The 57,671-nt window shown below is 42.7% G+C and carries 56 protein-coding genes and 1 other annotated feature (2 of these 57 cut by a window edge); of the genes, 2 read left to right on the top strand and 54 right to left on the bottom strand.

Annotation, left to right across the window (positions count from 1 at the left end):
- Nucleotides 1–380, bottom strand: partial view of a DAK2 domain-containing protein gene (locus BM195_RS12010; protein WP_090238432.1) — the 5' portion only. Its footprint begins 1,285 nt before the window's first position; only the first 380 of its 1,665 coding nucleotides appear in the window; it begins with the start codon at nt 378–380; its stop codon lies beyond the left edge, outside the window.
- Between the two features lie 58 nt (nt 381–438).
- Entirely contained in the window at nt 439–801 is a 363-nt protein-coding gene (locus tag BM195_RS12005; protein WP_090238429.1) for an Asp23/Gls24 family envelope stress response protein, read from the bottom strand.
- A 230-nt stretch (nt 802–1,031) separates the two neighbouring features.
- On the opposite strand from BM195_RS12005, the gene rpmB reads away from it, so the two are divergent.
- Nucleotides 1,032–1,220: a 50S ribosomal protein L28 gene (gene rpmB, locus BM195_RS12000; protein ID WP_090238426.1), complete on the top strand. Its 189-nt coding sequence runs from the start codon at nt 1,032–1,034 to the stop codon at nt 1,218–1,220.
- 113 nt (nt 1,221–1,333) lie between these two features.
- On the opposite strand, the gene spoVM is transcribed toward rpmB, so the two are convergent.
- The 15 genes from spoVM to BM195_RS11930 all read right to left on the bottom strand — a co-directional run bounded on the left by spoVM (nt 1,334) and on the right by BM195_RS11930 (nt 16,992).
- The gene (spoVM, locus tag BM195_RS11995) at nt 1,334–1,417 is read right to left on the bottom strand and encodes a stage V sporulation protein SpoVM (protein ID WP_090238423.1); all 84 of its coding nucleotides are present in this window, start codon (nt 1,415–1,417) and stop codon (nt 1,334–1,336) included.
- 53 nt (nt 1,418–1,470) lie between these two features.
- Complete coding sequence (locus BM195_RS11990) at nt 1,471–2,157, bottom strand: thiamine diphosphokinase (RefSeq protein ID WP_342028038.1); 687 nt, start codon at nt 2,155–2,157, stop codon at nt 1,471–1,473.
- Nucleotides 2,123–2,785 carry a ribulose-phosphate 3-epimerase gene (rpe, locus tag BM195_RS11985; RefSeq protein ID WP_090238416.1) on the bottom strand — a complete coding sequence of 221 codons (663 nt, stop codon included), beginning with the start codon at nt 2,783–2,785 and terminating at the stop codon, nt 2,123–2,125. Before rpe ends, BM195_RS11990 begins: the two co-directional genes overlap by 35 nt.
- 1 nt (nt 2,786) lies before the next feature.
- Entirely contained in the window at nt 2,787–3,668 is an 882-nt protein-coding gene (gene rsgA / locus BM195_RS11980; RefSeq protein WP_090238413.1) for a ribosome small subunit-dependent GTPase A, read from the bottom strand.
- Entirely contained in the window at nt 3,669–5,699 is a 2,031-nt protein-coding gene (gene pknB / locus BM195_RS11975; protein WP_090238410.1) for a Stk1 family PASTA domain-containing Ser/Thr kinase, read from the bottom strand.
- On the bottom strand, nt 5,699–6,454 hold the full coding sequence (locus BM195_RS11970) for a Stp1/IreP family PP2C-type Ser/Thr phosphatase (RefSeq protein WP_090238407.1): 756 nt from the start codon (nt 6,452–6,454) through the stop codon (nt 5,699–5,701). The genes pknB and BM195_RS11970 overlap by 1 nt, the downstream gene beginning before the upstream one ends.
- Before the next feature lie 51 nt (nt 6,455–6,505).
- Entirely contained in the window at nt 6,506–7,852 is a 1,347-nt protein-coding gene (gene rsmB, locus BM195_RS11965; RefSeq protein ID WP_090238405.1) for a 16S rRNA (cytosine(967)-C(5))-methyltransferase RsmB, read from the bottom strand.
- On the bottom strand, nt 7,853–8,794 hold the full coding sequence (fmt, locus tag BM195_RS11960; RefSeq protein WP_090238402.1) for a methionyl-tRNA formyltransferase: 942 nt from the start codon (nt 8,792–8,794) through the stop codon (nt 7,853–7,855).
- Between the two features lie 34 nt (nt 8,795–8,828).
- Nucleotides 8,829–11,237: a primosomal protein N' gene (gene priA / locus BM195_RS11955; protein ID WP_090238399.1), complete on the bottom strand. Its 2,409-nt coding sequence runs from the start codon at nt 11,235–11,237 to the stop codon at nt 8,829–8,831.
- Nucleotides 11,234–12,442 (bottom strand): bifunctional phosphopantothenoylcysteine decarboxylase/phosphopantothenate--cysteine ligase CoaBC, encoded by a 1,209-nt coding sequence (gene coaBC / locus BM195_RS11950; protein ID WP_090238396.1) that lies wholly within the window; start codon nt 12,440–12,442, stop codon nt 11,234–11,236. The genes priA and coaBC overlap by 4 nt, the downstream gene beginning before the upstream one ends.
- An 82-nt stretch (nt 12,443–12,524) precedes the next feature.
- A complete protein-coding gene (rpoZ, locus tag BM195_RS11945) occupies nt 12,525–12,725 on the bottom strand; it encodes a DNA-directed RNA polymerase subunit omega (protein WP_090238628.1) in 201 nt (66 codons plus the stop codon).
- Nucleotides 12,726–12,732: 7 nt separating this feature from the next.
- Nucleotides 12,733–13,347: a guanylate kinase gene (gene gmk / locus BM195_RS11940; protein ID WP_090238393.1), complete on the bottom strand. Its 615-nt coding sequence runs from the start codon at nt 13,345–13,347 to the stop codon at nt 12,733–12,735.
- Nucleotides 13,348–13,358: 11 nt separating this feature from the next.
- Entirely contained in the window at nt 13,359–13,625 is a 267-nt protein-coding gene (gene remA / locus BM195_RS11935; RefSeq protein ID WP_010530483.1) for an extracellular matrix/biofilm regulator RemA, read from the bottom strand.
- 561 nt (nt 13,626–14,186) lie between these two features.
- A complete protein-coding gene (locus BM195_RS18870; protein ID WP_280141265.1) occupies nt 14,187–14,315 on the bottom strand; it encodes a hypothetical protein in 129 nt (42 codons plus the stop codon).
- 22 nt (nt 14,316–14,337) lie between these two features.
- A complete protein-coding gene (locus BM195_RS11930) occupies nt 14,338–16,992 on the bottom strand; it encodes a cation-translocating P-type ATPase (RefSeq protein WP_090238391.1) in 2,655 nt (884 codons plus the stop codon).
- A gap of 326 nt (nt 16,993–17,318) precedes the next feature.
- On the opposite strand from BM195_RS11930, the gene BM195_RS11925 reads away from it, so the two are divergent.
- Nucleotides 17,319–19,025, top strand: coding sequence for an Rqc2 family fibronectin-binding protein (locus BM195_RS11925; RefSeq protein WP_090238388.1), 1,707 nt, complete (start codon nt 17,319–17,321; stop codon nt 19,023–19,025).
- Between the two features lie 35 nt (nt 19,026–19,060).
- Here BM195_RS11925 and BM195_RS11920 read toward each other — a convergent pair whose 3' ends face one another.
- The 37 genes from BM195_RS11920 to BM195_RS11740 all read right to left on the bottom strand — a co-directional run.
- The gene (locus tag BM195_RS11920) at nt 19,061–19,492 is read right to left on the bottom strand and encodes an organic hydroperoxide resistance protein (protein WP_090238385.1); all 432 of its coding nucleotides are present in this window, start codon (nt 19,490–19,492) and stop codon (nt 19,061–19,063) included.
- Nucleotides 19,493–19,556: 64 nt separating this feature from the next.
- Nucleotides 19,557–20,417 carry a LysR family transcriptional regulator gene (locus BM195_RS11915; protein WP_090238382.1) on the bottom strand — a complete coding sequence of 287 codons (861 nt, stop codon included), beginning with the start codon at nt 20,415–20,417 and terminating at the stop codon, nt 19,557–19,559.
- A gap of 136 nt (nt 20,418–20,553) precedes the next feature.
- A complete protein-coding gene (locus BM195_RS11910) occupies nt 20,554–21,189 on the bottom strand; it encodes a M73 family metallopeptidase (protein ID WP_090238380.1) in 636 nt (211 codons plus the stop codon).
- Nucleotides 21,190–21,222: 33 nt separating this feature from the next.
- Nucleotides 21,223–21,822 (bottom strand): signal peptidase I SipW, encoded by a 600-nt coding sequence (gene sipW, locus BM195_RS11905; RefSeq protein ID WP_090238377.1) that lies wholly within the window; start codon nt 21,820–21,822, stop codon nt 21,223–21,225.
- Nucleotides 21,806–22,675 (bottom strand): amyloid fiber anchoring/assembly protein TapA, encoded by an 870-nt coding sequence (tapA, locus tag BM195_RS11900; RefSeq protein ID WP_139223999.1) that lies wholly within the window; start codon nt 22,673–22,675, stop codon nt 21,806–21,808. The genes sipW and tapA overlap by 17 nt, the downstream gene beginning before the upstream one ends.
- 424 nt (nt 22,676–23,099) lie before the next feature.
- Entirely contained in the window at nt 23,100–23,663 is a 564-nt protein-coding gene (locus BM195_RS11895; RefSeq protein WP_090238371.1) for a TasA family protein, read from the bottom strand.
- 49 nt (nt 23,664–23,712) lie between these two features.
- Nucleotides 23,713–24,330 carry a CalY family protein gene (locus BM195_RS11890; RefSeq protein WP_090238368.1) on the bottom strand — a complete coding sequence of 206 codons (618 nt, stop codon included), beginning with the start codon at nt 24,328–24,330 and terminating at the stop codon, nt 23,713–23,715.
- A 432-nt stretch (nt 24,331–24,762) separates the two neighbouring features.
- Nucleotides 24,763–25,377, bottom strand: a complete 615-nt coding sequence (gene pyrE / locus BM195_RS11885; protein WP_090238364.1) for an orotate phosphoribosyltransferase — start codon at nt 25,375–25,377, stop codon at nt 24,763–24,765.
- Entirely contained in the window at nt 25,364–26,077 is a 714-nt protein-coding gene (gene pyrF / locus BM195_RS11880; protein WP_090238361.1) for an orotidine-5'-phosphate decarboxylase, read from the bottom strand. The genes pyrE and pyrF overlap by 14 nt, the downstream gene beginning before the upstream one ends.
- Nucleotides 26,074–26,985, bottom strand: a complete 912-nt coding sequence (locus tag BM195_RS11875) for a dihydroorotate dehydrogenase (protein WP_090238625.1) — start codon at nt 26,983–26,985, stop codon at nt 26,074–26,076. Before BM195_RS11875 ends, pyrF begins: the two co-directional genes overlap by 4 nt.
- On the bottom strand, nt 26,985–27,740 hold the full coding sequence (locus BM195_RS11870; protein ID WP_090238358.1) for a dihydroorotate dehydrogenase electron transfer subunit: 756 nt from the start codon (nt 27,738–27,740) through the stop codon (nt 26,985–26,987). Before BM195_RS11870 ends, BM195_RS11875 begins: the two co-directional genes overlap by 1 nt.
- Nucleotides 27,737–30,937 (bottom strand): carbamoyl-phosphate synthase large subunit, encoded by a 3,201-nt coding sequence (carB, locus tag BM195_RS11865; RefSeq protein WP_090238355.1) that lies wholly within the window; start codon nt 30,935–30,937, stop codon nt 27,737–27,739. Before carB ends, BM195_RS11870 begins: the two co-directional genes overlap by 4 nt.
- A complete protein-coding gene (locus BM195_RS11860) occupies nt 30,930–32,024 on the bottom strand; it encodes a carbamoyl phosphate synthase small subunit (protein WP_090238352.1) in 1,095 nt (364 codons plus the stop codon). The genes carB and BM195_RS11860 overlap by 8 nt, the downstream gene beginning before the upstream one ends.
- Nucleotides 32,017–33,300, bottom strand: a complete 1,284-nt coding sequence (locus BM195_RS11855) for a dihydroorotase (protein ID WP_090238350.1) — start codon at nt 33,298–33,300, stop codon at nt 32,017–32,019. Before BM195_RS11855 ends, BM195_RS11860 begins: the two co-directional genes overlap by 8 nt.
- Nucleotides 33,260–34,183, bottom strand: a complete 924-nt coding sequence (locus BM195_RS11850) for an aspartate carbamoyltransferase catalytic subunit (protein ID WP_090238347.1) — start codon at nt 34,181–34,183, stop codon at nt 33,260–33,262. The genes BM195_RS11855 and BM195_RS11850 overlap by 41 nt, the downstream gene beginning before the upstream one ends.
- Nucleotides 34,184–34,209: 26 nt before the next feature.
- The gene (locus tag BM195_RS11845) at nt 34,210–35,589 is read right to left on the bottom strand and encodes a solute carrier family 23 protein (RefSeq protein WP_090238622.1); all 1,380 of its coding nucleotides are present in this window, start codon (nt 35,587–35,589) and stop codon (nt 34,210–34,212) included.
- Between the two features lie 156 nt (nt 35,590–35,745).
- Nucleotides 35,746–36,288 (bottom strand): bifunctional pyr operon transcriptional regulator/uracil phosphoribosyltransferase PyrR, encoded by a 543-nt coding sequence (gene pyrR, locus BM195_RS11840; protein ID WP_090238344.1) that lies wholly within the window; start codon nt 36,286–36,288, stop codon nt 35,746–35,748.
- A 167-nt stretch (nt 36,289–36,455) separates the two neighbouring features.
- On the bottom strand, nt 36,456–37,364 hold the full coding sequence (locus BM195_RS11835; protein WP_090238341.1) for an RluA family pseudouridine synthase: 909 nt from the start codon (nt 37,362–37,364) through the stop codon (nt 36,456–36,458).
- Entirely contained in the window at nt 37,333–37,827 is a 495-nt protein-coding gene (gene lspA, locus BM195_RS11830) for a signal peptidase II (protein WP_090238338.1), read from the bottom strand. Before lspA ends, BM195_RS11835 begins: the two co-directional genes overlap by 32 nt.
- A gap of 132 nt (nt 37,828–37,959) precedes the next feature.
- The gene (gene ileS / locus BM195_RS11825; protein WP_090238335.1) at nt 37,960–40,716 is read right to left on the bottom strand and encodes an isoleucine--tRNA ligase; all 2,757 of its coding nucleotides are present in this window, start codon (nt 40,714–40,716) and stop codon (nt 37,960–37,962) included.
- A 400-nt stretch (nt 40,717–41,116) separates the two neighbouring features.
- Nucleotides 41,117–41,349 (bottom strand) — a binding site (T-box leader).
- Nucleotides 41,350–41,397: 48 nt separating this feature from the next.
- On the bottom strand, nt 41,398–41,913 hold the full coding sequence (locus BM195_RS11820) for a DivIVA domain-containing protein (protein ID WP_090238332.1): 516 nt from the start codon (nt 41,911–41,913) through the stop codon (nt 41,398–41,400).
- A 105-nt stretch (nt 41,914–42,018) separates the two neighbouring features.
- Entirely contained in the window at nt 42,019–42,795 is a 777-nt protein-coding gene (locus BM195_RS11815) for a YlmH family RNA-binding protein (protein ID WP_090238329.1), read from the bottom strand.
- A gap of 12 nt (nt 42,796–42,807) precedes the next feature.
- The gene (locus BM195_RS11810; protein ID WP_090238326.1) at nt 42,808–43,071 is read right to left on the bottom strand and encodes a YggT family protein; all 264 of its coding nucleotides are present in this window, start codon (nt 43,069–43,071) and stop codon (nt 42,808–42,810) included.
- 6 nt (nt 43,072–43,077) lie between these two features.
- Nucleotides 43,078–43,512 carry a cell division protein SepF gene (locus tag BM195_RS11805; protein WP_090238323.1) on the bottom strand — a complete coding sequence of 145 codons (435 nt, stop codon included), beginning with the start codon at nt 43,510–43,512 and terminating at the stop codon, nt 43,078–43,080.
- Between the two features lie 15 nt (nt 43,513–43,527).
- Nucleotides 43,528–44,199: a YggS family pyridoxal phosphate-dependent enzyme gene (locus tag BM195_RS11800; RefSeq protein WP_170848243.1), complete on the bottom strand. Its 672-nt coding sequence runs from the start codon at nt 44,197–44,199 to the stop codon at nt 43,528–43,530.
- 25 nt (nt 44,200–44,224) lie between these two features.
- On the bottom strand, nt 44,225–45,034 hold the full coding sequence (gene pgeF / locus BM195_RS11795; RefSeq protein ID WP_090238320.1) for a peptidoglycan editing factor PgeF: 810 nt from the start codon (nt 45,032–45,034) through the stop codon (nt 44,225–44,227).
- A gap of 58 nt (nt 45,035–45,092) precedes the next feature.
- On the bottom strand, nt 45,093–45,365 hold the full coding sequence (locus BM195_RS11790; RefSeq protein ID WP_090238317.1) for a YlmC/YmxH family sporulation protein: 273 nt from the start codon (nt 45,363–45,365) through the stop codon (nt 45,093–45,095).
- Between the two features lie 643 nt (nt 45,366–46,008).
- Nucleotides 46,009–46,788, bottom strand: a complete 780-nt coding sequence (gene sigG, locus BM195_RS11785) for an RNA polymerase sporulation sigma factor SigG (RefSeq protein ID WP_090238314.1) — start codon at nt 46,786–46,788, stop codon at nt 46,009–46,011.
- A 120-nt stretch (nt 46,789–46,908) separates the two neighbouring features.
- The gene (gene sigE, locus BM195_RS11780) at nt 46,909–47,628 is read right to left on the bottom strand and encodes an RNA polymerase sporulation sigma factor SigE (protein ID WP_090238616.1); all 720 of its coding nucleotides are present in this window, start codon (nt 47,626–47,628) and stop codon (nt 46,909–46,911) included.
- A 72-nt stretch (nt 47,629–47,700) separates the two neighbouring features.
- Nucleotides 47,701–48,621, bottom strand: a complete 921-nt coding sequence (gene spoIIGA / locus BM195_RS11775) for a sigma-E processing peptidase SpoIIGA (RefSeq protein WP_090238311.1) — start codon at nt 48,619–48,621, stop codon at nt 47,701–47,703.
- 951 nt (nt 48,622–49,572) lie between these two features.
- Complete coding sequence (gene ftsZ, locus BM195_RS11770; RefSeq protein WP_090238308.1) at nt 49,573–50,706, bottom strand: cell division protein FtsZ; 1,134 nt, start codon at nt 50,704–50,706, stop codon at nt 49,573–49,575.
- Between the two features lie 114 nt (nt 50,707–50,820).
- Nucleotides 50,821–52,101, bottom strand: a complete 1,281-nt coding sequence (ftsA, locus tag BM195_RS11765) for a cell division protein FtsA (protein WP_090238305.1) — start codon at nt 52,099–52,101, stop codon at nt 50,821–50,823.
- A 196-nt stretch (nt 52,102–52,297) separates the two neighbouring features.
- A complete protein-coding gene (locus BM195_RS11760) occupies nt 52,298–53,098 on the bottom strand; it encodes a cell division protein FtsQ/DivIB (RefSeq protein ID WP_090238303.1) in 801 nt (266 codons plus the stop codon).
- Nucleotides 53,099–53,252: 154 nt separating this feature from the next.
- Entirely contained in the window at nt 53,253–54,353 is a 1,101-nt protein-coding gene (spoVE, locus tag BM195_RS11755; protein WP_090238613.1) for a stage V sporulation protein E, read from the bottom strand.
- Nucleotides 54,354–54,456: 103 nt separating this feature from the next.
- Nucleotides 54,457–55,806, bottom strand: coding sequence for a UDP-N-acetylmuramoyl-L-alanine--D-glutamate ligase (gene murD / locus BM195_RS11750; RefSeq protein WP_090238300.1), 1,350 nt, complete (start codon nt 55,804–55,806; stop codon nt 54,457–54,459).
- On the bottom strand, nt 55,803–56,771 hold the full coding sequence (gene mraY, locus BM195_RS11745; protein WP_139224001.1) for a phospho-N-acetylmuramoyl-pentapeptide-transferase: 969 nt from the start codon (nt 56,769–56,771) through the stop codon (nt 55,803–55,805). The genes murD and mraY overlap by 4 nt, the downstream gene beginning before the upstream one ends.
- A 54-nt stretch (nt 56,772–56,825) precedes the next feature.
- A protein-coding gene (locus BM195_RS11740; RefSeq protein WP_090238296.1) for a UDP-N-acetylmuramoyl-tripeptide--D-alanyl-D-alanine ligase crosses the window boundary here: on the bottom strand, nt 56,826–57,671 show its 3' portion. The gene runs 525 nt beyond the window's last position; only the last 846 of its 1,371 coding nucleotides appear in the window; the start codon falls outside the window, past its right edge; its stop codon occupies nt 56,826–56,828.

Genomic DNA, 57,671 nt, shown 5'->3' with positions numbered 1-57,671 from the left:
TTCATAACCGCTTTATAAGCTGTGTTCACGCCACTGTCAAATGCGTTGGCCAAATCTTCGGCTGATAATGTTTCTTTCTTTTCCATCCCTTTTGCAAACCCACGGAAAAGCTGGGATAATATGACACCGGAATTGCCTCGTGCGCCCATCAGTAATCCTTTTGAAAAAGCACCCGCCACTTCCGAAATATTGTCACTGCTCAGCTTTTTGACTTCATCTGCTCCAGACGTGATCGATAAATTCATGTTCGTACCGGTATCCCCGTCCGGAACAGGGAAAACGTTTAATGCATCTATTTTTTCGGCATTGTTTTTCAAATGATGTGCACCTGACAGCACCATTTGGCTAAACATCGTGCCATTTAATTTTTCTGACGCCACAATACTTTCCTCCTTCATAACAACAATAGACAAAAGCAATTAAACCGGGTATTTGTGATTAGTCCTTGGCTACCCGGACACCTTGAATATAAATATTCACCGAATCAATCTCAAGGCCTAATGACTTACTTAACGTGTATTTCACCTGTGATTGTACGTTATGTGCAACTTCCGATATTTTCGTGCCGTAACTGACAATGATATACATATCAATATGGAGGTGGTTTTCTTCTTGTCTGACAATAACACCTTTTGAAAAGTTCTCTCTCCTGAGAATTTCCGCAATTCCATCCCTTATTTGACTTTTTGATGCCATTCCGACAATCCCGTAGCATTCAACGGCTGCACCACCAGCAATTGTGGATATTACTTCATTTGTGATCGTCACCTGACCATCGTTTGTGTTCAGTTCTATGGACATGAGTATCCTCCTTTGACACCCGAATTATAAGAACATTTTACTATACTCATACACTTAATAAAAGCATTACTGAATCATTGGATGATAATCCCTTATTACAATGAATGATTTACATTGTTGTGTCAAGTTATTTTTCTTTGCATTTGCCCGGAAACAATTGCATTACCAGTCCATTTATGATAAATTGAATAAGTGATTATAGGATATAAGTGTTAACAGGAGGGATTACCATGGCCAGAAAATGTACCGTGACCGGACGACAAACCCGCAGCGGAAATAATCGTTCCCACGCTATGAATGCAAATAAACGTAACTGGAAAGCTAATGTGCAAAAAGTTCGTATTATGGTAGACGGCAAACCAAAAAAAGTTTATGTGTCTGCTCGTGCCCTGAAATCAGGCAAAGTGCAGCGCGTATAGATAACGAGCATTCGCGAATAACGAAAAAAGCATCCCGTATTCAGGATGCTTTTTTTCATATTTTGAAAAAATAAGCTTCTGTCAATTAAATGACAAAAGCCGATTGATCATGTTCATTTATCTTTTTTAAAAACGCCTGCAACAACCCGGATAAATCCGCCGATAAACCTTGGGAGTTTAATAGTATAAAATTTCATGAGTTCCCCGCCTCCTCTGTTTACAAACAAAGCTTTCAATAAAATCGTATGGACTAAGCTTCACGACTCTTTATTACTAATAGTATGCCTTCTTTGTACGAAAAAGTACCAAAATTTGAAATCAGCTTGTTTGAAATACAGCGTGTCGAACCCCAAGAAATGATTTCATCGATCAGTGGATAATAAAAACCCTCGAGCGTTAGCCTTTTCACAACCTTGGTATACGGAATAAACGAAATCATTGGATAATGTGAATCATGGCTGATTTCATGCTGTCCCGGTTCTGTTAATTGAAGCTGGTTTTGTTGATCGGCGATGATCCCTTGAATATTTTGTTCCATCATTGAATAAAGCAGCTGAATATTGATGAGGGCATGGTCAAGACGCCCGCCTGTCACGCCGAATAAATAAATTTTTTCAGGATTGAGAGCATATGCTGTTTTGATCGCAATTTCGAGATCAGTCTCATCCTTTTCAGAGGGATACTGATCAAATACTGTTGCGCGATTTCGTACAGTTTCTCTTTCTGCTTCATCCAGCGAATCAAAATCACCCACGGCATAGTGTGGCGTCATGTTATGTTTCACTAATGTCAAGGAACCCCGATCGGCACCGATCCAAACGTCTATCACAGCTTCGTAGCGGGAAAGGTCAGGAATGAGTTCTTGCGGTCCGTTTCCCATTATGGCCACATATGACAAGGCATTAATCCGCCTTTCCTGCTGCCTGGACAATTTCACGGATTGCCTGCTTCCGGTCGGCCTGTTTAAAAACAGCACTTCCGGCAACAAGGACATCGGCACCGGCATTTGTACATAGTTTTGCTGTGTCACCATTTATGCCGCCGTCAACTTCAATCTCAAATAATAATTGACGTTTCTCACGCCACTCAGCAACCTGCTCTATTTTTTTAACAACTTCACTGATAAATGTTTGACCGCCGAATCCCGGGTTAACGGTCATGAGCAATACAAGATCGACTTCGTTTAGAATATCCCTGATCATTTCTGCAGGTGTTGCCGGATTAATCACCACTCCGGCTTTGGCCCCGTTATCCTTGATCAGCTGGATAGTCCGGTGCAGATGAGGGCAGGTTTCCTGATGAACCGTGATGAATGATGCGCCCGCCTCAGCGAAGGCCGGAATATAATGGTCGGGATTTTCTATCATCAAATGCACATCCAATGGCAACTCGGTATGTGGTCTGATCGATTCGACAATGAGTGGGCCAATCGTGATGTTCGGAACAAAATGGCCGTCCATCACATCAACATGTATATAATCTGCGCCACCTCTTTCAACATCCTGAATTTCAATACCCAATCTGGAAAAATCTGCTGATAAAATGGAAGGTGCGATTTTAGTCATATCAATACCTCGGCTTTCTTGAATTGATTTCGTCTAAAAAACGAAGATAATGTTCATAGCGAATCTTAGCAACTTCTCCTTCTTCTACTGCTTGTTTCACAGCACATTTCGGTTCTTTGTTATGAAAACAGCCACGAAACTTGCAATCTCCCTGCCGCTCACTGATCTCCGGAAAACAATCGGCCAATTCATCAGCGGTAATATCTTGAAAATCAAGTGTGCTGAATCCTGGAGTGTCCGCAACCAGCCCTCCACCTGCTTCTACCAGTTCGACGTGTCTGGTTGTGTGCTTTCCTCTGCCCAAACTTGTGGAAATATCATCCGTTTTTAGTTGTAGTGACGGGTTCAGTCCATTCAATAACGATGATTTGCCGACACCGGACTGACCGGCAATGACAGATACCTGATCAGACAGATAATGGCTTAACCCCTCTAAATCTTTTGGTTGTCGGACGGAAATCAGTTTGATCTTATAACCGATTTGCTCATATAACGTTTGATAACGAATAATGGATTTCAGTTCTGTTTGGTTGATCAAATCGCTCTTCGTAATGAATATAATCGGTTCGATGTCCTTCGATTCAATCATCACAAGAAATCGGTCCATCAATAGCGGGTTAAAATCAGGCATGGCAGCAGAACTGACGATGATTGCCTGATCAACATTCGCTACCGGTGGGCGAATCAGTTGATTTTCTCTTGGCTTGATGGAACGAATATATCCTTCCTCGGGATTATCACCATCAAATTCCACAAAATCACCGACAAGCGGGGTAATGTTTTGTTTGCGGAATACCCCCCTTCCCCGGCACTGGAACACGTTGTCCCCTGATTGCACATAATAAAATCCGCTTACTGCTTTAGTAATTCTGCCTTCAGCCATTTATTCACCTGCCGCTTCTTCATATGGGATCGATTTATCGATAATCACTTCATCATCACGGATAACCCTGTAATTTGCAACATTACCTGGCGCTATGTTTAGCGTAATCGTAAACTCTCTATCCTCCGTAATAGTATATTCATCATATACTTCCGAAATCGAACGGTTATTATCCCCGATATAAATGGAAACAGTCTGTTCAATCGGTTCATCTGAGTCTTCTGCTTCCCCACTCGGATTATGGGAAACCGTGAATGTTTCCTCATAATTGACTGGCGGTTTTTCCTCAGGTCCTGTAGAAATATATACATCGACTGTATCGCCTGCCTCCAATTCGGTACCGGCTTCGGGATCCTGTCGAATAACGTTGCCTTCAGTTGTGTTTTCTGAACTTTCTTCTCTGATGGACGCATTCAATCCTTGAGCTTCCAACGTATCAATAGCCTGTTGTTCACTCATGCCTGCCAGATTGTTCAAACTAATGGGAGCAGGTCCCATACTGATGTCAAAGATCACTTCTGTCTCATCTGGAATGACCTCTGTACCAGGAGAAGGATAAACCTGTGCTATGATTTCACCTGCGCTATACTCGCTTGAATATTCCTCGTCTGCGGTAATATTCTCAAATCCTTTATTTTCCAATATGCGTCTAACTTGGTCAAAGTTTTCACCAACATAGTCCTCAAATGCGACTGTCTCTTTTCCCTGACTGACAATCAACGTTACCGTATCCCCTTCGCTCACAGTACTGCCAGCTTCCGGATCGGTACCGATTACGATATTTTCCGCTACATCGTCGGAATTCTCTACTTCCCGCTCGGTATTCAAATTTAATGCGCGTAATTCATCTACTGCTTCCTCATACTCCATGTCGCTCACGTCAGGGACATCAACATCTTTGGGCTGCATTATAAAGAATGCGGCGACACATGCAGCCAGCAATATCAATAAGAAACCAAGTATGATCAGCCATTTTTTTCGGCGTTTCTGTTTACCGGTCTTCGCTCCCTTTTTACTTTTACCCTTTTTTGTTCCCTTTTCATTCTTACTTTTCTCTTCATTCGCATATGTTTTCGTATCCTCGTCAGGCTGGCCGACAATCGTATCGTTATTCGTATTTTGCTGTACTTGGTTGTCGGTTATAATCGGAATGGCTTTCGTCTCTTCTCCCTCTTCGGCTGGCGGCATAAATTTTTCTTCGTCCATCCTGCCTGGGTCAAGTGCTGTTCCCAAATCATCTTCCATATCATATACCGTGTCGTACCGGTGAAACGCATCCTTAGCAGTTGCCTGTAATACTATATTTTCAACACTTTGCGGAATATCCGGGTTAAACCGTTTTACAGACGGTGTATCATGCTGCAGGTGTTTTAGGGCGATTGACACAGGTGACTGACCCGAAAAAGGAAGCCGACCTGTCAATAATTCAAACAGAACAATTCCGAGGGAATATATGTCTGAATTTTTGGTTGCTGTACCACCGCGGGCCTGTTCAGGGGATAAATAATGCACAGATCCAAGGATGGAATTGGTTTGTGTCAATGCCGTCGCACTTAAGGCCATTGCAATTCCAAAATCCGTCACTTTTACCTGACCATATGTATCAATCAAAATGTTTTGTGGTTTGATATCCCGGTGAATAATGTCGTTGGCATGGGCATGAGCTATAGCTGATGCGATTTGTTTCATGATGTCAAGTGCTTCCTGTACGTCAAGCGGAGCATAACGTTGTATGTATTCTTTCAAGGTCATCCCATCCACATACTCCATTGCCATAAATAAAATTCGGTCTTCTTCCCCTACATCATAAATGTTGACAATATTCGGATGGGCCAGACTTGCTGCTGATTGTGCCTCCCGGTCAAAGCGGGCAATGAACTCCTCATCATTGGCATAGTCCATGCGCAAAACCTTAATAGCCACGTCACGATCGAGAATGGTATCTTTTGCCAGATATACATCGGCCATACCACCCCCACCAATCGCTTCTTTTATCTTGTAACGCTCATTCAGCAGGTGACCATCCAACATTATGCATCACCCTCTTCCATAGCGCCATCATGATGTACAATAATAAGAGATATGTTATCCTCGCCGCCCCGTTCATTGGCAAAATCAACCATCTCATTACACGTTGTTTCAAGATCTTGATCTTTTTGAATGAGTGATAAGAGTTCATCATCTGATAGCTTATTGGTCAATCCATCAGAACATAACAGAAGCTGGTTTTCGAAGTTCCATTCGATTGACTGGACATCGGCGGTTATATCCGCTTCTGTTCCAAGTGCCTTCAGTAAAACATTTTTGCGGGGATGTTGTTCGGCATCATCTTTACTGATCTGTCCGGAACGAACCAACTCATTCACCAGCGAGTGGTCCTCTGTTATTTGCCTGAACTCGTCCTCGCTCAGAATATAACACCGGCTGTCACCGATATGTCCGACAGCAATAAACGCTTCTGTGCAAATAGCAGCAACAACAGTTGTCCCCATACCTGCACACTCCTCATGATCCTGAGCATGCTCCAGTATAGAACGGTTCATTTCCTGGATATTTTCTTTTAACCATACTTCTGTTTCTTCAGGTTGATCGAACTCATCAGTCTGCTCCCATTGATCCCGGATAAAGGAGGTTGCTATCTGACTGGCTACATCTCCCGCCTGATGGCCGCCCATACCATCGGCAATAACTGCGAGCAGCTGGCCAGACTCGTTATAAAATACTCCCCCGGCATCTTCATTGTGATGTCTGATTTGTCCCTGGTCTGTCTGAAAATGTGCTTTCATCTTTTTCACCCCTCAACGGTAAACCATCCGCTTTTTAACGTGTAAAGCTGGTTACACGCGTTTGATCCTTGTCAGAAAAAACCCGTCAGTCGAAAACGTTTGTGGAAATAACTGCAAACCGATTTCAGAACATCCTGGTGAATCTTGAATCATGGCCGGCAATTGTTCAAAAAAGTCTGGGTCTACATGAAAATCAGGGTTGCGTGCTAAAAAGTTTTCTGCCACTTCGTTATTCTCCGCTCTATCGACGGTGCAGGTACTGTATATCAATCGTCCGTCTTTTTTCAATAATGGTGCAACATGTTCCAGTATATCAAGCTGAATCCTGGCTAACCGGTCAATATCCTCTTTTTCCTTATGATATTTAATATCCGGTTTTCCGCGGATCACACCAAAGCCTGTACACGGGGCATCAACCAATATGCGGTCAAAGCTCTCCTTTTCATGCTGTTCTTGCAATTTCCGGGCATCCCCAGGTTTGGCATCGATTATCGTTAAATCCAGTTCCGCAGCTTTTTTGCGAATTTGTTTTGCCTTTTTGGCATGAAGATCGTAAGCAGCAATCAGGCCTTCATTTTGCATTTTTTCAGCGGTGTGTGTCACTTTGCCGCCGGGTGCACTGCAGGCATCCAGGACAGTCATGCCAGGCTTGGCATTCAACATTTCCGTTACCAGCATCGAGCTTTGATCCTGGATGGTGACATAACCTTGTTCAAAAAGTCTTGTCCGTAAAATATTGCCTTGATCAATCAAAATGCCTTGATTCGAAAAATGGGACTTCCTTAATTCAAATCCAAGTTCCTGAAGCTCGTCCATCGCTGTTTCACGGGTGATCTTTAATGGTTGAATACGAATGGATGCCGGTTTTCGTTCAAGATTGGCATGGCACATATCCCTCGTCATTTCATAGCCATACATATCTATCCAGCGTTTAACGAGCCACTGCGGATGGCTGGTTTCAATGGCAAGCCGCTCTGCCTCATCTTCAATCTCAGCTGTGTCCGGGACGCCTCTTCGCTGCATGCTTCGAAGCACACCATTTACAAATGAAGCGATCCCTTTATGACCGCGGTGTTTAGCGATTTCAACCGCTTCATGAATGATGGCATGATCCGGAACCTTGTCAAGAAATTTCATTTGATAAACAGACATCCGCAGCAGCATACGTACCCATTGCTGCAATTTTTTTGCTGAATGGATAAACGGCTTCAAATAGTAATCCACTGTTAATTTGCGCTGGATAGTGCCATAGACGATCTCTGTCATAAGTGCCTCATCTTTGGGCGGTATGTTTCGGGATTTTATCTCATGATCTATCAGTAAATGACTGAAACCGCTGTCCTGTTCAATACGCAAGAGCAGATCAACGATTGTTTCCCTCACTAGAAAATTTTGCATTTAATCACCCATTACAACCCCTGTTTTAATCCGATCGGGAGACCCTTGCAAATATTGTTTAACAGTCATGCGTTTTTTCCCTGCAGGCTGTATCTCCGTAACCCGGATTCCCTTTTGATTGCCGCAAACGACCACAAAGGATTCTTTATCTGTAACGTGAACAATTTCACCGGGGATTCCTTCATAGACAGCGTCATCCTTTTCACCCCACCAGATCTTTATGACATCACCGTCATACGTTGTAAATGCGACCGGCCAAGGGTGCAGTCCCCTGATATGATTATAGATAACTTCATGGGGCTTGTGCCAGTCTATTTTTTCCTGATCACGCTTGATATTATAAGCGAAGGTTGCAAGATTCTCATCCTGACTGACAGGCGTTATTTCCCGGGCGAACAATCTGGGCAACGTACCCGTTAATAGCCGTGCACCTGTTTCGGATAATTTATCGTGCAATGTCCCGACATGGTCACCGGGCGTAATCGGTACGGTCTGCTGTGCGATAATATCACCGGCATCAAGCTTCTCAACCATATACATGATCGTGATTCCTGTTTCCTGTTTCCCCTGTAAAATGGCATAATGGATCGGAGCGCCGCCTCTGAGTTCAGGAAGTAATGATGCATGTACATTAATGCAGCCGAATTCAGGCGTTTCGAGCAATTCTTTCGGCAATATTTGTCCATAGGCCGCTGTTACAATGATATCAGGTTCATAGGCGAGAATTTTCTTATATTCGTCTTTTAATTTTTCCGGCTGCAGTACAGGAATATCATGTTTAACAGCCATTTTTTTAACAGGAGGCGGTGTGATGATTTTTTTCCTGCCTTTGGGACGGTCCGGCTGCGTTACGACAAGATCAATGTTATATTCCATCTGGATAAGTGCTTCCAGGATTGGCACAGCAAAATCTGGTGTACCCATAAAAACAATTCGTTTCATCGCCGGTGCTCCTTTCTATATAAAGCGACATTGGCTACATTAACTGATAAGGTTGCATGTCCACTGTAATTTGTAAATCATTTTTACGTACCTCATCATCAAATTGATGGATCATTTTTTGGATTAATCTCTGCAGATCGGATTCGTGCTTGTATTTTATCATGCATTGATAGCGAAATCTATCTTTCATCCGAGGTATCGGTGACGGCGTTGGTCCTAAAATGACTGTATCCGACTGGACATGTTTCCATAGATTTTTGACAATCTGCTGTGTCGTTTGTACTGCCGTTACATGATTTTGATGGGATACCGTTATTAATGTCAAAAATACATATGGCGGATATTGAAATTTTTTCCGTGTTTGCATTTCCTGTTGATAAAATCGTAAATAATTGTAGCGGCTTGCCAGTTCTATACTGTAATGCTCCGGTGTATATGTCTGGACAATCACTTCACCTGGCAAATCATGTCTTCCCGCCCGTCCACTCACCTGTGTCAGAAGCTGAAATGTTTTTTCCGATGAGCGGAAATCCGGTAAGTGGAGCATAGAATCAGCTGTCAGTACACCGACAAGCGTTACATTTTCAAAATCAAGCCCTTTCGCGATCATTTGAGTGCCCAGCAATATATCTGCTTCCTTGTTGGCAAACTGGTTCAGCAGCTTTTCATGAGCTCCTTTCCTTCGTGTTGTATCCACATCCATTCTCAGCACTCTTGCCTCAGGAATCAGCTGGGTCAGTGCTTCCTCTATTCGCTGTGTTCCAGTTCCAAAAAAACGGATTAAATCACTGCTGCAGGAAGGGCAATACATTGGCATTGATTCTTCATACGAGCAATAATGGCATTTTAATTGATTTTGATGCTTGTGGAATGTAAGGGCAATATCACAGTGCGGACATTCCTTAACATAGCCGCATTCCCTGCACATGACAAAGGTTGAATAGCCCCGCCTGTTTAATAAGAGAACAATTTGTTCACCGCGGCGAATCCGTTGTTCCATGTTCTCCTTCAGATTCCGTGAAAACATCGAACGATTACCTGCATGCAGTTCATCCCGCATATCAACAATATTGACCTCAGGCATTGCCTTTTCATTGGTTCGTTTCGTCAAGGTGGCCAGTTTGTAGACGCCTTTTTGTGCCCTGGCATAGGACTCCAGCGTCGGTGTGGCACTGCCGAGGATGACCGGACATCGATGGTACTCTCCTCGGTGGATGGCAACATCACGCGCATGATAGCGTGGCTGGTCCTCTTGTTTATAGCTGTTTTCGTGTTCCTCATCAATAATGATGATCCCAAGATTTTCAAACGGAGCAAAGACAGCTGACCGGGCACCGACGACAACTTGTACCTCTTTACGATGAATCCGTCGCCACTCATCGTATTTTTCCCCGTATGATAATGCACTATGTAATACAGCTACATTGGATCCAAACCGTCCCTTGAACCGTTTGACCATTTGGGGGGTTAGAGAAATTTCCGGAACAAGTACAATTGCCTCTTTTCCTTTATCAATCACGTCTTGAATGGCCTGCAAGTAGATTTCCGTTTTCCCGCTGCCTGTCACACCGTGGATCAGGAACACATCATGCCGGTTCTCCTGAATATGCTGTTTGATCGGTTCAATTGCTTCCCGCTGTTGTTCGGTCAATTCCAAAGAAGTTGTCTGTTCAAACACACTATCATCATACGGATTACGGAAAACCTCTTTCCTGAATGAGGTAATCAATTCTTTTTTCAGTAACGCGTTGACAGTAGATCTTGTTGTTCCAAACTCTTTTATGAGCTTGTTCAATTCAATCTCCTGTGGGTGATCAATAAAAAAAGTAAGCATTTCCTGTTGTTTCCTGGCTCTGTTTGGCATGTCCCGGAGTGCTTCCTCCAGCAAATGAATGTCGCGTGCAGGTTTCAGAAATGTAACATGCTTTTTTGTTACCCTTGATTTGACAAGATAATGAACAGCTATATCGCCATCCTGTATCGCCTTTTGGATCTGATAAAAACTGACTCCACTATTCTCCACCTCTTCGTAAGGAACAACATCCCTGCGGTCAAAAAATGCCTCAAGCTGATCTGAAAGAGAGGCGGATGTTAACCGTTCCAGCTCTTTTTTATAATTGGCTTTCAGCACCTGGGGGAGCATTGCCTGGAAAGTGGTGATATATAAACTCAGCGTCTCTTCTGCCAGCCATTTGCCTAGATCTAGTAATTCCGTCGTCAGGATTGGCGTTAAATCAAATACGTCGATGATTTCCTTTAGTTGATCAAAAGAAGACTCATTCGTTCTCCCGACAACATACCCCATTATTTTTCTGGGACCAAATGGAACCATGACACGCATTCCCGGCTTCAACATTTCCTGAAAACGTTCCGGTATCTGGTAATCGAATGTTTGATTGATAGAACTGGCCGGGACATCAACAATCACTTTTGCAATATTCAATTTGGTTCATCCTTCATATCATGAGAAATTAATAATAGCAGTTTATCAGCAATATCCTGTTTAGAAGCCAGTGAAATCTCTTTTTTTTGCTGAAATTTATTCACATACGTGACGATATTCGTGTCACCGCCAAATCCGGCTCCATCAGCTGCTACATTATTGACGATGATCGCATCCAGATTTTTTTGATCTAATTTGGCCATGCCATATTCAATCGGGTTGGTTGTTTCAGCCGCAAACCCTGCCAAAAACTGGTGCTCTTTTTTTTCACCGAGTGATTGCAGGATATCTTTTGTCCGTTCCATCTCAACATACCAATCATCAGGCTGTTTTTTCAGCTTTTCCTCATAAACTTGTTTCGGTCGGTAATCAGCAACAGCAGCTGCTTTGACCACAATATCACTTGCTGGGAAATGATCATGCATCGTCTGATACATTTCCTCAGCTGTGACGACATCGATTCGTTTAATTTGTTTATTCGACGTCTCCAGACTGACCGGACCGGTAACTAATACGACCTCTGCACCCAATTTTGCCGCCGCTTCAGCCAGCGCGAAACCCATTTTTCCTGAGGATCGATTCGTAAAAAACCGGACTGGGTCCACCTTTTCCTGTGTAGGCCCTGCCGAAACCAGCATTTTTTTTCCGGAAAATAAAGCTTTTTTTGCTTGATGCTGTTCGATTGCGGTAATAATGCTTTCCGGTTCCTCCAAACGCCCCTTGCCGACATATCCGCATGCAAGATATCCCTCGCCTGGTTCGATAAAATGGTACCCCCAGGATTCCAGCTTTTTCATATTATCCATTACAGCTGGGTGTGCATACATATGTACATTCATAGCAGGTGCAATATAAACAGCAGACTGTGTGGCAAGCAATACAGTTGAAAGCATATCATCAGCAATGCCTCCCGCCAATTTTCCGATTATATTCGCCGTGGCCGGTGCCAGTACGGTTACATCAGCCCAGTCAGCCAGGTCAATATGTGCGATGCTGGCCGGGTCTTTTTCATCAAACGTATCGGTATAAACGGGGTTCCTTGATAAAGCCTGAAATGTCAGCGGGGATACGAATTTTGCAGCATTTTCGGTCATGATCACTTGCACATTTGCACCTTGCTGGGTTAACTTGCTTGTTAACGCACACGCCTTATATGCAGCGATGCCACCTGTAACACCCAACAGGATATTTTTATTCCGGTTCATAGGTCGTCCCTTCCTTTACATAACAGCATTTTCTTCAAAACGTAAACCCCCGCAAATGAAGAAACAGCGAGGGTCATCAGGATCAGTTACTATCTTCTTTTACAAACAGTTTATCCGCCATAATTTCTTCGAGTGCCTGCCCAACATACTTATTTGATTTCGGGTTTTCAACCAGCACTTTATTCGTTTCCCGGATTTGACGAGCACGTTTGGAAGCTATTGTGACAAGTGTATACTTGGATTTTATTTTTGTCTGTAGATCGTCGATAGACGGTTCCAGCATCGTCATATTATTCCTCCTTCAATAATTGTTTATATTGTTTTGCAATTCGCTCACGCTTGCAATGTTCACTTTGTATGATTGATTGAATTTTGGTAACGGCTGCATCCACATCATCATTGACAACGACATAATCATAGGCATCCATCATGTCAATTTCGTTCTGAGCTTCTTTCAGCCGCTTCAGCACTAATTCCTGTGATTCTGTACCCCTCTCGATAATCCGGTTTTTCAATTCTTCCAGGCTGGGCGGGAATAAAAAGATGAACACCCCTTCCGGAAAATTCTCTTTCACCTGCATAGCACCCTGTACCTCTATTTCTAGAAACACGTCCTTGCCGTCCTGTAATGTGTCTTCTACATATTTTCGCGGTGTACCATAATAATTATTGACAAAACGGGCGTATTCCAAAAGCTGACCGGCTTCTATCAGTTTTTCAAATTCCTCATTGGTTTTATAAAAATAATCAGCACCTTCAGCTTCACCAGGACGTTTTTCTCTGGTGGTCATGGAAATGGAATAGGCCAGGTCATTTGCCCGGTTGAAAAGTTCCTTTCTGACGGTACCCTTACCGACACCTGAAGGCCCGGATAAAATGAATAAAATGCCATTTTCATCAATCAAAACGTCTCCTCCTAGTTATTCTCATCTATAACTTCCTCGTGACTGATCACACGTTGTCCGACAGTTTCCGGCTGGACAGCTGACAGTACAACATGATCACTGTCCGTAATGATAACAGCACGTGTCCGCCGTCCATAAGTGGCATCCACTAATTTATTATTATCACGTGCTACTGTAATAATTCGCTTGATCGGAGCTGATTCCGGTGACACAATCGAAATAACCCTGTTTGCTGAAACAACATTCCCGAAACCAATATTAATTAATCGTAAACTCAACATTGCTCCCCCTTAGAAAGTCTGTCTGCTATTATTCTATGTATAGTACATCTATTATAGGGTAAATATATGCCAAAATACAACCATTTACTGTTTGTTTTGGGCTTATTCTTTGTTTTTCTCGGCTTTTTGTTCCCATTATCCAGATTTGTAGACAGTAATTGCAATGAAGTGTCCGATCCAATACGGCTATTTAAATCAGCCTCCCCTCATTATAGCAACTTAAGCTGAAAATGAAAGAGGCTGAGACAAAAGGATATTAGCCAAAGATACATACGAACGATGATTCCACTATGATGGGAACAGTTCGGATGTATCTTTTGAGGTATTGTTGAACATTTGTTGCGCATGATCCATCAACGGAGAAGTAACTTGCTCTTAGATTTGCTTGCTTCCATGCTTTTGTTGGTGAGTGCATGATGGTCGCTGCGGAAAAATACGCCCTTTCCGGGGGCACGGCCTCAGCTAACTTTGCCAAGAAAACCACTTGGCAAAGTGGATCTTCGGCTCGCGCTGTTCTCCCAGGCGTGTCGCATTTTTCCGCAGCTTAGAATCGTGTTCTCAAGGTGACAGCAAGTTCAATGAATATTGTTCCGTGTGTGCTTTTCTTTCAACAATTGTCACTCGTTCAAAGTAAAATGCTGCACTTCCTGCCCTGTAGTGTTCGTCTTTAGCGTGGAACGTTTTCATTGTGTCGGGCCTCAAGTCAGGTTTACTTTTTGGAAAAACCGAAGAAAACGCTTGGCAGAAAGCTAAAGATAAGAATCAGCATCCAATCCCTTAATCCTAAGGCTGTCGTATGAAATATAGGTTGTAAAGGTTCCCAATAAATAACAACTAAAAGCAATAAAACCGATGACAGGACTGCCAGAACAAGGTATTTATTTTCAAACGGGTTCCGTGCGAAAATGGACTGTTCACTCCGGCAGTCAAATACATGAATCAACTGTGCCATGACCAATGTCGTAAATGCAATGGTCTGGGCGTAAATCAAGTTATCCGGATTCCCCTCGTATGCCAGCATAAAAGCAATTAGTGCCACAACACCAATCAGAATACCGCGGCTGACGACTTTAAACCCCAGCCCCCTGGCAAAAATACCTTCTTTCGGATTCCTTGGCCCCCGTTTCATGACATCTTCTTCTGACTTATCCAACCCAAGCGCCATGGCAGGCAGTCCGTCTGTCACCAGATTCACCCACAATATTTGCACCGGCACAAGCGGCAGCGGCATAGCCATTAGCATCGCCAGCAGCATCACCAAGATTTCACCGACATTGGAGGCCAGTAAATAACGGATAAATTTCCTGATATTTTCATAGATGTTGCGACCTTCAATAATAGCCGATTTAATAGTCGCAAAATTATCATCCATTAAAACGAGTGAAGCGGCTTCTTTTGTCACATCTGTTCCACTTTCACCCATACTGATGCCGATATCACTTGCTTTAATCGCCGGAGCATCGTTCACACCATCACCGGTCATGGCTACAATATGACCTTCTTCCTGAAATGCCTTCACAATTTTCAATTTATGTTCAGGTGTTACCCTGGCAAAAACATAGACTTGATCGATGATATCCCGAAGCTCTGCAATCGGCATATTATTCAACTGGTATCCATTCAATACCCTTCCGTTTTCAGGGAGGAGGTTCAGCTCTGTTGCGATTGCACGGGCGGTTTTTTCATGATCACCGGTTATCATAACCGATTTGATGCCAGCATCACGAGATTCCTCAATAGCTGTTTTCACTTCTTTTCTCGGTGGATCCATCATCCCGTATAAACCTATGAGTGATAAGTCTTTTTCTAAAGTTGCAGCATTCAATGATTCATCTTTTGCCAGAGGTTTCATAGCTATCGCCAGTGTCCGCAATGCTTTGTCCGCCATATTGTCAATAGCCTGATCAAACGCCTGTTTATCCTCAGATCGCATCAGTTTCCTGCCATGTTCTTTCATAACGTAATTGGAGCGCGGCAACAGAACATCCGGTGCCCCTTTTGTAATCAAAAAACGCATTTTATTTTCATCTTCCACAACCATGCTCATCCGCTTTCGATCGGAATCAAATGGCAGTTCCTTAATAATACGGTAATTGTCATGCAGCTGATGCGATAGCCCCAGTTTTCGCGCTGCCACAAGCAGTGCTCCATCTGTAGGATCTCCATCAACATAATTCTTCCCTTTTTTGACCATTAAAGATGCATGATTACACAGCATTCCATACAAAAACATCGGTTCCAGATTGGGAAAATCCCTGTCCACCTTATTTTTATTTAAAAACACGTTCCCCTTCACATCATAGCCGTCACCGGTTACATATAAAAACTTTCCATTCAGAAACACTTCTTTTACTGTCATCTGATTTTCGGTCATTGTTCCCGTCTTGTCCGAACAAATAACCGAGGCACATCCCAAGGTTTCGACTGCCGACAGTTTCCTGACGATGGCCTTCTTTTTGATCATACGCTGAACACCAAGTGACAGAGCAACGGTTACAATAGCTGGCAGTCCCTCTGGTATGGCAGCAACTGCCAGCGAGACGCCTGCAAGAAACATATTGTATACCGGATGACCCTGGTATACACCGACCAGTACAACTAAAGCGGTCAAAAGCAGTGCAACGGCAATTAAAATTTTTCCCAATTCGGCAAGTTTATGTTCAAGCGGGGTGGTTGTTTTCTCCGTTTTCACCATTAACGAGGCGATCTGCCCCATTACAGTATTCATACCAGTACCGACAACAATTCCTGTCCCGGAACCGCGTGTGACTAATGTATTCATAAACCCCATGTTCACTTGATCCTGGGCATCAAGCCTGTCCTGCGAAATGCTTGTCGCGTGTTTCATTACCGGGAGTGATTCTCCGGTTAATGCCGATTCTTCGGTTTCCAGACTATTTGCTTGGGTTATTCGGATATCTGCAGGAATCCGGTCACCACTATTTATCCGTACGACATCTCCTACAACCACTTCTGTTGATGGAACTTTTTCCCACGTACCATCGCGCAGCACAACGGCAACCGGTGCAGACATTTCTTTTAATTTCGCAAGTGATTTTTCTGCTTTTTGTTCTTGGAAATAACCAAGGAAACCATTCACCAGGACAATAATCATAATAGCTATAGCATCTACGTATTCACCCAGCATACCGGCGATTAGCGTTGCAGCCAACAGAATTAGCACCATAAAATCCTGGAATTGTTTCAAAAAAATCAGCCACTTCGATGTGTTTTTTTCCGTTTCCAGTCGGTTTGGCCCATACTGTTTTCGGCGCTGTTCAACCTGTCTATCTGTCAGGCCATGTTTTGTCGTTACATGTAATTTTTGCTCGACTACATCTGCGTCCATCTGATACCATTTCATCCTGCATTCCCTCCAGATTCCTTAGAAAACTTGGCTTATCACCAGTCTTGTGGCGAAAGCTTCGTTACATTATGCAGATCGGAAAGTATAAAACTATCCTATCTGCAGGAAAAGCTTTTTGAACGTCATTCCATATACCAATACCTATGCAGACTTGTCCGAAAAAATGCTATAATGAGGACGAAAAAGGAAAGCAGGCTAAAAACAGTTCATCCCCGAAAAGGATTAACACTTCGTACGATTTATCGTTGCCGAAGCTTTCCTGGTTCTGTGACAACGCCTGCACTAGCATCGATACCTAGGAGAATACAAGGAGAAGTGATCGTATGCCATTTGATGGAATTGTTACCCGCGCTGTAACATCCGAACTGAATGAAAAAATTATACCAGGAAAAATTGCCAAGATATATCAGCCGACAGATACAGAATTGGTTTTCACGATACGCAGCCGGGGACAGAATCACTCACTTCTGCTATCTATACATCCAGTGTATGCACGCATGCACTTAACAGAAGATTCCTATCAAAATCCAAAGGAACCACCGATGTTTTGCATGCTGCTGCGGAAATATCTGTCAGGGGCAGTCATCGATTCAATTGAACAATACGGGATGGAACGGATCGTCACGATTAATGTCCAGTCATACAATGAAATCGGGGATGCAACGACTAAAAAACTGATCATCGAACTGATGGGCAAACATAGCAATGTGATGCTCGTCGACGGAGAAAAAGAGCATATTCTTGACAGTCTGAAACATGTTCCCATGTCACAAAACCGGCACAGGACCATTTTGCCTGCTCATGAATATAAACTACCGCCAAGTCAGAACAAACTGGATCCATTGCAGATAGACAGTGAAACATTGATCCGCAAACTCGACTTTAACAGTGGAAAAATGACCATGCAGATCGTCCGGACATTAGTTGGCTTCTCCCCCTTCATTGCCAGCGAAATCGTTCACCGGGCCAAGCTTGGATCAATTAAAACGTATCAGGAAATGTTTGAAAACATCCAGGAACTAATGAAAGATGACAGTTACACACCGGGCATTTACCGGAATGACAAAGAAGATTTTCATGTACTGCCGATCACACATACAAATGGGGAATCGAAAACGTTCGCTGATACAAACACTATGCTTGATGCGTTCTATTCCGGAAAAGCCGAACGTGATCGGGTTCAACAACAGGCAAAGGATTTGTATCAATTTATTAAGAATGAAAAAGACAAGAATACGCGCAAACTGAAGAAACACGAAAAAACGCTGCAAAAAGCGGACAACGCCGTAACCTATCAGCGTCTCGGTGAACTTTTGACAGCCAGCATGCACCAGGTCCAACAAGGAGATAGGACGGCAAAAGTCATCGATTATTATGATCCCGTACAAAACGAAATCACCATCGAACTAAACCCGAATAAAACACCAAGTGAAAATGCACAAGCATTTTTCAAAACGTATCAAAAATTAAAAACATCGAAAGAGAAAGTTCAAAACGAAATAGCCAAGGCCCATCGTGAAATTACCTATCTGGAACAGCTACTCCAGCAAATCGATACAGCACGTGAAGCTGACATAGATGAAATTCGGGATGAACTGAGGGAAGAAGGATATCTGAAAAAACAAAAGCAGGGAAAAAATAAGAAAAAACCGGCAAAACCGAGCCCGGAAAAATTTATGGCGTCCGATGGCACTGTCATCTTAGTCGGCAAAAATAATAAACAGAATGAATACTTGACGATGAAACTGGCACACCGCGATGACATTTGGCTGCATACGAAAGATATTCCAGGATCCCACGTCATCATACGTTCTAAAGATCCGAGTGAGGAGACATTACTGGAAGCTGCACAACTGGCCGCCTTTTTCAGTAAGTCACACCAGTCATCGTCCGTACCTGTGGATTACACGACAATAAGACATGTGAAAAAGCCAAATGGTACAAAGCCCGGTTATGTCACATACGACAACCAGAAAACATTATTTGTAACGCCCGAAAAAGATACGGCAGAAAAGTTAAAAGACGGATGACCTTTCTACAAGGATCATCCGTCTTTTAGTCCGTATTAGCTGGGCTCTTCAACTGCTTTAGGGTTTAGCGTTACATCAATATTACCGCGGGTCGCCTTCGAATATGGACATGCCTGATGTGCTTCCTGCGTGAGTTCTTCCGCTTCTTCCCGGTTAACCCCTTGAATCTGGATATTCAGGGTGGCAGCTATCTTAAAACCACCATCTTCCGGATCCTTTAAAAAACTAACTTCTGCGGTCGTTACCGAATTAATTTTTTTATTTTGTTTTGATGCAACCAGGTTAAGGGCACCGTCAAAACATGCAGAATATGCAGCCGCAAAAAGCTGTTCTGGATTAGAGCCTTTGTCCTCCTTATTATTTGCCGGATTGACCAATTTCAGATCGATTAATCCGTCATCTGACTTCACTCGTCCATCACGACCGTTTTTAGCAGTAGCTTTAGATGTAAAAATAACGTCACTCATATGCTATCACCTCTTTAAGTATCTCTTATATCATGTTTTCCTTTTTTGTATAAGTATTAAACATTCAAAGGAATTTTTCATTTAAAACGGCTGACAAAAATTGATCGACTTGGGGTAGGTTTCGTACGCCTTCCTGATAGCAAACCCATGTATCCCGGGTAACAGGGTTGCCATCTAATTGCAGGGGAATGTGCGGATATTCATCCATCATGGTTTCGGAAACACTTTTTGGGAGTACAGCCATACCAAGCCCTTGTTCCATAAATTGCTTACACGTTTCGATCTGGTCGACACGCAGCATTTTAATCGGCTTTATTCGCTGCTGATGATGATAAAGCCAGTTATCAACTAGTTCATGCATACTGTCATCGCTCTTGAATGAAATCAGCGGACGTTCCTTTAATTTGTTTGACGGAAACGGTTCTGTATCGAAAATATATAATGGATCTTCAAACAACAGTTCACTAACAGTTTCCTTCAGTTTTTCTCCCCGGATAATACATACATGATAATTTTTATGCTCCCGCTTAATATCTTCACTGATGCCAGTTACCAGATCAATCGTAACTTTTGGAAATGCATTCGTGTATTCTCCCAGAATCGAAGGCAAAAACCGCTGACTGACAAGCGATGAACAAGCAATCGATAAAGAACCCTGTACTTCGCCGCTCGACTGGGCGAGGGCATTTTTGATCGTCTTTTCTTCAGTGATTATTTTATTGGCATGGTCCAATATCATTTCGCCTGCAGGAGTAAGCACCAGATTTTTTGACGTACGGATAAAGATCGGCTCGCCAAAATATTCCTCAATATATTTCAGGCGCTGGGTTACAGCAGGCTGGGAAATTAGGATCGCCTTGGCAGCACCGCGGATAGTGCCAATTTCATTCAGTTTCAACAGTAATTTATAGTCATCGATTTTCATAAACGGATACCTCATTTGATAAGTAATCATGATTGTTTTTTATTATAACGCAATACTGAGCTTATTGCATGTAAAAATGATATAAACCGTTTCTTATCCAAATAATAAGCCAACCTTGTATCATTATAGATCAAGGTCAGCCAAATTTTTCCGTGCTTTGTCTGATCCGATTGAGAAAATAGATGATCCCTCCAGCAGCAACAAGGGTAGCTCCAATTAGGATATACGTGAAGATATCTGTCGCTGTGTCAGGTAATGGTAAACCCCCGCCTCCGACTATTCCTCCACTGATCGCCTGATCGGTATTGTTGTCCTCCTCAGCTTGAAAGGTAAGTGTAAAGTGCGTACTGAGTCCTTGGAATTCATTTCCCAGATATTCCGGAAACTTTATGGTAAACGTTAATTCTTCTTCACTTGAAGGTGCCAGACTTCTTGGCGGAAAACCGCTGAAATCCGCTAGTTTCCCATCATATAATTCTCCGTGGGCATCGCCTATCTCGAGTAAAAGTTCATGAAACAATTTATCGGAACCGCCATTGTTTTGAAGTGTTGTAACGTACTCGAATTCATGGATACCGTTATTTTGGATTTGAATGGTCCTGGGCGCCCAGTCACCAGGTTTCATACTCGGAATCTCAAATAGATATTCTTCAGGAGTAATACTGATATCAATTCCGGAATCTGTTTTAACTGCTGCCACTGAACTTCCTGCCGGCAAAGCTGCCAGACTAATAACAGCCAGCAAAATGATTACACATCCAATTTTTTTCATTCCTATATCCCTCCATCAGGTCAAGGCCGTTATTTAAGATGACAGGCTTTCGTGTTCTTCATCTTGATGCTGTTTCGCCATGTTGTCAGATTCAATTTCTTTCAGTGCTTTCCAAATCATAAACCCGGAGTAACCAAGAAGCAGTAAACCAGGTATCAGCAATAAAAATGCGCCATTCTGTGACTGAGAAAGGTTTACCAAATAACCAAGATACGGAATTGTAAAACCGGTATACTCCGCTACAACATTTTCAGAAAGAACAGGGCTGATATCAAAGGCATCATTATTATCCCCTTTCGTGCGGTACATGACATGTTCACCGCTGTTTATAACTTCCACAACACGGTGGGTAACTAACTTTCCTTCCTCCTCCATGTACGTGATCACATCACCTTTTTGAAAACGTGTCATATCGCCGTCAGGATTTACGGCAATGATCGAACCGGTCTGTATATCGGGCTCCATCGATCCGGAAAGGACAGTTTTTAATTGATACCCAAAGATTTCGGGTTCTCCGCCGGATGCTTTGGCGGATACGACAACGAACAGCATTCCGGTTAAAACGGCAAATAATAGGATGGTGGCTATGTTATTCAACCATTTTAATATTTTTTTGCTATTCATTTTGCTCATCAGTTTCACCCTCCCCGCTGCCTTTCTTTTCTGATGTATCGTTTATAGCTTTGTCCCGAGCTTCACTTTCCGCGTTATGGTCATTTGTCTTATCAATTTGCTTGGATCCATCTTTTGGTGTATCCTCTTCTTTATTTTCCTGATGTGATTGATCATCTGGCTGCTGTTTGTCTGTTACCTGATTATCTTTGTTATCCGTTTTTTCACCCTGGTCATCATTTGCTTGTTCGTCCGTTTTATTGTCAGTGTCCTCGTTATTATTCCCATCATGTTCCTGATCATTTTTATTCTCTGCTTCTTCTGATTTGGCATTTTGCTTATCTTCTTCTTGTTCCGTTTTTTCATTATTTTCAATGCACTTCACCATCATTTTTTTGCTCCAGGGGTTCTGGTTATCCCCGTCATACTCGGGATGCTGGGAAATGGTGAACATATAAGATCCCTTTTGTTCAGCTTCAAATGTGAGGGATTTGGTTTCGCCTTCCTCCATTGATTCAATCATTCCGTCCGCTATTTTTTCCCCATTATTTTTCGGGTTTCCATTTTCAACGTAATAAACGCCATATTCAGTGGAATCAATCATGCTGAATCCCCTATTTTTAATGTCTACAGTTATTTCTTCAGGAGGGCACGCTTTGATATTTTGCGTATTGTTCCCCACAAAAACAAGTTCACTTCCATCCCACCAGGTTCCGGCCTGAATGACTTGTTGATCTTCCTCCGATGAATTAAAATAAGCACCGGTTCCGGACGTCAGATATCCAAGTGTAAAAATTAACAAATAACAAATGACTAATATTTTGCATGCCACTATCATTTTCTTATTCCTATTAAATTTCCGAAGTCGGCTCATACGCAAACGTGATCCCTCCTTGAATTTTTATTGAAGGAAAATTATACATTTATAAATACAGAACCCGTGTTTCATACTTATAAATATATATAGGGGGAAGAGGCTGGGACAAAAGAACGTTTATAAAACAAAAATTCGAACAAACAAAGAAAAGTATACCCCGCTGCGGAAATCTACTTGGTGCTCGTCGTATTGAATGAGATTTCGGAGAAGCAGCACTCCTCGCAACTCGTAGTTTACTCGGTGGATGTTTCGCTCGTTGCTTTCCGCGGGCGGCTGGTGAGCCTCCGCGAGCATTCACACTCGTGGTCTCACTCAGGCCTTTCCTCCCGCTGGAATCTACGTATATTTCCTCCGCTAAAACGGACGATTGGTTGTCTTTTAAGCCACTTTACTTTCGTTATGTTCCAGCCTCTATTTATTCTTATTGAAGTTCTCCGTCTTCCTGACTTGCCTCAAATGTCAAATCCAAATTTAATGAATCACCCTGGAATTTGTTCTGATCTTCTCCATTGTCATGGAATTTAAAATCCATTCTAAGTATTTTTCGATCTCCCGGACTTTGATTGTTGGATACGACAACTTCATCAAGTTCACTTACGGGCACATCCCGTTCATATACTTCGTTTGTACCTGTATCCATGATGGTTACGAGAATGTGATCTGCAAAATCTTCATTTGCGTTATCACCCGTAACATCGTTGATTTCATACGCTGTATTTAACTTCACGTCTTTAAAGGTCAGTGAGCCGTCGTTATATAAACGAACTTGATGGACTTTCCAGTCACCAGGTTTCATGTTTTCCAAATGAAGATCCACATCTTCTTTATCATCTACACCTTTTAAATTTAAATCCAGCGTGCCTGCAGCAAATGTATTGTTGGTTTCTTCGACATCATTGAAATATGCAAAAGTTCCGCCGCCGATCAAACTAATACCTAACACCGCCGAAGCAAGACCGATCCCTAATTTCTTTTTTATACCCATTGCACAGCCTCCTTACTCTATTTATGCCATTATGTTAAAAAGGAAACGATTATTTTAATTCACCATCTGTTTGTTGCGCATCAAATGACCATTCCAGCGTTAATGCGTCGCCCTGAAATTCATTTTGCGGCTCTCCACTATCCACAAATTCAAATTGCACATACAAATCATCCGAGTCGCCAGCTTTCAGACCACTTTCTTCATCTCCCCAGCCGAACCATGCCTCAATTTGATTTTTAACAGCATCAGGCATTTCGCCTTTAAGGTCGGATAAAGCAGCAGAAGTAATCACATTTTCCGGTTCCTGGATCAGACCGTTTTTGTCTTCGTTCTTCAGGAAATTAACACGAATGTGATCACCGAAGTCCTCATCACCATTATCACCCACAGCATCTTCAACAGAATAATCAGTCGTCAGAAGTACTTCTGAAATATCAAGAGTGCCATCATTCACTAATTCAAAATGACGATTCATTTTATCTCCTGGCTTCATATTTTCGACATCAATAATCGTAGTTGGATCGACTGTTAAATCCAAAGTACCGGATGCGAATGTATTATTCGTTGTTTCAACATCATTAAAATACGCAAATGTCCCTCCTCCCACTAGTGAAATTCCGAGTACCGCTGATGCTACGCCAAGACCGAGCTTCTTTTTAAAACTCATATGACTTCCTCCTAAAAATAGAATTTTTTATTTTGAACTCTGCATAGAGAGACAAAATCAAAATGACCATTTGTTACTTATAAAGAACAAAAAGATCAAAAAATGGTTAGATATACTTGTTCCATCAAAAATCCATTCACTATTTGTTCTTTATTAAGAATGATATGTATGAGTATAAACCTCTATCTATGCTTTGCAAAACGTCAAAATTGGCCGTTTATGCGTTATAAAGAACGATTTACGCTTATTAGCTCCTGTTTACTCGTTATTTCGTACAATATTATACTTTTTTAAGAACGTATCGTTCTATGAAGAGAATTATGCTCATATATTAATTAATTGGAAGAAAGTTCGGGGAAGTTTAAAGGGTTATAACCTGATAAAGAAGAAAAAAATAATGACCGGCCAGAACCGGTCACCCGTTGCGGATGATTAAAGGCTATAACGCCACGTTTCCAGTTGTTGACGCTCAGCAGAAGTTATCGATCTATCCTCAACTAGCAATTCCAGGATCTCATCGTAATTCGTGATTGTCCGGTACTCGCATTTGGCCTCAGAAAATTGCTGTTTAGCTTTTTCCAGACCATATGTAAAAATCGCCAGGACCCCGATTACATCTGCACCCTCCCGTTTCAATACATCGGCCGTTTCAAGTGCAGACCCTCCTGTAGAGATTAGATCCTCGATGACAATGACGCGCTGTCCCGTTTCAAATTTACCTTCAATTTGATTTGCTTTCCCGTGGCTTTTTGGCTCAGATCGAACATAGACCAAAGGCAGACCAAGTTTATCAGCAACCCAGGCTGCATGCGGAATTCCTGCTGTAGCACAGCCAGCGATGATGTCCGGCAACTGATCCATCTGTTTAATCAGCTGAACAAATGCATTCGCAATTTTATTCCGAATTTCAGGATACGACATCGTCAATCGGTTATCACAATAGATCGGTGATTTAATACCGGATGTCCACGTGAAATAATCATCAGGCCTGATCTGAACAGCTTTGATACTTAGTAAATCCTTTGCTATTTCATCATTCAACCCCATATAACCACTCCTTTTGAACATTTTCATAGGCTGACTTTGGATTTCTGGAATTAGTTATGGTTCGCCCTGCAACGAGTATATCTGCACCATTTTCACGAGCAAATGCCGGGGTGGCAATACGTTTTTGATCATCATCCGCAGATTCTTGCAGCCGGATCCCTGGTGTAACAGTCAAGAATGAAGCACCGCAAACATCCTTAATCCTATTCGCTTCATGAACCGAGCAGACAACGCCATCCGCCCCATTTTCACGGGCGAAATCGGCAAAATGGATGACATTATTCTGCAGATTACCCTGTATCTTCAGTTCATCGTTCATAGCTGCGTTATCCATTGACGTCATAATGGTAACAGCAATCAACTTTGGTTCATGATTTGTCGGAGAACCAGCCATTAACCCTTCCTTTGCCCGCCGGATCATGTCGCTTCCGCCAAGTGCATGAACATTTACCATGTCAACACCGAGGCCTGCTATATTTTTCATGGCCTTCATAACAGTTGTCGGGATATCATGAAGTTTTAAATCAAGAAAAATAGCATGGCCATTTTCTTTCAACGATTCAATCAGCCGCGGCCCTTCACGGTAGTATAGTTCCATTCCCACTTTGACGGGAATGCCATGAAATTCGTTCCATTCAATAAAATCGTTCGCTTCCTCCCACGTCGGAAAATCCAATGCCAGATAGATATTTTCAATCATGCTTCATGCCCCTTTCCAATAGCAGCCTTTACCGAATCGAATCCGTATTTTTGCAAAACGTTCGGCAAAACTTCAATGATTTCCGGACAGACATAAGGATTCTGAAAATTGGCTGTTCCAACAGCCACGGTACTGGCCCCTGCCAGCAAAAATTCCAGCACATCTTCTGCAGTCAGAATACCACCCATCCCCATTATCGGGATCGCGACATGCTGCTTAACCTCATAAATCATGCGAATAGCAATCGGTTTAATCGCCTGACCGGACAGTCCACCGGTTTGATTGGCCAATAATGGCTTCCTCCTGGATAGATCAATTTGCATGCCAGTCAGTGTATTGATCATGGACAATCCATCCGCTCCTGCTTGTTCAACCGCCTTTGCCATCTCCACGATATCCGAAACGTTTGGAGAAAGTTTGACATAGACTGGCAGATCACTGGCAGCTTTTACCTTTTCAGTTACATCACGAGCCATGGAAGGATCGGTTCCAAACTGAATTCCTCCTTCTTTTACATTTGGGCAGGAGATATTCAGTTCCAGCGCATTGACTGATTCAGATCTGTTAAATCTTTCAGCAATCGCCACATATTCCTCAACTGTACTGCCGGCTACATTGGCAAGGATCGGTATATCATACTTGGCAAGGAACGGCACTTCATTGGCTATAATTTTTTCCACGCCCGGGTTTTGCAGACCGATTGCATTAAGCATACCCGATGCTGTTTCTGCAACACGAGGTGTATCATTACCCAATCGGTGCTCACCTGTCGCAGCTTTCATAATCACTCCACCAAGCTGGCGCAAATTGTAAAATTCACTGTATTCCCTGCCAAAGCCGAAACAGCCCGATGCAGGCATGACCGGATTTTTCAGTTTTAGCCCGGGCAGATCAACGGATAAATCAATCATAGCCTCACCTCGCCTGCTGCAAATACCGGACCATCCGTGCATATTTTCCGGTATCCGCCCTCATTATCAGCTGGAATGACACAGGCAAAACAGGCGCCGATACCACAGCCCATTCGCTCTTCCAATGAAATGGAGCCTGAATGAGTACGTAGTTTACTTGTGATAGCCCGCAACATCGAAATCGGCCCACAAGAATAATAATGGTCAAAGTGCCCGACTTGATCCAATATATCCGTTACATATCCTTGATAGCCATAACTGCCATCGTTCGTTGCCACATACGCTTTCCCAAACTCCTGAAACATTTCTTCATAAAACACATATTCCTTTGATTGGAAACCAAGAACAGTTATAACCCCAATGCCATTTTTTCTTAGTTCTTTTCCAAGGTAATATAAAGGGGGTACGCCAATACCGCCCCCAATCAACAATGCTGTTTTCACTGTCCCGGCATCGCAGTAAAATCCATTCCCTGTCGGCCCTATTACGTCCAGATTCATCCCGGAACAAAACATAGATAAGTGCTTCGTGCCATCACCGGTCGTTTTAAACAAAATGGTTACAGTTCCGCTTTCCGGATCAGCATCTGCAATGGAAATGGGCCTTCTCAGTGTATGACCTTCCACCGACAGATACAGAAATTGACCCGGTTTGGCTGTATTAGCAGTTTCGGCATTCTGCAATGTCATCTCAAATGTATCCAGAGCAATCTCTCTGACTGATTGAACGATCATGTCAACACGCTTTTTCATGATAAAATCGCTCTTCTTTTAATCATTGGTTTTGCGCTGAATGTTGTTGAATCAATGACATTTAGAATGGCCTTCGCTGTATCCAGGTTCGTTACACATGCGATGCCATGCTCAACCGCTTCACGGCGGATTCTAAACCCGTCAGAACGAGGTTTTCTGCCGGATGTCAGCGTATTTACCACAAATTGAACGTCGCCGTTTTCAATAATTGTCAGGACGTTTCGTTCAAATGATCCGATCTTGGCGACAGCTGTTACAGGTATGCCTGCTTTATCCATAAAAGCTGCTGTTCCTTCCGTTGCATACAGCTGAAATCCGAGTTGATGAAAGCGTTCAGCAACCTCCACTGTTTCTTGTTTATCCTTATCCGCCACCGTCAAGAGCACTGCACCTTTCTGCGGCACTGATAATCCGGCGGCTGTTAATCCTTTATACAATGCTTTTTCCAATGTTTTGTCATGACCGATTGCTTCACCGGTCGATTTCATTTCAGGCCCGAGAATCGTATCGACACTGCGCAATTTTTCAAATGAGAAGACAGGCACTTTGACGGAAACGGTATCCACTTCAGGCAAAATCCCCGACTCATAGCCCATGTCTTTTAATGTCTCTCCTAAAATGCATCTGGTGGCCAGATTAGCCATCGTCATACCGGTTATTTTGCTCAGAAAAGGAATTGTTCTGCTTGCCCGCGGATTGACTTCCAGCACGTAAACATCGTCATGGCGAATGATAAATTGTATATTAATGAGTCCTTTAACGTTTAATTTACGACTAATCTTGTATGTTGCGTCCATACATTTCTGTTTTATCAAATCGCTGAGTCGCTTTGGTGGATAAACGGCAATGGAATCTCCCGAATGGACTCCCGAACGTTCGATATGTTCCATAATTCCCGGTACAATAACTGTTTCCCCGTCACTGATGGCATCAATCTCCACCTCAATGCCGGTCATATACTGATCAACCAGAATCGGATGTGCACTATCTGCCCCATTGGACTTGGCCAGATAGTTATGCAGCTCATCATCATCATAAACGATTTCCATCCGGCTGCCTCCAATGACATAGGATGGCCTTACCAGTACAGGATAACCAATTTGATGAGCTGCTTCCTCTGCCTGCTCAAGTTTCAATACGGTTTTTCCTTTAGGACGCAACAAGTTCAAATTATTTAAAAGCTGTTCAAATTGATCACGATTTTCCGCCTTGTCAATTGCCTCCAAATCGGTTCCTAAAATGTTTACACCTCGACGCTCAAGCCCTTCCGCCAAGTTAATCGCTGTCTGACCGCCAAACTGGACGATCACACCCTCAGGCTGCTCAAGATTGGTGACATGCATGACATCTTCCAGGGTAAGCGGTTCAAAATAAAGCTTATCCGAAATGCTGAAATCAGTTGAGACCGTTTCCGGGTTGTTATTCATAATGATGGCTTCATACCCCATTTCTTTAATAGCGAGGACCGAATGGACAGTCGCATAATCAAATTCAATCCCCTGTCCAATTCGGATCGGACCTGATCCCAGGACAAGTATTTTTTTTCGGTCAGATTGAACGGACTCCTGTTCATCCTCATACGTACTGTAAAAATAAGGGGTTTCGGATGCAAATTCTGCTGCACACGTATCAACCATTTTGTAAACTGGCGTGATGGCGTGTTTGAGGCGTAATGTATAGACGTCATCAGCCGATGTTTCCCAGACCCGTGCTATGTGGACGTCGGACAGTCCTAATCCTTTTGCTTCCTTTAATACTTCAGGGTTAAATTTGTTCTCGCTTAGCCACACTTCTATATCAATGATCTGTTGTAATTTTACCAGAAAGAAACGATCTATTTTCGTCAACTGGAAAACGTCTTCTACCGTCATGCCTCGTCGAAAAACTTCTGCCAGAACAAATAACCGTTCATCATCGCACTTTTGCAGGCGGGATTTGAGTTCATCAACGGTTGCATCAGCCAAACCCGGAAGCCATACATCCTCAGTTCCTACATCCAGTGAGCGGATACCTTTCAGCAATGACTCTTCAAAGCTTCGTCCAATTGCCATCACTTCACCGGTTGCCTTCATTTGTGTACCAAGATACCGATTACCGTTAACAAATTTATCGAACGGAAAACGCGGGATTTTCGTGACGACATAGTCAAGTGCCGGTTCGAAACAGGCGTATGTTGTACCTGTAATGGGATTGACGATTTCATCGAGCGTCAGTCCGACTGCAATTTTCGCTGCCACTTTGGCAATCGGATAGCCTGTTGCTTTGGATGCAAGCGCTGAGGATCTGCTCACACGCGGGTTCACTTCAATCACATAATAGCTGAAACTATCTGGGTCAAGAGCCAGCTGTACGTTGCATCCGCCTTCGATATCCAATGAACGTATGATTTTTAATGAGGCGTTCCTCAGAAGCTGATATTCCCGGTCACTGAGCGTTTGCGATGGAGCAACAACTGCAGAGTCACCCGTATGAATGCCGACCGGATCAATATTTTCCATATTGCACACGACAATGGCCTGATCATGTCGATCACGCATGACTTCATATTCGATTTCCTTGAATCCAGCAATGTTTTTTTCGATCAAACATTGGTTGACGGGAGAAAGTGCCAAACCGTTGCGGGCAATTTCCTTCAGTTCTGATTCGTCATGACACATGCCGCCCCCGGTTCCGCCCAGTGTGTAAGCAGGGCGTACGATAACCGGATAACCAATTTCACTGGCAAAGTCCATCGCCTCTTCAACTGAATGGACGATTTGACTGTCTGGGACAGGTTCATCCAGTTGATGCATTAAAGCCCTGAATTTTTCACGATCTTCCGCCTTTTCAATCGCATTCAGGGGAGTCCCAAGCAATTCAACCTGGTATTTACGCAATATACCTGATTTCTCCAATTCCACCGCCAGGTTCAACGCCGTTTGACCTCCCAGTGTAGGGAGTATCGCGTCAGGCTGTTCTTTACGCACAATTTTCATTAAGAACTCAGCCGTCAACGGTTCCATATAAATTTTATCTGCCATTGTTTTGTCGGTCATAATTGTTGCCGGATTGGAGTTGGCCAGAATAACCGTATAGCCTTCCTCCTTCAGCGCCTGGCATGCCTGTGATCCGGAATAGTCAAATTCTGCTGCCTGTCCGATCACTATGGGACCTGAACCGATGACGAGAATTCTCTCAATGGTCATTTTCTTAGGCATATACATTCTCCTTCTGTCTGGTTTCTAAGATCATCTGTAAAAATTCATCAAATAACTGCGGCGTATCTTCCGGACCTGGCGAACTTTCCGGATGATATTGCACAGAAAATGCCGGATGTGTTTTATGCCTGATTCCTTCCACCGTATTATCGTTTAAGGCAAACTGTGTTAACGCCAGATCTGTCCTTCTTAATGATTTGTGAGTCACCGCATAGCTGTGGTTCTGCGATGTCATAAAGGTTTTATTTTTTTCCAGGTCTTTAACCGGGTGATTGACACCGCGATGACCGAATGTCATTTTTTCTGTATCCGCATCGCAGGCAAGTGCCAGTAGCTGATGCCCGAGACAAATGCCGAACAGCGGAATTTGTCCAAGCACCGTTTTGACCATCTCAATGGACTCCGGGACATTTTTCGGATCACCAGGACCGTTCGTCAGCATGATCCCATCAGGCTTTAACCGTAATAGCTTCTCTGCACTATAATTGTACGGAACAACCGTTACATGGCAATCCCGTTTCGTTAATTCACGCAAAATACCATGCTTCATGCCAAAATCCACCAGCACTATACGCATGCCCCGTCCTGGTACAACATAGGGGTTAACAGTTGATGTTTGCTTGACCTGGTCCATTTGGTCAGGCAGTTTTTTGACATTTTCAATCAGTTCATCTACTGGCTTGCCGACGTCTATGATTATCGCCTTCATTGTTCCATGCTTGCGGATGATTTTCGTCAGTTTTCGTGTATCAATGCCATAGATCCCGGGAACCCCGTTGGCTTTCAAATAATCGTGCAATGTTTCATCACTGCGAAAATTAGACGGGAATTCGCTTGATTCTTTGACGATCAACCCATGGATAAATGGCGTAACTGTTTCAAAATCATCCCGGTTAATGCCATAGTTACCGATGAGGGGATAAGTCATGGCGACAATCTGACCACAGTATGACGGATCAGTTATGACCTCCTGGTATCCAGTCATGCCAGTATTGAAAACCACTTCACCTGCTGCGCTCGTTTCAGCGCCAAACCCTTTACCGGTAAAAACCGTCCCATCTTCCAGAATCAGCTGACGTTCAATCATATGAATCCTCCTTGTAAACAATTTTTCCGTCCACAATGGTTGCTTCCGGAATACCTTGGACCCGCCAACCATGAAATGGCGTATTTTTTCCTTTTGAATAAAACGTGTTTTTATCCAAAACTATTGTTTTGTCCAGATTAACGATGGTTAAGTCAGCTGCTGCCCCCTCTTGTAATACGCCATAGGGTAAACGAAATGTGTTCGCCGGTTTAACTGTCAGCCAACCTATTAATTGTTCCAGTGTTACCTTTTCCGTTTGAACCAAGTACGTGTATAAAAGCGGAAAGGCGGTCTCCAGGCCAACAATGCCGAATGGCGCTTGACGAAAGCCTGGTACTTTCTCTGCTTCCGTATGTGGGGCATGGTCTGTTGCGATAAAATCGATTGTTCCATCAAGCAATCCATCCAGCAACGCTTTCTGGTCTGCTTTACTGCGCAATGGTGGATTCATTTTGAAATTGGCGTCATCTACTTTGACTGCTTGTTCATTTAATAACAAATGGTGCGGGGTTACTTCAGCTGTTACATGAATACCTGCCCGTTTGGCATCACGAATGACCCTTACTGATTCCTTCGTACTGACATGGCATACATGGTAATGACAGCCCGCTGCTTCAGCCAGTAGCACATCCCGGGCAATTTGCACTGATTCACTCAGTGAAGGGATTCCAGGCAGGTCAAGACGCTCACTGACCTGTCCCTGGTGAATAACCCCGCCATATACAAGTGAGTTATCCTCGCAATGAGCGACAACGGGCTTTTCATTAGCAGCTGCCTCCTCCATTGCCCGGAGCATGACGTCAGCCGTCTGCACCCCCACACCATCATCGGTAAAGGCCAAAGCACCGGATTGGGCAAGTTCCGTTATGTTTGTCAGTTCTTCACCCCTTAGCCCCTTTGTAATGGATGCGTATGGCAGCACACGTATACAGGCGTCCTGGTCCATATTCACCAGATGCTCATGAAGTGTACCTTTATGATCCGGGACAGGATTTGTATTCGGCATGGCACATACAGTTGAAAACCCGCCCCGCGCTGCCGCTTTTGTACCGGTTTTGATGGTTTCCTTATGTTCACCGCCCGGTTCACGCAAATGAACATGGGCATCGATGAAACCGGGAAACACCATTTGATTCTTGCAATCTATTATGTCATCGGCATGTTCATGGATGTCCGAAGCGATTTCCTTGATTTTCCCTTCTTCTATTAAAATGTTACAGTACTCCGTTTCGTTTTCATAACGTAATTGTCTGGCATTTTTCAGCAACGTTCTCATGATTGACCCCCCACTCCTTTAGCAAAATTGATATGACGGCCATGCGTGCATAAACGCCATTTTCCATTTGTTTGAAAATCCTCGAACGTGTGCACTCTACCAGTCTTGTATCGATTTCTACGTCACGGTTCACAGGTGCCGGATGCAAGATAATGGCATGATCCGTCATTTTTTGTTCACGTTCCATCGTAAGACCGTAGTTGGCTAAGTATGAAAAGGTATCACACGTTTGTGTTACGTGACGTTCATGCTGGATTCTGAGCAGCATCAGCACATCACACATGGCGCAAGCCTCCTCGATTGCAACGTAAGGGAAATCCAATGAATCATCTTCAAATCCCGGTGCTGCAGTAAAGTAAACCTTCGCACCCAAGGTGGTCAATGCATAAGCATTGGACCGTGCCACCCGGCTATGCTTAATGTCTCCTGCTATGACAACTTCCAAGTTTTCAAATGATCCAAACTCCTGATAGATTGTGAGAAGATCAAGCATTGATTGTGTCGGATGCTCTCCCTTTCCAGCACCCGCATTAATAATCGGGATTGATGTCTTTCCAATGAGTTCATCATACCAGCGATCAGACAAATGTCGGACAATCAGAAGGTCTGCCCCGATAGCTTCATACGTTCGTGCTGTATCATACAAGGACTCACCTTTGGACATACTGGAACTTTCCGGCTGAAAGTCCAATGGCGCCATTCCCAATTTCTTCTCAGCAACAAGAAAACTCATTTTGGTCCGTGTACTCGGTTCAAAAAACAAATTGGCAGCAAAGTACTGCTGAGAAAAAGATTCCGATGAGTCCCGCAACTTTTCAGCTGTATTTAGAATGTCATAAATCGAAGCAGCCGAAAGCTCCCGTGTTGAAATAAAATGCCGCATCATACTTCATCCTTTCCAATTACTATCTAGGCCGCGTCATCATGGTGTTTGCCTTCATTGTCGTCAAACATGGCGCCATTGCCATAGCCGCTTTCTTTGCCAGGCAATACAAGGTTCAGCAATACGCCAATGATGGCTGACAGGGCCATGCCGGCGATTTGCAGGTTATCAGACAGCTGGATAAATGCTCCACCAACGCCAATGACCAGGATGACAGAAGCTATAACAAGATTTCGTTTATCACTCAAATCAACCTGGTTATCAATCAGCATCCGCAGCCCATTTGAGGCAATGATCCCGAACAACAGAATCGAGACACCACCCATCACCGCTGACGGAATCGAACTGATGGTTGCAGTTACAATGCCGACAAAGCCAAAGCAAATGGCGAAAACGGCAGCACCGCCGATGACAAACACACTAAACACCCTCGTAATGGACAAAACACCGATATTTTCACCGTACGTTGTGTTCGGCGGTCCGCCAAGAAAAGAAGCGAGCACAGTTGCCGCACCATCACCCAAAATCGACCTGTGCAGACCGGGCTTTTGAATGAAATTTCTGCCCACAACTTTTGAGAGCACCATCTGATCGCCAATGTGTTCAGCTATGGTCACAAGTGCAACAGGTACCATGAGCAGCACAATTTCACCACTGATGATGCCGAGCGGGGAATAATCTAAAAACGGTACAATAAAGTCAGGTGATTTAAAGATTGCTGTAAACAATTCACCGGGTGACCCTGCCGAAGTTATCCCCGCCCATTCTGCTCTTATTTCTGCTGTATCCACAACGCCCTGAAAAAGCGCGAATGTGTAGCCTGAAAAAATGCCAATCAAGATTGGAATCAAGCCAAAGAATCCCCTGAAAAAAATGGATGCTATGATGGTGACAGCCAATGTGAACAGTGCGACACTAAAGTACATGCCACTGTATACATTCTCATCTAATCCCGGTACATACATAGACATGTCAATGGCCGTTGAAGCGAGACCCAGCCCAATTACAATGATCACAGGACCGACAACAATCGGCGGTAATATACGCATTAACCAATTCAGACCTGACAATCGGATGAACAGTGCCACAATGCCGTACACGACCCCTGCCAGGAAACTGCCGACCATTGCCCCGGCTGGACCACTTGCTGCACTGGCACCAATAATCGGTGCAATAAAGGCAAAACTTGAACCTAAGTATGCTGGAATGTTTCCTTTCGTAATCAATAGATAGGCAAGTGTCCCAAAGCCACTCGATACGAGTGCTACTGCCGGTGACAATCCTGTCAAAAATGGAACTAAAATAGTTGATCCGAACATCGCAAATAAATGCTGCAGACTGAGGACTATCCATTTTTGCAGTTTTGGTACTTCCTGAACGTCCATGACCATTGCTTGTTTGTTCATTTCGATTTCCTCCAATTCGTCGTTTATATTGCGAATCCAAAAATGCATTAAAAAACCTCTTTGCAAAAGGCCGCAAAGAGGTACACGTGTCCTGTGAATACACGTTTTCTAAGGCGACCTTTTAAATCTCTCTGGATCTAATTAAAGGTCCTTCTATTATTTTTCGTAAATGCTCACTTCATCCTGTTCATCCACTTCATACAGCTGAACAACAATGATTTCCTGATCAGACGTAGGGATGTTTTTCCCCACGTAATCTGCCCTGATTGGCAATTCACGATGTCCCCGGTCAACTAGCACACCTAGCTGAATCTGTGACGGACGCTCAATGTCCATAACCGCATCCATCGCTGCTCTGACCGTTCTTCCTGTGTAGAGAACATCATCAACTAAAATGACTTTTTTATTTTTTAATTCAACATCAATTTTCGTTGCTTTCAATTCAGGATCCTCATTAAACGTTACCTTTTCCAGGTCATCCCGGTATAAAGTGATATCAAGCTCGCCGGTTGGCACGGTTATCCCTTCAATCTGCAGGATTTTCTCCTGCAGACGCTTCGTCAGCGGTATGCCTCGTGTTTTAACGCCAACGAGCACAAGATCTTCACCGCCCTTATTTTTCTCGACAATTTCATGGGCAATCCGCGTTAATGCTCTCCCCATTGCTGCCTGATCCAGAAGCGTTGTTTTCTTCTGCAACTTATCACCCCCTGAAATTGAAAAGTCCCTTTTCGCCAATGAAGCAAAAAGGGACTTGGACATACATACTCACATATGCTAACGTTCCACTACCTTTTTAGCCTCACTGGACTATGTTAAAGGTTCATATTTATTTCAATTCATTATGGCAGACTTCCTGTCACTTGTCAATTGCTTTTTTCAAATTGCGCTAACAAACCCTGAAAATAACATGGTGCTTCCACTTCAAAATGGAGCTGTTCATTTGTTGATGGGTGCTTAAATTCAAGAGATTTTGCGTGAAGGGCCTGGCCGCCGATATCCAGTGTTTTCCGCTGCCCGTATTTTGGATCACCGGCAATCGGAAAGCCAATATATTTCATATGGACACGAATTTGATGGGTGCGGCCTGTCTCCAGCTGACATACTACATGGGTAAAATCAGCGAACCGGTTCACAACACGAAAATGCGTTACAGCAGACTTTCCGTTGTCAACAACACCCATCTTCTTCCGGTCATTTGGGTCCCGGCCAATTGGTGCATCAATCAGGCCTGTTTCATGATCAATCACACCATGAACAATTGCCTCATATTGACGGTCGATATCTTTTGCAGACAGCTGTTCAGCAAGACTGATATGTACCGGATCATTTTTGGCGACAACCAATAGTCCGCTCGTATCTTTATCAATGCGGTGGACAATGCCCGGCCGCTCGCCACCATTCACATGCGACAAACTATCACAATGATACATCAGTGCATTCACAAGTGTCCCCTTTTGATGACCTGCAGACGGATGGACAACCATTCCTCTTGGTTTGTTGACAACAAGCAGATCGGAATCCTCATAAACAATCGATAATGGGATGTTCTCCGGCTCGATCGTTAATGATTCCGGTTCAGGCAATATCCATTCAATGACATCGCCGGTCTGACACTTATAATTTGCCTTTACACGCTGTGCATTAACACTTACATAATCGTCCGCTATCCAAGATTGAATCTGTGAACGTGATACATCATTAATCATGTCTGACAACAGTTTATCGATTCGTATATTCTGTTCAGTTTCCGTTACCGTGTGCTGTTTTGTCATTTTGTCGCTTTTCCTTTCGTTCATCAATGATGGTTACTATGATCACCAATATAACGCCAGCTACCAGTGCTGAATCCGCTATATTAAATATCGGATAATCATACCCGAAAATCGTGAAATCAAAAAAATCGACCACTTCTTTCCGGAACAGCCGGTCAATAAAATTCCCGATCGCACCGCCAAGAATTAAGCTCAAAGCAATCGCAGCCAGCTTGTTTTCTTTCGCATATTTTTGCATGAAATAAATGACACCTATCATCACAATGATTGTAATGATATAAAAAAAACCCATTTGGCCCTGCAGTATCCCCCATGCAGCCCCACTATTACGATGTGACGTTAAATGGAAAAAATTCCCGATGACCGTCAACTGTTCCCCAAGTTCCATTGTTTTAACGATCACCCACTTGGTCAGCTGATCGATCGCAATGACTAGTAATGCCAATATGTAATACAAGTACATTCCAGTTCCTCCATTTGTCATATCCCTTTTACATTTTAAGGGTTCCTTTAGCATTTTACCATAAATATAATAAAAGCGCCTATCCTTCTGAATCATCCATTCAAAAGGATAGGCGTCTTTTACGTATTGATTTTATGCATTATAATGCTCTTTCACAATATCCGCACATCGTGAACATAGATCCGGATGGTCCTGATCCTGACCAACCGTTTCAGCGGACGTCCAGCAGCGCGCACATTTTTCACCTGAGTGCTTCTCAACTTCAACATCGACATACCGGTATTCGTTCGCATCGGATGCATTGTTTGTTACATCGGCTTCTGAAACGATGAAAAGCTGATGCAGATTGGAAATGCCGGCAAGCACTTCCTTTGTTTCACTATCTTTCGGAACGACGGTAATCTTTGCTTCCAGTGATTTTCCGATAACTTTATCTTCCCGTGCTTCTTCCAATGCCTTCAGGACATCATCTCTTACTTGCATAAAGTGATCCCATTTTTCATGCAGTGTGTCAAAGCCGGTGATTCCCCTTGGTTCCGGAATATCAGTCAGTTGAACACTTTCTTCCTCGATACCTGGGATGTACTCCCACATTTCATCAGCCGTATGCGGAATAATCGGTGTCAGCAGTTTCACCAATGTTGTGACAATCTCAAAATAGGCTGTCTGAATGCTTCTGCGGCGGTGGTTATCCGCTGCCTCGATATACAAAATATCTTTGGCAAAATCAAGATAGAATGAACTTAAATCAACCGTACAGAAATTATGAATGTATGAATAGATTGGTGAGTATTCATAAACATCATAGCTGTCTCGGACGTTCTTCAATAAGTTCTGCAGGCGGTGCAGCATGTAACGGTCGACTTCTTCCATTTCCGCTTCAGGCACTGCATCTTTCGCCGGATCAAAATCAGCTAAATTCCCGAGCATGAACCGGACTGTGTTACGGATTTTACGATAAGCCTCAGAAATCTGTTTCAGAATCTCCTGGGATATCCGCACATCTGCCTGATAATCAACCGATGATACCCACAGACGCAAAATATCAATGCCAAGCTGTTTTTGAATTTTTAACGGATCCATCACATTGCCGAGTGATTTACTCATTTTCCGGCCGTCGCCATCCAATGTAAAACCATGGCTGATAATTGTTTCATATGGCGCTCTGCCTGTTACAGCCACTGCTGTCGAAATGGATGAATTAAACCAGCCGCGATACTGGTCACTCCCTTCCAAGTAAACATCGGCTGGACGTCTGTGATCTGCGCGTCCCATTAAGACAGCTTCATGGGAAGATCCAGAATCAAACCAGACATCCATAATATCCGTTTCTTTGGTGAATTTACCATTCGGACTATGCTCAGAAGTGAATCCTTCCGGCAAGAGATCTTCGGCTTCGCGTTCAAACCAGACGTTCGATCCGTGCTCGGCAAATAATTTGGATACATGTTCAATGGTTTCATCAGTAATAATTGGTGTATGATCTTCTGCATAGAACACCGGAATTGGCACTCCCCATGTCCGCTGCCGGGAAATACACCAGTCTTCACGGTCACGCACCATATTATAGAGCCGTGTTTCGCCCCAGGCAGGATACCAGCTGATCCGATTGATTTCATCCAGAATGTTCTGGCGGAAATCCTTGATGGATGCAAACCATTGGGATGTTGCCCGGAAAATGGTCGGCTTTTTCGTACGCCAGTCATGCGGATACGAGTGTGTGATGAATGTCAGTTTCAGCAACGAACCAACTTCTTCCAGTTTTTCGGTGATCATTTTGTTGGCCTGATCGTAAAACAATCCTTCAAATCCTGGTGCTTCATCGGTGAAATAGCCTTTTTCATCAACCGGGGACAATGGTTCCAGGCCATATCTTCTTGACATGTAAAAGTCATCTTCCCCGTGCCCTGGTGACGTGTGAACACAGCCGGTACCTGCGTCTGTTGTAACATGGTCTCCAAGCATGACAAGTGAATCACGGTCATAAAACGGGTGTTTGGCAGTGACTTTGTCCGCTTCCTCCCCTTTAAACGTTTTGACAACTTCCGGATCGTCCCATTCCAGTTCATCTGTCAATGTCTCCAATAACTCATGAGCAATCACATATTTTTCACCATTAACGGCAACAACGGCATACTCCAGTTCGGGATTCAGTGCAATACCAAGATTTGCTGGAATGGTCCATGGCGTGGTTGTCCAAATGATGATTTTTTCGTCACCATCAAGCACATCTTTGCCGTCTGTCACGTCAAAAGCAACATAGATGGATGGTGACCGTTTATCATAGTATTCGATTTCGGCTTCTGCCAATGCCGACTCTGAGGAAGGAGACCAATAAACAGGCTTCAGCCCTTTATAGATATATTCTTTTTTGGCCATCTCGCCAAACACCCTGATCTGTGCTGCTTCATAATCTTTGGTCAGTGTGATATAAGGGTTATCCCAATCGCCGCGGATACCAAACTTTTTAAATTGTGTTCGCTGATTATCAAGCTGCCCCATCGCATATTCGGCACATTTTTGCCTGAACTCGGCAACGCTCATTTTTTTGCGGTCAACCTTTTTCTTTTTGGTCAACGCCGTTTCTACCGGAAGGCCGTGTGTGTCCCAACCAGGAACATATGGCGCATGATAGCCGCTCATTGATTTATACCGTGTGATAAAATCCTTCAGTATTTTATTAAGCGCATGCCCGATATGCAAGTCACCATTTGCATACGGAGGCCCGTCATGCAAAATGAACAGCGGGCGTCCCTTTGTCCGCTCAAGCCCTTTTTCGTAAATCTGTTCCTCATCCCACTTTTTCTGTCGCTCAGGCTCTTTATTCGGCAAATTCCCACGCATCGGAAATTTCGTCTTTGGCATTAGTAATGTATCTTTATAATCCAATATGTTTTCCTCCTTGTTTTGTTTAAAATGTAATGTAACTTTTCATATTCTTTGTGTTATCCACCACGCAGTTGACATACATTCCGCTTTCCGCGAGCTCCCCACGAGTATCTCAGGCCAACACGATGTTAGTCACAAAGGCGTTGGGGACAAGGAAAGCTGAGACAGCGATGCATCGCACGAAGAAAAAGAGCTTTCCCTTTTTCTAGGACGGTGGCGTTCTTAGCCTTTGTTCTTTGTACGCACTGCGAGGGCTCTGAGGCTCCTTTATGTCAATTACTGACTCAGTGGTCATCCCAAAAAATTATGTGGATGGAGGCTTGACGCAAGCCCGGAGAAGACGAGTATCTTCCGCTGCAATCAACCTTAAAAAGTATCATAAAAAAGCCTTCTCATTCCCAAAAGGGACGAGAAGACTCGCGGTACCACCCTTATAAATTTAAAATCATTCATCAGTCCATTTTAAATTCACTCGAGATCCGTAACGTGAATCAACCGTCCTTTCCTACTCCTACTCGGTTCAGAATGGATACTCGGGAGTGATGTTCTGAATGTATCACTGTATCAGGCTTACACCAGTTCCTGATTCGCTGGACAGGTAACCATTCATACTGTCTCCGTCATCATATTACGTATTAATATAGAAGTCATTATATGTAAAATACAGGCAGACGTCAAGGCCTATGCCTTAGTTTCAGCATAGTCAGGCGTCTCATCCGATTCGCCGTCCATTTCCTCATCAAATAATTCGTCCCAGTCACCCGCATCAATGACATCAAGCTGAGCTTCCACGAGCATTTTCAGACGAGTACGGAACACTTTTGCCTGTTTTTTCAGTTCCTCAACTTCCATTTCAATTCTGCGGGATTTGTTTAATGCTTCATTCACAATCCGATCTGCATTTTTCTCGGCTTCTTTAATGATTAATTTGGATTCTTTCTGCGCATTTCCTTTTAATTCTTCAGCCGTTTCCTGTGCAATCAGAATGGAGTTATTTAAAGTACTTTCGATATTCGTAAAATGTCCAAGCTTTTCATTTAATTGGTCGACTTTTTCCTGTAAATCTTTTTTATCACGGATGCTCATTTCATAATCTTTAATTACCTGATCGAGAAATTCATTGACCTCATCCTCATCGTAGCCGCGAAAACTTCTCGTAAATTCCTTATTGTGAATGTCCAGGGGTGTTAATGACACACAGGCCACCTCCTTAAGTGGTTTAACCAATTATATTAAAGTATATAAGTCCATATTATAAGTATTTTCGACATAAAGTCCAAAAATCCTGCCATCTGATCAAAATTATTTTAAGCGAGCTGTTGTAATGCTGATGTTGTCTTTTTTGGTACGGCCATTGATCCCGATCAGTTTACTTCTTCCTTTTCCCCTTAATGAAAGCATGTCGCCTGCTTCCAAAACCAGCTTCGGATCAACAGTCACTTTATAGTTTACTTTCACAAGTCCTTTTGTGACCAATTCGGATGCATTTTTTCGGGACAAATTGTAAATCGCTTTTATCACAGTATCCAAACGAAGCGAAGATACAATCTGACTGGATTCGACCCAATTGACTTCCTTTTCTACAACGGATGAAAGCGGCTGTTCCTCTAGTTTAATGCTTGTTTTTTTGATAGCCCTCAAATTAGTGAGCACATATGGTGCAATTTCTTCGGCCATAATCATTTGAATCAGCCCGTCTTCAACCAGGATATCGCCGAGTTTTTGACGTTTAATCCCCAAAGACAAAAATGCACCCATAACATCGCGATGACCTAGTGATACAAATTTTTCATGATAGGATCCTTGCATTAAGGTCAGGTGAAAATCAGCTTCTGTCATTTCTTCATACATTGGTGCAATAATAACTCGTTTTCGTTCAGCATTATTGCTGCCGCCATGTTGATGCACTTTCAATTCTTCCATGCTTGTTCCTGTGAGCATATCAACAATTTGCTGTTCTCTCGGATCAAGGAAATCAGTTACCTTCTTCTGATATGTTTTTTCCACATGATCTATCCATGATAGTGTCTGATCAATAAAAGGGTGTTCATCTTTTCTGAAATGCTGGTAAATTTCCATTATCATAAACCTCTAAAACCAGCTGAACAGGACTGGCAAACCAAACGCTCTGGCAAAATAGAGAACAAAAATAGCAACGATCGGGGAGATATCAATCATACCAATCGGCGGTATAATGCGCCGGAATGGTTCAAGATATGGTTCGCATATTTTGGCCAGAAAAACACCAAATGAAGATTCACGCGCCCCGGGAAACCAGGACATGAATATATAAATAATTAGGGCAAAGCTATAAAGCTCCAATGCCAGATATAATAAACTGAGTAGTGATTGCATAATTGGTTACCATCCTTTACTATATTCGTCTTCTTCGACAATTGATTCTGTTATGGAACCCGAAACATCAACGTTATCGGGTGTACAAAGAAATGTTTCGGCACCAAGCTTTTGAATATCTCCGTTAATGGCATACACCGTACCACTTAGAAAATCAACAATACGTTTTGCCTGCTCATGATCAACCCGCTGCATATTTATCACAATTGCCCGTTTATTCACGACATTATCGGCAATTTCCTGTGCTTCGCTATAATTGCGCGGTTCATGTAAAACGACTTTTGATGTTGGCCCCTGCATCGTTGTTAAATTCACAACATTTCCATTTTTGCTCCGTTGAGTCCCCGCAGATTCGTAACTGTTTACTTCCTCCTGCTGTTCCACATACTCATAATCGTCTTCCATCGTGAAAAACGTCTTGATTTTGTTCTTAAAGCTCATCATTTCACCCCGTTTTTAGGATCCGACCAGTTTGGATCCGATTCGGATATGTGTTGCACCCTCTTCTACAGCAAGCTGATAGTCATTGCTCATGCCCATCGATAAGTATTCACATGGCGCATATGTCAATTGTTCTGCCTTTATGTTATCCCTCAGTGAAACCAGGTGTCTGAAAATGCTCCGTAGATGAGCCTTATCGTCAATATGTGGTGCCATCGTCATCAGCCCAACTACTCGGACGTTTTCAAACACTTCCAGCTCTTTAATAAATGAAAGTGTGTCGTCAGGGGCAAGGCCATGTTTCGATTCCTCACCGCTGACATTCACCTGTACAAAACAATCAACAGGGGTTTCCGTCCGCTTATTAATTTCTTGGGCCAGTGACATCCGGTCCAATGAATGAATAGCATCAACCTTATCGACAACTTCTTTGACCTTTCTTGACTGTAATGTACCGATAAAATGCCATGACGCTTTATCCTGTATGCAGTCGTGTTTTTCTAGAAAGCCTTCCAGCCTATTTTCACCAAGATTTTTGATTCCGGCATTAATCGCTTCTTCTGTTCGTTCTATTGTAACATATTTCGTGACACCAATTATGGTAATTTCCTCAGGATTTCGATTACTTTTTGCACAAGCTTGTTCAATGTTTTGTTTAATATGGCGCAAATTTGTTGCTACATCCATTATAGCCTTCGTCCTCCCCGTTTTATCATTTTTCATAACCAATGTAGCCCAGCATTCTTCCTGTTTTCCCCTGATCACGCCGGTGCGAGAAAAATAGTGATTCATCGAAAAATGTGCAATAATTTGTTACGTCTATATTATGACGTAAAATACCTTGCTGTAAAAGAATTTCTATGTTTAATTGTTTCAAATCAAGCAAAAAGCGGTCATTCTCCAGTTTAGTCACCGTTTTTCCGAACAGCTCATCCGGAATATGACGGACAATTCGCTCATCTACCTCGTATACATTACCAGATATACTTGGACCTATGGCAACTAAAACATCAGCCGGTTCAGCACCAGCCAATTGCAGTGTTTCAACCATTTCTTGACCGATACGATGGACGGTTCCTTTCCATCCCGCATGTGCAATACCAATATATCCTGAAACGGGATCGAAGAAATAAATGGGAACACAATCAGCAAAAAACGCCGTACACAGTATACCATTGCGGTTCGTGATGATACCATCAATATCTTTTAATGACGTATCATAGGCTGTTGCTCCTTTTCCACTGTCCTGATCATTTACAACATGAACGTTTGTCTGATGGGTCTGTTCGCCGGATACCCATGATGCTAATGGCGCATGGAGTATCTCTGCCAGTCTCCGTCGATTGGCGAGGACGTTTTCTGATTTATCCGGTACGTGTAAACCAAGGTTCATTGTATCATAAGGAACTTTACTGTATCCGCCATTTCGCGTTGTAAAACCCGCCTTCAGATCAGGGTTCAGCTGTTGCCATTTTTCGATGGTTAAATTGGTCTCTGTCACCTGCTGAAATGGTTCCGTCATTTGGTTATTCCCCCTAATCAACGTTATGTGCTTGTACCATTTTACCATATTTCAGTCATTATTCGAGCAATTGTTGATCCGGATAAAGAGAAGGTGATGTTACCTCCCTGACCAAAATGACATCTGTGCCGATCACCTCAATGTGGTTCCAGGGTATAATCAGCTCATCGGATTTCCCGAAAAGGCTCGATTTTTTATCTTTAGCGAAAATCACCAATGCTGTAATCTTCCCGTTATCCCCGTCAATTTCCAGATCAGAAATATGTCCTAGCCTCTTGCCGTCACTCATTACAATCACTTCTTTTATTTGCAAATCGGATAATGTTACCACTGAGATTCACCTGCCTTACTACAGATTATATGCAGATAGATGTTCAAAATATTATGATCCCTCTTGTTTAATACAATCGAATTTGTCCTCAAAAAAGTGATATGGACGAATCAATTTCATAATAGTGCAACTTCAGTGTTTTTACAGGGATTTTTTAACTTTTTTCATAATGGTTGTTGTTATCCAGCCATAGTCCGAACACACGTGCTTGTCGCGTTGCAAGCCATTTTGACGAAGCATCCGCTCCTCGCAACGCGCAGCTTATTCGGTGGAAGTGCAACTCGTCGCTTTCCGCAGGCGATTGCATGTCCCGCAGGTGTCTACACGTATTCGGATTGCTTAACGCATGCTTCTTATCAAATGGAGACGATCTTTTATACAAAATCCTGATTAAGCAGCCTGTTGTTGGTTTAGGCCTCCGTTGATACGATCTGCAGCTAAAAATTCATGCATGGACGATTAAAAAATGATCGCAAAAAAACGACCCCAAATAGCATTTGGCGCCGATTGCAATTAGAAGAGATATGCAGTTATGTCTTTACTGGAATCCTCCTTTATTAGGGTTTAATGTAACTCTTTCGCTGATTCCCTCCCAATCAAAGTCATCTGACATCCGGCACGACTTGTATCAACCTAGTCATACCTACTCGAACATTTCTTTGTTCATTTGGTCAATGGCTGCTTTTTCAAGTCGGGAGACCTGTGCCTGGGATATACCAATTTCATCAGCCACTTCCATTTGCGTCTTTCCTTGGAAGAAGCGTTTGTTCAGGATCATTTTTTCACGATCATTGAGCTGATACATCCCTTCTTTCAGTGAAAGCTTATCAACCCACAGCGAATCTTTATCTTTATCATCGCTCAGCTGGTCCATAACATAGATCGGGTCACCGCCATCATTATAAATAGGTTCAAATAGCGAGACTGGATCCTGGATGGCATCCATTGCAAATACAATATCTGAATGGTCGACATCCATTTCTTCGGCTATTTCCATGGCTGTTGGCTCTTTGGAGGTTTTACTGATTAATTTTTCCCTGACTTGAAGTGCTTTGTAAGCCGTATCCCGCAATGACCTTGAAACCCTGATTGGATTGTTATCCCGCAGATATCGCCTTATTTCACCGATAATCATCGGTACAGCATAAGTGGAAAACTTTACATTATGTCCTAAGTCAAAATTATCAATTGATTTCATGAGTCCAATACAGCCAACCTGGAATAAATCATCACCATATTCACCGCGGTTATTAAAGCGCTGAATAACACTTAATACAAGGCGCAGATTCCCGTTCACCAATTCTTCCCTAGCTGTTAAATCACCGTCTTTCATTCGTTTAAACAATTCACGCATTTCATTGTTTTTTAGTACAGGTAATTTTGATGTATCAACTCCGCAAATTTCTACTTTATGTTTTGTCATATTCTACCCTCCCGGTGGAGATGCTGTTCATGAAAAGTATCTCCCCATAGAAGGTTTTTTATGCAAACCTGAATGGTAAATAAGACATGCTAAAACACTTTAAATCACGTCGCGCATAAGTCAAACCATTTTATTAAATTCTTTTTGCAGACGCCGTATAATTTTTTTCTCCAAGCGGGATATATATGATTGTGAAATACCTAACATATCGGCGACATCCTTTTGAGTCTTTTCTTCCTTGCCAACCAGACCAAAGCGAAGTTCCATAATTTGTTTTTCGCGTGCATTCAGCTGTGATAGTGCATTTTTCAGTAAATGTTTATCCACATTGGTTTCAATATCCCTTGTGATCACATCCTCGTCTGTGCCGAGAACATCTGACAGCAGCAATTCATTGCCGTCCCAATCAATATTCAGCGGTTCATCAAAGGAAATTTCGGATTTTAGTTTATTATTCCTTCTTAAGTACATTAATATTTCATTTTCGATACATCTTGAAGCGTAAGTTGCAAGCTTAATTTTCTTTTCAGGGTTAAATGTATTGACAGCTTTAATCAGCCCGATCGTACCAATACTGATCAGATCTTCAATATTAATACCGGTGTTTTCAAATTTTCGTGCAATGTAAACGACTAAACGCAGATTTCGCTCAATCAGCATCGCCCTGGCGGATTTGTCCCCTTCAGGAAGTAATTCCAGCAAGCGTTTCTCTTCTTCTTTGGATAATGGCGGCGGAAGGGCTTCACTGCCACCTATGTAATATATCTCATCCGTCTTGAGACCCAGTTTAAATAGTATTTTATACCACCATAAACGCATCCGAAGTCTTATAAGTTTCAAATTAAGTCGCTCCTTTTTCGCTTTTTTTGCAGCCAATGGCAGTATAAGCCACCATTGTCGGTATGGCATCGTTTAAGCTGAAGCTGGTGCAGCCATTTTTATAATTTTGGGATGTAACAAACAATGATAGGATCTGTCTTTGGCCAGTTCTGCAAATTGAATACCGATCAGCACTTTACGTGTCACGATATGCTCGCCGTTATAAATAACCGTCACATTATCCGGTTTGATCGCCATCATGAATGTACGATTACCTTCAACACCTTGAAACGGGACGATTTGAAGTCGCTTTTCCCAATCATTTGGCAGCTTATCAAAGTCCAGGCTGTCATGAGCAGCCTTCAGCATTTCCCATTCATGCTCCGTAAACCATTGTTTTAAAAAATACTCATCACAAATCATCACCGGTTTTTTAGTTAATGGATCTGTCAGCTGGTTGCCGCTATCAATATATCCCATTGTTGATTTACTGATCTGTTGAATGTGAATAGTGACGGAACATAACTGGTCATATCGGATTTTTTCCACTGCATGCTTGTCCATACGCAATTTAGTAAAATACCAGATCAACGGGAAGCCAATAACGACGAACAGCCAGCTGATTGGATCACCATAGCCGCTATTAAATGTAAGCACCCCATTTGCAGACAGACCAACCGGATTTTGGAATAGAAAGTGTATTGCGATCAATCCACCCCCTATAGCAAATGTTGTAAAGTAAAATAAGAGCAGCAATTTGATCATCTGATAGATTGAATAAATTCGAAAACTGCATAAAATGATCAGTATCGAATACATCAGCTTGCCTATCAGACTCGTAAAAAATGAATCAGGATAATAAATGGACAGTGGCACCAATAATGAAGCGATGAACGCTCCAAACATGATTCTGCGTTTTCTTGTGCTGTCTTTTGCCAGTGCCTGTGTCAGCATGAGTAACATCAAATCCAGAAAAAAGTTTAATAGCCAGACAGCATCAAGATAAATGGTCACACATTGTTCTTCCTTTCCTGTCATAATCCCTTTACAGCGGATCCTTCAAGAGTACGGTAAATATACGCTTGATTATATGCTGCTTTTTAAACGCCCGCTATAAGAAAGTATAGTAGTATTGGACAGCAAAGTCTGTCACTTCATGTAGGCTTAATGGGACTAATTTTAACTACTTATCGAATAACTTGTCGTATAAGAAAAATCCGGATGTAACTCGGTTTTTTCCAGAGGTCAGAATGGAGAAAATCGATGGATCAGCCGATTTCAAATTAACATTTTTATGCTAAAAGGTATATTCTCTTACCTAAAAAAGGCAACCAGATTAAATCTGATTGCCTTCCTATACGTTATTCACTATGATTCCGCCTTACAGGCAGTAAGCTCCTTACTTCAACTGTTATAGATATACCCTCTAAAGAATGTGAAGATCTGCTGCCCGTAAATGTCCGATTCTGTTCAACTAACATTCAGCGGGGTAGTACACCCGCTGAATGAAGTTTCACTTTATCCCGCATGTAACGGGCAGCAAGATCCCACTTCAATATTTGGTCTGATACTGGAAATGGCAAAGTGAAGATCTGCTGCCCGTAAATGTCCGATTCTGTTCAACTAACATTCAGCGGGGTAGTACACCCGCTGAATGAAGTTTCACTTTATCCCGCATGTAACGGGCAGCAAGATCCCACTTCAATATTTGGTCTGATACTGGAAATGGCAAAGTGAAGATCTGCTGCCCGTAAATGTCCGATTCTGTTCAACTAACATTCAGCGGGGTAGTACACCCGCTGAATGAAGTTTCACTTTATCCCGCATATAACGGGCAGCAAGATCCCACTTCAATATTTGGTCTGATACTGGAAATGGCAAAGTGAAGATCTGCTGCCCGTAAATGTCCGATTCTATTCAACTAACATTCAGCGGGGTAGTACACCCGCTGAATGAAGTTTCACTTTACCGATTACGGTTTCGATTCCGTAAAAAGGTTGGAATATCTAATTCGTCTTCCTGTGTATTAGGACGGTTTTGCTGATTTTGGGTCTGCTCACGCGGTGTCTCATCTGTTGACTTTGACGCTGCATGCTGATTATGATTAATAACCGGTCGCTGACGGGGCTGATTGTCCTCTTTTTGACTTTCATCAAAACCGGTTGCAATCACCGTTACAATAATTTCATCCTTCAGGTTTTCGTTAATAACCGAACCAAAGATAACATTAACTTCATTATCAGCGGCTGAAGTTACGAGATCCGCCGCTTCCTGAACTTCATAGAGGCTCAGATTGGTACCGCCCGTAATATTCATCAGGATACCATGTGCTCCATCGATCGACGTTTCCAGGAGTGGTGAGGAAATGGCTTTTTTAGCGGCTTCCGTTGCACGGTTTTCACCAGTTGCAATCCCAATTCCCATTAAAGCGGAACCTTTATCAAACATAATTGTTTTCACATCGGCAAAGTCCACATTGATTAATCCGGGCTTGGCAATTAAGTCGGAAATACCTTGTACACCTTGACGCAGTACATTGTCCGCTTCACGGAATGCTTCTAACATTGGCGTATTTTTATCAACAATCTCCAGGAGACGATCATTCGGAATAACAATCAACGTATCCACATTTGTTTTCAGTGAATCAATTCCCGAAACGGCCTGTGTTGATCTTCTTTTGCCTTCAAATGTGAATGGACGGGTCACAACACCTACTGTCAGAGCACCGATTTCTTTGGCAATTTGAGCAATAACCGGTGCGGCACCTGTACCAGTTCCCCCTCCCATTCCAGCTGTCACAAATATCATATCGGCACCCTGCAATGCCTCTTCCAATTGTTCTTTATTCTCTTCAGCAGCTTTTCTGCCTACTTCCGGATTCGCACCGGCACCTAAACCACGTGTCAATTTACCGCCGATTTGCAGTTTCGTTTCTGCTTTTGCCAGATTCAAGGCTTGTGCATCCGTGTTGACAGCAATAAATTCAACACCTTCAACACCATGTTCAATCATGCGGTTGACTGCATTGCTGCCACCACCGCCTACACCAATTACTTTTATCGTTGCCAGTTGATCCATATTCGTTTCAAACTCTAACATACATCTGTTCCTCCTAATATGCTGAATTACAACGCTTTAAATGTTGATCTTCTGATGATGGTCGGACATACCCGAAAACACTCTGACGCAAACCTCCAGCAATTTTCTTTCTGTTTAATCAAAGAAATATTTAAACAAATTGGCGATCCCTGATTCCTTTTTCTTTGTTTTAGCTGGGGCATCCGAATTTCCTGCGTTTTTGGTACGTTTTGGTTTCGGTTCATCCTGATTTACGACGACAGAAGGTAAAAGCTCTTTTCCTTGTATTTTCGCATTACGATAAGCAAATTGCAAGATACCAATTCCAGCAGTAAATTGTGGTTCTCTTACACCTATGTAGTCAGGAATAGCAATCCGCACATTAGACTGGAATAAATCTTGCGCGAGTTCCATCACACCCGGCATTTTCATAATACCGCCGGTCAGAACATAACCTCCAGGTAATTGCTGATAGCCCATTCGCCTGATTTCCCGTTCTGCATAAGCATAGATTTCTTCTAATCTAGCTTCTATCATGTCAGAAGTTTGCAGTTGATTATACGTTTCTTTATGATTACTGCCTATGATTGATACGTTAAATGTTTCATCCTCCTGGGCATCATTGAAAAATGCATGTCCATAGTTCAACATGATATCCTCTGCCTCTTCCGTAGAAGTTCTCAGTCCAATTGATAAATCCTTGGTGATGTTATCTCCGCCTAAAGGAATAACACTTGTACCGACTAAATGGTCGTTTTCAAAGATGGAAACAGTCGTGGAGCCTCCACCAACATCGATTAGTGTAACACCAAGATTCTTCTCATCTTTTGATAGAGCAACTGTACCACTTGCAAGAGGCTGCAAACAAATATCTGAAATATGCAGGTTTGCACGTTCTACGCATTTGAGCAGGTTATGTAAAATGGTTTTGGAACATGTTATGATGGTCCCTTCCATCTCCAGCCTGACACCAATCATTCCTCGTGGATCAGTTATTTCGTCCAAACCATCAACGATAAACTGTTTCGGAATGACATCAATAATTTCACGTTCCGGTGGTATGGAGATGACTTGTGCACCATCAATCACCCGCTGGATATCTTCATTGCCAATTTCACGATTTTCACTTTGAACGGCAACAACACCGTGACATGGCTGCAGTTGTATATGATTCCCGTTCACACCTACTACAACACTGTCAATTTGCATACCGACCATTCGCTCTGCCTGTTCAACAGCATTTCGTATGGACTGTACGGTTTGATCAATATCAACAATTGCACCTTTTTTCATGCCATTCGATTGAGCTGTGCCAACCCCAATAATATTCAGGGAATCATTTAAAACTTCCCCAATAATCACTTTAATGTTTGATGTACCTATATCAAGACTCACTAGTATTTCACTGTTGTTCAAAGAAAGGCACCTCCTGATTCAGAAGCATCTGATATATTGCCTTTTATTTAATCAGATGAATTTTCTATTCGATTATATAAGCCTATAATCTATTATTTTAAAGGAATATACATAAAAAGAAAATATATATTGGTTAATTCTACAAAAAAACAGCAAAATCCTCTTATTTTCATAATTTTTATTCAGGAAATTTGCCTCAATGGTCATTACCATCCCCGTTTTCGGTCTCATCAGAAACCTCTTCTGCTGCCTGGTTAAACTCCTCAAAATAGGCACCAGCACCAATATGTATAATCCCCTTACTTCCCGATTCCAGTTGTGAAACGATTGAAGGATAAACACTCATATTATCAGCAAAATTTCTGATGGTACTATCAACCATATAACCATCATTCATATAAAGTATAATTTTATACTGATTATCATCACTTGGCTGCCAATGTATTTCTGATATCAGTTGCAAAATGCTTTCTGAAAGATTTGCCAGCTCTCCTGCCATTTGTTGTAAAAAATCTTCATCAGAAAATCCGAGCAGTAAAGGTCCATTACCGTTGACGTTTGTTTGCTCCAGTTCATCAAGAACCTTGCCATTTCCCAAAACTGGGTAGTGATGTTCATCATCATGGACATAGCCGACGTGATCGAATTCGGTTATACTGATTTGGACTGTCCAGGGCAGCTTCCGTTTTACCTCGGCCTGCTGAATGACCGGATTTTTGCTGATGGCGTTTCCTGTACCTGACTCATTGACGGTCCATATATTCATACCCTTTTCAATACTGCTTTCCTCAATCACTTCTTCATCCTCAACAAACGAATTCCCGGAAATCTCTATCGTTCGTACATGACTTAACGGTGACTGAAGATAAACAATGATGGAAATTAAAAAGAAAAAAATAGAAAGATAAAATATAAGCCGGCGGTTTGCCTTCTTTCTACGCTCCTGTTTCAGCGTAGGGATCCGATCTTCAATTGAAACTACATTTTTTTTCCCCATTTCTATTTCTTCCCTTTTCTGATCATTGTTAGTGAAATAGTAAAACGGCATCATACAATGCCGTTCTATCTCTACTGATTAAATTATATCATATATTACAATTGAACACGTAGTAAACTTACGCCAGATTCAATAAAAATTTGATATGTCAATCTTATAGCTTTGAATACCTGCTGATATTTAATAAAATTCCCACGGAGCAAAGCGTCAGTGTTAACGATGAACCGCCATAGCTTAAGAATGGCAAGGTAATACCTGTTACCGGAATCAATCCGATAACAACGCTGATGTTAATCATAACCTGAATGGTCAGCATAGATACAATGCCAAGCGCCAAAAACCTTCCATAAGCATCCGGAGCCTCCAAGGCAGCTTTAATACCGCGCCAAAACAGCAATGCAAACAAACCAATCACAAAGGTACCGCCTAAAAATCCCAGTTCCTCCCCGATTATGGAAAATATAAAATCGTTTTGGGGCTCAGGCAAGTAAAAATATTTTTGAATACTTTCTCCTAAACCAAGTCCCATTAATCCCCCGGGACCAATCGCATATAATGACTGAATAATTTGAAATCCATCTCCCAACGGATCCTCCCACGGATTGATAAATGCAGTAATTCGGCTTATTCGATAAGGCGCCGATAATATTAGCAAAAGAAAACCGATAACACCAATGGCAGCTAGTCCAAAAAAATGCAGCAGTCTGGCACCTGCAATATAAATCATAACCATACATGTGCCTACAAGCACAACACCTGTCCCGAGATCCGGCTGCAGCATAATAAGCCCGAATGCAGTGAAAACCAGAATAAGCGATGGGAAAAATCCCTTTTTAAACGATGTGATATACTTTTGCCGAACAGACAAGTAAACGGCCAGAAAAATGATTAATCCTAGTTTCATAAATTCAGAGGGCTGGATACTGAATGCACCGACACCAATCCAGCTCTGGGCCCCACCGCGCTCCATACCAATACCCGGAATGAGCACAGCGAGCAATAACAGGAAACAGGCAAGTAAAATGATGTTACTGTATTTTTTCCACGTGCTGTACGGAATTGCCATAAAAGACAACATCCCCACAATACCGATACCGCAAAAGAGTAATTGGCGTTTAAGGTAAAAAAATTGATCCGCATATTTATATTCAGCCCACACATAGGAAGAACTGTAAACCATAACGGCACCGATCAAAAGCAAAGACAAAATGATCGCCAACAGCGTATAGTCAGGTGCATACCTGGTTTTAAACATCCTTCGAAACAAAAAAACACCCCGTTTCCAGATTGATTGGAACAGGGGCTATTAGCATATCTAGCCTCCGACGTCTGACTTCCGGCTCTGCTTAAACAAGCCCCTACAATAATGTATGCACGGCTTGTATAAACATGTCACCTCTTTCTTCAAAAGTTTGATACTGATCCCAGCTTGCACAGGCAGGGGACAATAAAATCACATCATGGCTTTCGGACAGATTGTATGCTTGCTTAACGGCATCTTTCATATGATCAGCCATTTTTATAAAAGGGATTTCTGCTTCAAGAGCAACACGCCTCAATTTATTCTTCGTTTCACCAATCAGAACAATTCCCTTTACATTTTCCAAAAATGGTTTTAAATCATCAAATTCATTCCCACGGTCAAGACCGCCGGCAAGCAGGATAACAGGCTGTTTAAAAGAAGACAATGCTTTCTGAGTCGCAAGCATATTCGTAGCTTTTGAATCATTGTAAAATAAACGATCTTTAATGTTCTGCACAAATTGAAGCCGGTGCCTCACACCTGTAAAAGTGGTCAGCACATGATAGATCGCTTCATTGGTCGCACCGCTCAGCTTGGCTGCACATATGGCAGCAAGGATGTTCTCCAAATTATGGTCCCCTGCCAGCACGACATCTTGTTTATCCATCAGTTTTTCGTTCTTAAAATAGATGCTCGTATCATCTGTCCACGCCCCATGTTCGAGCCGCTTTTTTAATGAGAATGGGATTTTGACTGATTTTGCAGAAACAACAGCTTCCGCAACGATCGGATCGTCTGCATTATAAACCAGATAGTCGCCAGCTCCCTGGTTAGCAAATATATTGCATTTAGCATTTTTATAATTCTCAAATGTCTTATGATAGTCAAGATGCGCCTGAAATATATTTAAGAGAACAGCAATTTTGGGTTTAAACGTTTTGACACCCATCAATTGAAATGAGGATAACTCCAACACCATTCTTTCATCTTTTTTCAATGATTGGGCAACCTCTGTTGCAACATAACCAATATTCCCTGCGATTTTTGCTGGCTGACTGCTTTTCTTCAGCATTTCAGTTGTTAACGTTGTTGTTGTTGTTTTTCCATTAGATCCGGTAATACCGATCATCGCTGTTTCCGAAAGATTTCCCGCAAGTTCTATTTCGGTAATAATAGGGATATCCCGTCTGCAGGCTTCCTGCAGCAGCGGGTTATCATAAGGAATACCCGGATTTTTAATGATGATTTCCATCCCGTCCAATACAGATAATGGATGAGAACCAGTTATTATTTCTGCTCCCCGTGCTTTCAAATCATTAACAATTACATCTGCATCATTCGCTTGTTTATCATTCACACGAACGTTTTTTCCGTTTTGCAGTAAAAGCCTGGCGGCAGCAGTACCGCTTTTGGCCAATCCTAACACGAGTACATGGTCATAAGGGAAGTTTGTCAGTTCGTTCAAGCTATCCACACCTCAATATAAACACCGAGCGCTGCAAATATCAGACCTATAAGCCAGAAAGTGGTCACAACACGCCATTCTGACCACCCAAGCAACTCATAATGATGATGCAACGGGCTCATTTTGAATACTCTTTTACCTGTTGTCTTAAACGAAATCACCTGAATGATAACTGAAAGTGTTTCAATAACAAAAACACCGCCAATAATGACCAGAATGATTTCCAATTTTGTTAAAATAGCGATAGCAGCAATACTTCCACCCAATGCCAGTGAGCCAGTATCTCCCATAAATACTTTGGCAGGGTGTGCGTTAAAAACTAAAAAGCCTAACAGGGCGCCAACTACTGCCAACGAAAAAATCGTGACCTCATTTTGCGGGAACCCATACCAGGCCAAAATGCCAAATGCGCCAAATGCTATGGCTGCAGTGCCGGCAAGCAGTCCATCCAATCCGTCTGTCAGATTCACCGCATTGGATGCACCGACAAGCATAAAAACAATCAGCAGCGCGTATCCCCAGCCAAGCTCCCATTGGATCGATGTACCAGGAATTTGAATATAAGTTGCATAATCGTTGTACTCTAAAATAAAATAAAAGACAAGTGCAATCACCAATTGTCCCAGCATTTTTTGTTTGGACGTCAGGCCGAGATTCCGCTTCATCGCAACCTTAATAAAATCATCCAAAAATCCCAAAAAACCGTATCCGACCAGAACAAAAATGAGCAGCCACATTTCATAACCGATGGAGCCCAGATTATATTTGCTTACCATGATAATTGTCGTAATCGTGACGCTGATAACGATCATGATACCGCCCATTGTCGGCGTCCCGGTTTTCTTAATATGTGATTGCGGCCCTTCTTCCCGGATGCTTTGCCCAAACTTCAGACGTCGTAAAAATGGTATAAAAATCGGTGATAGAAGGACGGTAATCAGAAATGCTATTGCGATTGTCATCATTAAAACATATATATTCACTGTTTCTCCTCCTCTTGCAGCAACCGTCCATACCTATTATGATGGATCAATAACTTGTTTAACGAGTGACTCAAACTGCATACCCCGGGAAGCTTTGAATAAGATTAACGTATCCTTTGATACATATTCCTCAAGGGCAGCGGATAATTCTTCTTTAGATGCAAAATGCCTGCAATCGATTGTTTGATATCGTTTTTCCACAATCGATGTGATATCCCCTGCATCATCACCCAGCGAAAATACGGCATCTGCTGAATCATCGATGCTATCTGCAACCGATTGGTGAAGAGACTTCGATTGTTCACCCAGCTCAAATATATCACCTAATACAAGCACTTTTTGCCTGAAACCTTCCAACTGTTTCACGACGTTAATACTTGCCTTCATGGATGTAGGTGAAGCATTATATGCATCATTGATGATGGAAGAACCATTTTTCCCGCTTAATAACTCAAACCGCATCGATGTTTGTTTCAATGCAGCGAGTCCCTGTTTCACCTTATCCTTCGCGACATCGAGCAATTTTGCAATGATTACCGCAAATGCTGCATTCAATGCATGATGGCTTCCGAGCAATGGAATCGTATATACCTCACCGTCCGATAATTCAAATTGGGTACGATTCGTAAAAAGATTTACGTTTTTGATATAGACATCGTTGCCGGGATCAAATCCGCATGTGATGACATGACGACGCTGATGAACTTGCCTTAACAGTGCTTCGTCACCGTCAATCAATAAGTGTCCATCCTTATTCATTCCCTTGGTAATCTCCAGCTTTGCTTTGGCAATTCCTTCTCTTGAACCCAAATATTCAATATGGGATTCACCGATATTCGTAATCACGGCATAGTCAGGTTTTGCTATATTGGACAACGTTTC

The organism is Lentibacillus halodurans, from assembly GCF_900112045.1.
Classification (GTDB): Bacteria; Bacillota; Bacilli; order Bacillales; family Amphibacillaceae; genus Lentibacillus; species Lentibacillus halodurans.
Note: the sequence above shows the minus strand (reverse complement) of the source record. Positions and strands in the feature narration are given on the sequence as shown.

Coding starts and splice junctions, on each gene's coding strand:
- BM195_RS12005 (WP_090238429.1), bottom strand. CDS start 801: ATGTCCATAGAACTGAACACAAACGATGGTCAGGTGACGATCACAAAT.
- rpmB (WP_090238426.1), top strand. CDS start 1,032: ATGGCCAGAAAATGTACCGTGACCGGACGACAAACCCGCAGCGGAAAT.
- spoVM (WP_090238423.1), bottom strand. CDS start 1,417: ATGAAATTTTATACTATTAAACTCCCAAGGTTTATCGGCGGATTTATC.
- rpe (WP_090238416.1), bottom strand. CDS start 2,785: ATGACTAAAATCGCACCTTCCATTTTATCAGCAGATTTTTCCAGATTG.
- rsgA (WP_090238413.1), bottom strand. CDS start 3,668: ATGGCTGAAGGCAGAATTACTAAAGCAGTAAGCGGATTTTATTATGTG.
- pknB (WP_090238410.1), bottom strand. CDS start 5,699: ATGTTGGATGGTCACCTGCTGAATGAGCGTTACAAGATAAAAGAAGCG.
- BM195_RS11970 (WP_090238407.1), bottom strand. CDS start 6,454: ATGAAAGCACATTTTCAGACAGACCAGGGACAAATCAGACATCACAAT.
- rsmB (WP_090238405.1), bottom strand. CDS start 7,852: ATGCAAAATTTTCTAGTGAGGGAAACAATCGTTGATCTGCTCTTGCGT.
- fmt (WP_090238402.1), bottom strand. CDS start 8,794: ATGAAACGAATTGTTTTTATGGGTACACCAGATTTTGCTGTGCCAATC.
- coaBC (WP_090238396.1), bottom strand. CDS start 12,442: ATGAACCGGAATAAAAATATCCTGTTGGGTGTTACAGGTGGCATCGCT.
- rpoZ (WP_090238628.1), bottom strand. CDS start 12,725: ATGCTGGAACCGTCTATCGACGATCTACAGACAAAAATAAAATCCAAG.
- BM195_RS18870 (WP_280141265.1), bottom strand. CDS start 14,315: ATGAAAACGTTCCACGCTAAAGACGAACACTACAGGGCAGGAAGTGCA.
- BM195_RS11930 (WP_090238391.1), bottom strand. CDS start 16,992: ATGAAATGGTATCAGATGGACGCAGATGTAGTCGAGCAAAAATTACAT.
- BM195_RS11925 (WP_090238388.1), top strand. CDS start 17,319: ATGCCATTTGATGGAATTGTTACCCGCGCTGTAACATCCGAACTGAAT.
- BM195_RS11920 (WP_090238385.1), bottom strand. CDS start 19,492: ATGAGTGACGTTATTTTTACATCTAAAGCTACTGCTAAAAACGGTCGT.
- BM195_RS11915 (WP_090238382.1), bottom strand. CDS start 20,417: ATGAAAATCGATGACTATAAATTACTGTTGAAACTGAATGAAATTGGC.
- BM195_RS11910 (WP_090238380.1), bottom strand. CDS start 21,189: ATGAAAAAAATTGGATGTGTAATCATTTTGCTGGCTGTTATTAGTCTG.
- sipW (WP_090238377.1), bottom strand. CDS start 21,822: ATGAGCAAAATGAATAGCAAAAAAATATTAAAATGGTTGAATAACATA.
- tapA (WP_139223999.1), bottom strand. CDS start 22,675: ATGAGCCGACTTCGGAAATTTAATAGGAATAAGAAAATGATAGTGGCA.
- BM195_RS11895 (WP_090238371.1), bottom strand. CDS start 23,663: ATGGGTATAAAAAAGAAATTAGGGATCGGTCTTGCTTCGGCGGTGTTA.
- BM195_RS11890 (WP_090238368.1), bottom strand. CDS start 24,330: ATGAGTTTTAAAAAGAAGCTCGGTCTTGGCGTAGCATCAGCGGTACTC.
- pyrE (WP_090238364.1), bottom strand. CDS start 25,377: ATGGGGTTGAATGATGAAATAGCAAAGGATTTACTAAGTATCAAAGCT.
- pyrF (WP_090238361.1), bottom strand. CDS start 26,077: ATGATTGAAAATATCTATCTGGCATTGGATTTTCCGACGTGGGAGGAA.
- BM195_RS11870 (WP_090238358.1), bottom strand. CDS start 27,740: ATGAAAAAGCGTGTTGACATGATCGTTCAATCAGTCAGAGAGATTGCT.
- carB (WP_090238355.1), bottom strand. CDS start 30,937: ATGCCTAAGAAAATGACCATTGAGAGAATTCTCGTCATCGGTTCAGGT.
- BM195_RS11860 (WP_090238352.1), bottom strand. CDS start 32,024: ATGATTGAACGTCAGCTGATTCTGGAAGATGGGACGGTTTTTACCGGT.
- BM195_RS11855 (WP_090238350.1), bottom strand. CDS start 33,300: ATGAGAACGTTGCTGAAAAATGCCAGACAATTACGTTATGAAAACGAA.
- BM195_RS11850 (WP_090238347.1), bottom strand. CDS start 34,183: ATGCGGCATTTTATTTCAACACGGGAGCTTTCGGCTGCTTCGATTTAT.
- BM195_RS11845 (WP_090238622.1), bottom strand. CDS start 35,589: ATGAACAAACAAGCAATGGTCATGGACGTTCAGGAAGTACCAAAACTG.
- BM195_RS11835 (WP_090238341.1), bottom strand. CDS start 37,364: ATGACAAAACAGCACACGGTAACGGAAACTGAACAGAATATACGAATC.
- lspA (WP_090238338.1), bottom strand. CDS start 37,827: ATGTACTTGTATTACATATTGGCATTACTAGTCATTGCGATCGATCAG.
- BM195_RS11815 (WP_090238329.1), bottom strand. CDS start 42,795: ATGGAAATTTACCAGCATTTCAGAAAAGATGAACACCCTTTTATTGAT.
- BM195_RS11810 (WP_090238326.1), bottom strand. CDS start 43,071: ATGCAATCACTACTCAGTTTATTATATCTGGCATTGGAGCTTTATAGC.
- BM195_RS11805 (WP_090238323.1), bottom strand. CDS start 43,512: ATGAGCTTTAAGAACAAAATCAAGACGTTTTTCACGATGGAAGACGAT.
- BM195_RS11800 (WP_170848243.1), bottom strand. CDS start 44,199: ATGGATGTAGCAACAAATTTGCGCCATATTAAACAAAACATTGAACAA.
- pgeF (WP_090238320.1), bottom strand. CDS start 45,034: ATGACGGAACCATTTCAGCAGGTGACAGAGACCAATTTAACCATCGAA.
- sigG (WP_090238314.1), bottom strand. CDS start 46,788: ATGACAAAACATAAAGTAGAAATTTGCGGAGTTGATACATCAAAATTA.
- ftsZ (WP_090238308.1), bottom strand. CDS start 50,706: ATGTTAGAGTTTGAAACGAATATGGATCAACTGGCAACGATAAAAGTA.
- BM195_RS11760 (WP_090238303.1), bottom strand. CDS start 53,098: ATGGGGAAAAAAAATGTAGTTTCAATTGAAGATCGGATCCCTACGCTG.
- spoVE (WP_090238613.1), bottom strand. CDS start 54,353: ATGTTTAAAACCAGGTATGCACCTGACTATACGCTGTTGGCGATCATT.
- mraY (WP_139224001.1), bottom strand. CDS start 56,771: ATGATGACAATCGCAATAGCATTTCTGATTACCGTCCTTCTATCACCG.